The organism is Amycolatopsis sp. MtRt-6, from assembly GCF_017308975.1.
Classification (GTDB): domain Bacteria; phylum Actinomycetota; class Actinomycetes; order Mycobacteriales; family Pseudonocardiaceae; genus Amycolatopsis.
Map to the genome: position 1 here is coordinate 665,491 of NZ_JADWPD010000001.1, position 48,544 is coordinate 714,034.

The 48,544-nt window shown below is 71.3% G+C and carries 47 protein-coding genes and 3 pseudogenes; 33 read left to right on the top strand and 17 right to left on the bottom strand.

Annotated features, from left to right (window positions below; translation table 11 throughout):
* Positions 1–41: 41 nt before the first annotated feature.
* The 3 genes from I4Q55_RS03300 to I4Q55_RS03310 all read right to left on the bottom strand — a co-directional run bounded on the left by I4Q55_RS03300 (position 42) and on the right by I4Q55_RS03310 (position 3,757).
* Positions 42–1,577 carry an amino acid permease gene (locus I4Q55_RS03300; protein WP_206784468.1) on the bottom strand — a complete coding sequence of 512 codons (1,536 nt, stop codon included), beginning with the start codon at positions 1,575–1,577 and terminating at the stop codon, positions 42–44.
* Between the two features lie 70 nt (positions 1,578–1,647).
* Positions 1,648–2,583 (bottom strand): serine hydrolase domain-containing protein, encoded by a 936-nt coding sequence (locus tag I4Q55_RS03305; RefSeq protein WP_307793097.1) that lies wholly within the window; start codon positions 2,581–2,583, stop codon positions 1,648–1,650.
* Between the two features lie 37 nt (positions 2,584–2,620).
* Positions 2,621–3,757: a glycerophosphodiester phosphodiesterase gene (locus tag I4Q55_RS03310; RefSeq protein ID WP_206784469.1), complete on the bottom strand. Its 1,137-nt coding sequence runs from the start codon at positions 3,755–3,757 to the stop codon at positions 2,621–2,623.
* A 217-nt stretch (positions 3,758–3,974) separates the two neighbouring features.
* On the opposite strand from I4Q55_RS03310, the gene purD reads away from it, so the two are divergent.
* From purD to I4Q55_RS03360, 10 genes and pseudogenes are all read left to right on the top strand, one after another.
* Positions 3,975–5,249 (top strand): phosphoribosylamine--glycine ligase, encoded by a 1,275-nt coding sequence (gene purD / locus I4Q55_RS03315; protein ID WP_206784470.1) that lies wholly within the window; start codon positions 3,975–3,977, stop codon positions 5,247–5,249.
* Between the two features lie 124 nt (positions 5,250–5,373).
* Positions 5,374–5,754, top strand: coding sequence for a hypothetical protein (locus tag I4Q55_RS03320; protein WP_206784471.1), 381 nt, complete (start codon positions 5,374–5,376; stop codon positions 5,752–5,754).
* A gap of 16 nt (positions 5,755–5,770) precedes the next feature.
* Complete coding sequence (locus I4Q55_RS03325; protein WP_206784563.1) at positions 5,771–6,337, top strand: DUF3558 domain-containing protein; 567 nt, start codon at positions 5,771–5,773, stop codon at positions 6,335–6,337.
* 9 nt (positions 6,338–6,346) lie between these two features.
* Positions 6,347–7,921, top strand: a complete 1,575-nt coding sequence (locus I4Q55_RS03330) for a hypothetical protein (RefSeq protein ID WP_206784472.1) — start codon at positions 6,347–6,349, stop codon at positions 7,919–7,921.
* Between the two features lie 2 nt (positions 7,922–7,923).
* Positions 7,924–8,682: an ESX secretion-associated protein EspG gene (locus tag I4Q55_RS03335; RefSeq protein WP_206784473.1), complete on the top strand. Its 759-nt coding sequence runs from the start codon at positions 7,924–7,926 to the stop codon at positions 8,680–8,682.
* Positions 8,683–8,815: 133 nt separating this feature from the next.
* The gene (locus I4Q55_RS03340; protein WP_206784474.1) at positions 8,816–9,127 is read left to right on the top strand and encodes a hypothetical protein; all 312 of its coding nucleotides are present in this window, start codon (positions 8,816–8,818) and stop codon (positions 9,125–9,127) included.
* 70 nt (positions 9,128–9,197) lie between these two features.
* Positions 9,198–9,452 (top strand): annotated as a pseudogene (locus I4Q55_RS48950) (WXG100 family type VII secretion target); the annotation flags it as partial.
* Between the two features lie 1,707 nt (positions 9,453–11,159).
* Positions 11,160–11,375 (top strand): annotated as a pseudogene (locus tag I4Q55_RS03350) (transglycosylase SLT domain-containing protein); the annotation flags it as partial.
* 9 nt (positions 11,376–11,384) lie between these two features.
* Positions 11,385–12,566 carry a pyridoxal phosphate-dependent aminotransferase gene (locus I4Q55_RS03355; protein ID WP_206784475.1) on the top strand — a complete coding sequence of 394 codons (1,182 nt, stop codon included), beginning with the start codon at positions 11,385–11,387 and terminating at the stop codon, positions 12,564–12,566.
* 97 nt (positions 12,567–12,663) lie between these two features.
* Entirely contained in the window at positions 12,664–12,852 is a 189-nt protein-coding gene (locus tag I4Q55_RS03360) for a hypothetical protein (RefSeq protein ID WP_091304819.1), read from the top strand.
* Between the two features lie 3 nt (positions 12,853–12,855).
* Here I4Q55_RS03360 and I4Q55_RS03365 read toward each other — a convergent pair whose 3' ends face one another.
* The 3 genes from I4Q55_RS03365 to I4Q55_RS03375 form a co-directional block, all read right to left on the bottom strand.
* Positions 12,856–13,668 carry an SAM-dependent methyltransferase gene (locus I4Q55_RS03365; RefSeq protein ID WP_206784476.1) on the bottom strand — a complete coding sequence of 271 codons (813 nt, stop codon included), beginning with the start codon at positions 13,666–13,668 and terminating at the stop codon, positions 12,856–12,858.
* A gap of 86 nt (positions 13,669–13,754) precedes the next feature.
* Entirely contained in the window at positions 13,755–14,333 is a 579-nt protein-coding gene (locus tag I4Q55_RS03370; RefSeq protein ID WP_206784477.1) for an HAD family phosphatase, read from the bottom strand.
* A gap of 17 nt (positions 14,334–14,350) precedes the next feature.
* Positions 14,351–15,373, bottom strand: coding sequence for a low specificity L-threonine aldolase (locus I4Q55_RS03375; protein ID WP_206784478.1), 1,023 nt, complete (start codon positions 15,371–15,373; stop codon positions 14,351–14,353).
* 137 nt (positions 15,374–15,510) lie between these two features.
* On the opposite strand from I4Q55_RS03375, the gene I4Q55_RS03380 reads away from it, so the two are divergent.
* From I4Q55_RS03380 to I4Q55_RS03390, 3 genes are read left to right on the top strand one after another with little or no spacing between them, the layout of a single operon-like run.
* Positions 15,511–16,020 carry a SigE family RNA polymerase sigma factor gene (locus I4Q55_RS03380; RefSeq protein WP_206784479.1) on the top strand — a complete coding sequence of 170 codons (510 nt, stop codon included), beginning with the start codon at positions 15,511–15,513 and terminating at the stop codon, positions 16,018–16,020.
* Entirely contained in the window at positions 16,013–16,729 is a 717-nt protein-coding gene (locus tag I4Q55_RS03385) for a hypothetical protein (protein WP_206784480.1), read from the top strand. The genes I4Q55_RS03380 and I4Q55_RS03385 overlap by 8 nt, the downstream gene beginning before the upstream one ends.
* A gap of 34 nt (positions 16,730–16,763) precedes the next feature.
* On the top strand, positions 16,764–17,378 hold the full coding sequence (locus I4Q55_RS03390; protein ID WP_206784481.1) for a TetR/AcrR family transcriptional regulator: 615 nt from the start codon (positions 16,764–16,766) through the stop codon (positions 17,376–17,378).
* Here I4Q55_RS03390 and I4Q55_RS03395 read toward each other — a convergent pair.
* The 3 genes and pseudogenes from I4Q55_RS03395 to I4Q55_RS03405 form a co-directional block, all read right to left on the bottom strand.
* Complete coding sequence (locus tag I4Q55_RS03395) at positions 17,360–18,064, bottom strand: FadR/GntR family transcriptional regulator (protein WP_206784482.1); 705 nt, start codon at positions 18,062–18,064, stop codon at positions 17,360–17,362. The two genes, I4Q55_RS03390 and I4Q55_RS03395, sit on opposite strands and share 19 nt — an antisense overlap.
* A 49-nt stretch (positions 18,065–18,113) precedes the next feature.
* Positions 18,114–19,118 carry a beta-propeller fold lactonase family protein gene (locus tag I4Q55_RS03400; protein WP_206784483.1) on the bottom strand — a complete coding sequence of 335 codons (1,005 nt, stop codon included), beginning with the start codon at positions 19,116–19,118 and terminating at the stop codon, positions 18,114–18,116.
* Positions 19,111–19,705 (bottom strand): annotated as a pseudogene (locus tag I4Q55_RS03405) (bifunctional 4-hydroxy-2-oxoglutarate aldolase/2-dehydro-3-deoxy-phosphogluconate aldolase). Before I4Q55_RS03405 ends, I4Q55_RS03400 begins: the two are co-directional and overlap by 8 nt.
* An 87-nt stretch (positions 19,706–19,792) precedes the next feature.
* Here I4Q55_RS03405 and I4Q55_RS03410 point away from each other — a divergent pair.
* From I4Q55_RS03410 to I4Q55_RS03455, 10 genes are all read left to right on the top strand, one after another.
* A complete protein-coding gene (locus tag I4Q55_RS03410; protein WP_206784484.1) occupies positions 19,793–20,470 on the top strand; it encodes an SDR family NAD(P)-dependent oxidoreductase in 678 nt (225 codons plus the stop codon).
* Positions 20,471–20,486: 16 nt separating this feature from the next.
* Positions 20,487–21,632, top strand: a complete 1,146-nt coding sequence (gene dgoD, locus I4Q55_RS03415) for a galactonate dehydratase (protein ID WP_206784485.1) — start codon at positions 20,487–20,489, stop codon at positions 21,630–21,632.
* A gap of 46 nt (positions 21,633–21,678) precedes the next feature.
* The gene (gene purB, locus I4Q55_RS03420) at positions 21,679–23,106 is read left to right on the top strand and encodes an adenylosuccinate lyase (RefSeq protein WP_206784486.1); all 1,428 of its coding nucleotides are present in this window, start codon (positions 21,679–21,681) and stop codon (positions 23,104–23,106) included.
* 114 nt (positions 23,107–23,220) lie between these two features.
* On the top strand, positions 23,221–24,039 hold the full coding sequence (locus I4Q55_RS03425; RefSeq protein ID WP_206784487.1) for an ABC transporter substrate-binding protein: 819 nt from the start codon (positions 23,221–23,223) through the stop codon (positions 24,037–24,039).
* A gap of 1 nt (position 24,040) precedes the next feature.
* Positions 24,041–24,805: an ABC transporter substrate-binding protein gene (locus I4Q55_RS03430; RefSeq protein ID WP_206784488.1), complete on the top strand. Its 765-nt coding sequence runs from the start codon at positions 24,041–24,043 to the stop codon at positions 24,803–24,805.
* A gap of 7 nt (positions 24,806–24,812) precedes the next feature.
* Complete coding sequence (locus I4Q55_RS03435; protein ID WP_206784489.1) at positions 24,813–25,592, top strand: ABC transporter substrate-binding protein; 780 nt, start codon at positions 24,813–24,815, stop codon at positions 25,590–25,592.
* A gap of 6 nt (positions 25,593–25,598) precedes the next feature.
* Positions 25,599–26,363, top strand: a complete 765-nt coding sequence (locus I4Q55_RS03440; protein ID WP_206784490.1) for an amino acid ABC transporter permease — start codon at positions 25,599–25,601, stop codon at positions 26,361–26,363.
* On the top strand, positions 26,360–27,100 hold the full coding sequence (locus I4Q55_RS03445) for an amino acid ABC transporter ATP-binding protein (RefSeq protein WP_307793098.1): 741 nt from the start codon (positions 26,360–26,362) through the stop codon (positions 27,098–27,100). Before I4Q55_RS03440 ends, I4Q55_RS03445 begins: the two co-directional genes overlap by 4 nt.
* Positions 27,101–27,146: 46 nt before the next feature.
* Complete coding sequence (locus tag I4Q55_RS03450; protein WP_206784491.1) at positions 27,147–27,854, top strand: MBL fold metallo-hydrolase; 708 nt, start codon at positions 27,147–27,149, stop codon at positions 27,852–27,854.
* A gap of 54 nt (positions 27,855–27,908) precedes the next feature.
* On the top strand, positions 27,909–28,790 hold the full coding sequence (locus I4Q55_RS03455) for an MOSC domain-containing protein (RefSeq protein ID WP_206784492.1): 882 nt from the start codon (positions 27,909–27,911) through the stop codon (positions 28,788–28,790).
* On the opposite strand, the gene I4Q55_RS03460 is transcribed toward I4Q55_RS03455, so the two are convergent.
* A complete protein-coding gene (locus I4Q55_RS03460; protein WP_206784565.1) occupies positions 28,673–29,479 on the bottom strand; it encodes an S-adenosyl-l-methionine hydroxide adenosyltransferase family protein in 807 nt (268 codons plus the stop codon). The two genes, I4Q55_RS03455 and I4Q55_RS03460, sit on opposite strands and share 118 nt — an antisense overlap.
* 47 nt (positions 29,480–29,526) lie before the next feature.
* On the opposite strand from I4Q55_RS03460, the gene I4Q55_RS03465 reads away from it, so the two are divergent.
* From I4Q55_RS03465 to I4Q55_RS03475, 3 genes are all read left to right on the top strand, one after another.
* Positions 29,527–30,531 (top strand): phosphoribosylaminoimidazolesuccinocarboxamide synthase, encoded by a 1,005-nt coding sequence (locus I4Q55_RS03465; protein WP_206784493.1) that lies wholly within the window; start codon positions 29,527–29,529, stop codon positions 30,529–30,531.
* Entirely contained in the window at positions 30,452–30,916 is a 465-nt protein-coding gene (locus I4Q55_RS03470) for an NADPH-dependent FMN reductase (RefSeq protein ID WP_206784494.1), read from the top strand. The genes I4Q55_RS03465 and I4Q55_RS03470 overlap by 80 nt, the downstream gene beginning before the upstream one ends.
* 66 nt (positions 30,917–30,982) lie before the next feature.
* The gene (locus I4Q55_RS03475) at positions 30,983–31,687 is read left to right on the top strand and encodes a DUF2334 domain-containing protein (RefSeq protein WP_206784495.1); all 705 of its coding nucleotides are present in this window, start codon (positions 30,983–30,985) and stop codon (positions 31,685–31,687) included.
* Positions 31,688–31,706: 19 nt separating this feature from the next.
* Here I4Q55_RS03475 and I4Q55_RS03480 read toward each other — a convergent pair whose 3' ends face one another.
* The gene (locus tag I4Q55_RS03480; protein WP_206784496.1) at positions 31,707–32,363 is read right to left on the bottom strand and encodes a TetR/AcrR family transcriptional regulator; all 657 of its coding nucleotides are present in this window, start codon (positions 32,361–32,363) and stop codon (positions 31,707–31,709) included.
* Positions 32,364–32,482: 119 nt separating this feature from the next.
* On the opposite strand from I4Q55_RS03480, the gene I4Q55_RS03485 reads away from it, so the two are divergent.
* Positions 32,483–33,403, top strand: a complete 921-nt coding sequence (locus tag I4Q55_RS03485) for an SDR family NAD(P)-dependent oxidoreductase (protein ID WP_374194441.1) — start codon at positions 32,483–32,485, stop codon at positions 33,401–33,403.
* A 17-nt stretch (positions 33,404–33,420) separates the two neighbouring features.
* Here I4Q55_RS03485 and I4Q55_RS03490 read toward each other — a convergent pair whose 3' ends face one another.
* Together I4Q55_RS03490 and I4Q55_RS03495 are read right to left on the bottom strand one after the other, a co-directional pair.
* Complete coding sequence (locus I4Q55_RS03490) at positions 33,421–34,056, bottom strand: MBL fold metallo-hydrolase (protein ID WP_206784498.1); 636 nt, start codon at positions 34,054–34,056, stop codon at positions 33,421–33,423.
* Between the two features lie 44 nt (positions 34,057–34,100).
* A complete protein-coding gene (locus I4Q55_RS03495; protein ID WP_206784499.1) occupies positions 34,101–35,033 on the bottom strand; it encodes a DUF5937 family protein in 933 nt (310 codons plus the stop codon).
* A 61-nt stretch (positions 35,034–35,094) separates the two neighbouring features.
* Between I4Q55_RS03495 and I4Q55_RS03500 the strand changes: the two genes are divergently transcribed.
* The 3 genes from I4Q55_RS03500 (at position 35,095) to I4Q55_RS03510 (ending at position 39,195) form a co-directional block, all read left to right on the top strand.
* On the top strand, positions 35,095–36,240 hold the full coding sequence (locus I4Q55_RS03500; protein ID WP_206784500.1) for an MFS transporter: 1,146 nt from the start codon (positions 35,095–35,097) through the stop codon (positions 36,238–36,240).
* 35 nt (positions 36,241–36,275) lie between these two features.
* Positions 36,276–37,772: an aldehyde dehydrogenase family protein gene (locus I4Q55_RS03505; RefSeq protein ID WP_206784501.1), complete on the top strand. Its 1,497-nt coding sequence runs from the start codon at positions 36,276–36,278 to the stop codon at positions 37,770–37,772.
* A gap of 250 nt (positions 37,773–38,022) precedes the next feature.
* Entirely contained in the window at positions 38,023–39,195 is a 1,173-nt protein-coding gene (locus I4Q55_RS03510; RefSeq protein WP_206784502.1) for an MFS transporter, read from the top strand.
* Positions 39,196–39,223: 28 nt separating this feature from the next.
* Here the strand turns inward: I4Q55_RS03510 and I4Q55_RS03515 are convergent, their stop codons facing one another.
* Positions 39,224–40,792, bottom strand: a complete 1,569-nt coding sequence (locus tag I4Q55_RS03515) for a GMC family oxidoreductase (protein WP_206784503.1) — start codon at positions 40,790–40,792, stop codon at positions 39,224–39,226.
* A 155-nt stretch (positions 40,793–40,947) separates the two neighbouring features.
* Here I4Q55_RS03515 and purS point away from each other — a divergent pair, with 155 nt between their 5' ends.
* A complete protein-coding gene (gene purS, locus I4Q55_RS03520; RefSeq protein ID WP_013230759.1) occupies positions 40,948–41,187 on the top strand; it encodes a phosphoribosylformylglycinamidine synthase subunit PurS in 240 nt (79 codons plus the stop codon).
* A complete protein-coding gene (purQ, locus tag I4Q55_RS03525) occupies positions 41,184–41,861 on the top strand; it encodes a phosphoribosylformylglycinamidine synthase subunit PurQ (protein ID WP_206784504.1) in 678 nt (225 codons plus the stop codon). Before purS ends, purQ begins: the two co-directional genes overlap by 4 nt.
* 91 nt (positions 41,862–41,952) lie before the next feature.
* Here the strand turns inward: purQ and I4Q55_RS03530 are convergent, their stop codons facing one another.
* From I4Q55_RS03530 to I4Q55_RS03540, 3 genes are all read right to left on the bottom strand, one after another.
* Positions 41,953–42,381: a pyridoxamine 5'-phosphate oxidase family protein gene (locus tag I4Q55_RS03530; protein ID WP_206784505.1), complete on the bottom strand. Its 429-nt coding sequence runs from the start codon at positions 42,379–42,381 to the stop codon at positions 41,953–41,955.
* A 66-nt stretch (positions 42,382–42,447) separates the two neighbouring features.
* Positions 42,448–44,193, bottom strand: a complete 1,746-nt coding sequence (locus tag I4Q55_RS03535; protein WP_206784506.1) for an ABC transporter ATP-binding protein — start codon at positions 44,191–44,193, stop codon at positions 42,448–42,450.
* Positions 44,190–45,824, bottom strand: a complete 1,635-nt coding sequence (locus I4Q55_RS03540) for an ABC transporter ATP-binding protein (protein ID WP_206784507.1) — start codon at positions 45,822–45,824, stop codon at positions 44,190–44,192. The genes I4Q55_RS03535 and I4Q55_RS03540 overlap by 4 nt, the downstream gene beginning before the upstream one ends.
* A 402-nt stretch (positions 45,825–46,226) precedes the next feature.
* Here I4Q55_RS03540 and purL point away from each other — a divergent pair, with 402 nt between their 5' ends.
* Entirely contained in the window at positions 46,227–48,533 is a 2,307-nt protein-coding gene (gene purL / locus I4Q55_RS03545) for a phosphoribosylformylglycinamidine synthase subunit PurL (RefSeq protein ID WP_374194438.1), read from the top strand.
* The last annotated feature ends 11 nt before the right edge of the window (positions 48,534–48,544 follow it).

Consider the following 48,544-nt stretch of genomic DNA (forward strand, 5'->3'; position numbering starts at 1 on the left):
GTGAGGCGGGGTTCGAACCCCGCCTCACCACCCACGACAACTCAGCCCAGTTCCTTGAGTTCCTGTTCCACCGCGGCCAGTTCCGCCTCCGACCCCTGCACCTTCGGCCCCTTGAACCACTTCCGGGCCGAAACCGCCCACCACAGGGCGGCCCCGCCCAGCACCACGAGGAAGGCGATCGGCGTGTAGTTGAACGAATCGGCGGTCACCGGCGAAACCTGCGGCAGCATGAAGAGCACGAAGATCAGCGCGACCCACACCGTCGCGACGATGCCGACCGGCTTGCCCCACTTGCCGAGCGTCCACGGCCCCGGCTCGAACGAGTCGCCACGGCGGACGCGCAGGAACACCGGGATCACGTACGCCACATACAGTCCCACCACGGCGATCGACGTCACCGCCGCGTAGGCCGTCGCGCTCCACAGGTACGGCAGGGCCAGCACCAGCGCGCCGCCCGCGGCGAGCCACACCGCGTTGGTCGGCGTCTGCGTGCGCTTGTTGATCCGGTGCCAGAAGCCCGATCCCGGGATCGCGCCGTCGCGAGCGAACGCGTAGATCATCCGCGAGTTCGCCGTCACCGACGCCATGCCGCAGAACAGCTGGGCGCCGATGCAGATCAGCAACAGGAACTTGCCGGTGACGGCGCCGGTGGCGTCGATGAAGATCTGCGCGGGCGGCACGCCGGTGGCCGAGCCGACAGCGCCGTCGTAGTCCTGGATCGCGAACGTCAGGCCGATCAGCAGGATCCAGCCGGCGACGAGCGAGACGACGATCGACATGACGATGCCGCGCGGCCCGGCCGTTGCCGCGCTCTTCGTCTCCTCGGTCATGTGCGCGGACGCGTCATAACCGGTCAGCGTGTACTGCGCCACCAACAGACCCAGCGCGAAGACGTAGAACGCCGAGCCCCAGCCCGTCTGGTTGACGAAGCTGCCGAAGACGAACGACGCGTCCTGGTGCTTGGCCGGCACGAAGATCAGCACGCCGACGATCACCAGCACGCCGATGAGGTGCCACCACACGCTGACGTTGTTGAGGATCGCCACGATCCGCACGCCGAAGGTGTTCAGCAGGCCGTGCACCACGAGGATGATCGCCAGCAGCAGGATCGTGTGCCCCGGTGTCGCCTCGAAGCCGAACTGCAGGTCGAGGAACGCGTTGAGGAACAGCGCCGCTCCGAAGTCGATGCCCGCGGTGACCGCGATCTGGCCGATGAGGTTGAACCAGCCGGTGAACCACGACCACGCGGGTCCGGACTTGCCGGGCGCGAGCTTCGCGGCCCAGTAGTACAGCCCGCCGGCGGTCGGGTAGCTGGAGCAGACCTCGGCCATGCCGAGCCCGACCAGGATGACGAACAGCCCGACCAGTGGCCAGCCCCAGATCATCGCGGCCGGGCCGCCGGTCTTCATGCCGAAGCCGTAGAGCGTGAGGCAGCCGGAGAGGATCGAGATGATCGTGAACGAGACGGCGAAGTTCGAGAACGCCGACATCGTCCGTTTCAGCTCTTGCGCGTAGCCCAGCTGGTGCAGCCGGGCCGCGTCGTCGTCGGGGGTGGTCTGCTGGTCGGAAACATCCATCGGGCACCTCTTGAAAGGTATGCGGCCAGACCATTGAATTCGCCGAAGGTAGCCCCGGTCCCGGAGGGTGTCAAGCCTTCGTCAAGAACTCGTCCAGCCGCCGCAGCAGGGGCCCGCCACCTCGGTGGTCGTTCGAGATGAGGGTCGCGGTGAGCCCGGACGCCGGCTCGTGCGTGCTCCGGAACGTGACGCCGTGGTCGCCGCCCTCCAGCCGGACCACGCCGGGCCGGGGCAGCCAGAAGCCGAGGCCGTAGCCGTCGGCGTGCGGCCGCAGCATCCGCGTCACCCATTCGCTCGGCACGAGCCTGCCGTCGAGGAGCGCGGGCCAGAACTTCCGGAAGTCCGGTGCCGAGCTGTAGATCCCGCCGTCGCCGTGGCCCACGACCGGCAGGCTGAACACGTTGGTGCGGCCGTCTTCGAGGTAGCCGGTCGCCGTCCGGGCCGGCAGCGCGTCCGAGCGGAGGAACGCCGTGTCCGTCATCCCGGCCGGCTCGGTCACCCGGGTCCGCACGAGGTCGGCGAAAGGTATGCCCGCGATCCGTTCGGCGATCACCGCGAGGACGACGAACGCGCCGTTGTTGTAGCGGAACTCCCGGCCCGGTGGCGTGCGCTGCGGGAAGCCGTCGAGCGCGGCGAGGTAGTCGGCGGACGTGGCGAGCAGCGGATTCGGCGGCGGCTCGGCCTCTTCGTCGCAGTAGTCGCCGATCCCGGATGTGTGCGTCAGCAGGTGCTCGACGGTCACCGCGGCATCGATCAGCGGCAGGTCGGCGCCGAGGACCTCGCGCGCGGTGGTCTCCAGCTTCAGCAGGCCCTCGGCGACGAGGCCGACGACGACCAGCGCGGTGAACCCCTTGGTGCCGCTGGCGATCGCGAACCGCGTGCCGACGGTGTTTTCGATGCGGTGGGCGACGTGCGCGTACCCGGACGCTTCGGCGAGCAGCGTCTCGTCGCCGCGGCTGACCAGTACGACGCCGGAAAAGGGGGCTTCCATGGACACAGCGTCCACGGAAGCCCCCTTCGCGGCCAATCACTTAAGGGCAGAGTTACCGCCCGAGGAACGCGTGCAGCGCCTCCAGCGCGGTGTCCGGCTGGTCGGCGAAGAAGCCGTCGACGCCGGCCCGGAAGAACGCCGCTTCCTCGGTGAAGACGTCACCGTAGGCGTCCGGCTCGGCCGACGAGCGCAGGTTCGCGGGCAGGAACGGGTTCTCGTTCCGGAAGGTGTACGGCTGCACCTGCAGGCCGGCCTGGTGCGCGTCGGCGACGAGCGCGGTCGGCCGGGTCAGGTTCCCGGCCGCGTCCAGGGGAATGATCTGCGCCTTCTCCGGCCCGAGGTACTTCGCGTACTTCGCGATGTCACGCAGGCCCTGCGGCGTCACGAGGTCCTTGTACGTCCGCGGGTCGCCCTTCGCGACGAAGTCGGCCGGGGCGCCGGTCGCCGACGTCAGCTGCAGCAGCGGCGTCCGGACCTGCTTGTGCAGCGCGATCAGGTTCGACACCTCGAACGACTGGATGATCGCGGGCGCGTCCGGCCGGTCGAGGCCGTTGCGCTTGAGGATCGCCACCAGCTTCGGCTCGGTCGGGTTGCCGATGGTCTGGAAGAACGTCGAGTGCTTGACCTCGGGGTAGGTGCCGAGCGTCCGGCGCAGCTCCTTGCCGAGCCGCTTGGTCAGGTCGAGCACCTCCTGGTAGGAGGCGATCTGGTAGCGGCCGTTGTACAGCGTGTTGTGCGGCCGGTTCTGCGGGATCCGTTCGACGGCGCGCAGCGTCTTCAGCTCGGCGAGCGTGAAGTCCTGCGTGAACCACCCGGTGGTGGTGACGCCGTCGAGCACGACGGTCTTCTTCCGGTTCGCGAACTCAGGGTGCTTCGCGACGTCGGTGGTGCCGCCGATCTCGGGCTCGTGCCGGGCGACGAGCTGGCCGTCCTTGGTGGGCACGAGGTCGACGTCGACCCAGTCGACGCCCATCCGGTAGGCGAGCTCGTAGGAGGCGAGGGTGTGCTCCGGCCGGTACCCGGGCGCGCCGCGGTGTCCGATGATCACGGGGTCATGGTGGCCCCGCCCGTGCGCGGCCGCATCGGCGGACCCGCTCTCGGCGGCATTCGCCGACCCGATCGCGAACCCGGTGACGCTGAGCAACGCCAGCCCGGCCAGTGCCAGGACGCCGACACGTTTGCGCTTCATCTCGTGACCTCTTTTCACACAGGGTGTGCCCTGGATGTACTCGCGCCACCCTCGATGTCGCAAGCGTCCGAAGTACGTACCTGGCCGGTCGAACCGGTAAACGGCGCGTGGACTCCTGTTCGCGGGCGAGCCGCCCACCCTGTCGCGGAGCCACCGCGCCGGGCTCCCGGCGACGGCGCGATGTCCCCCGCGAACCCGGCCGGATACGCTGTGCGGCGTGCGCGTACTGGTAATCGGCTCCGGCGCCCGGGAGCATGCACTCGTCCTCGCGGCGTCCGGCGACCCCGCGGTCACGGCCCTGGCCTGCGCGCCCGGCAACGCCGGGACCGCCGCCGTCGCCGAGCAGCTCGGCGTCGACGCCGCCGACCCGGCCGCGGTCGCGGCGCTCGCGAAGAGCTGGCACGCCGACCTGGTCGTGGTCGGTCCCGAGGTGCCGCTCGTCGCCGGGGTCGCCGACGCCGTCCGCAAGGCCGGCATCGCCTGCTTCGGCCCCTCCGCCGCCGCCGCCCGGATCGAAGGCTCGAAGGCCTTCGCCAAGGACGTCATGGCTGCCGCGAACGTGCCGACCGCGCGGTGCGAGGTCGTCGACAACCCGGCCCGGCTCGATGCCGCGCTCGCGCGCTTCGGCCCGACCTGGGTGGTCAAGGACGACGGGCTGGCCGCCGGCAAGGGCGTCGTCGTCACGCGGGACATCGACGTCGCGCGCAAGCACGCCATCATGCTGCTCGACGGCGGGCACCCGGTCCTCCTGGAGTCCTTTTTGGACGGACCGGAGGCCTCGCTGTTCTGCTTCGTCGACGGCAACACCGTCGTCCCGCTGCTGCCCGCGCAGGACTTCAAGCGCGTCGGCGACGGCGACGCCGGCCCGAACACCGGCGGCATGGGTGCCTACGCGCCGCTGCCGTGGGCGCCGGAAAACCTGGTCGACGAGCTGGTCAGGACGGTCGTCCAGCCGGTCGCCGACGAGCTGGTGAACCGCGGTGCCCCCTTTTCCGGCCTCCTCTACGCCGGCCTCGCGCTGACCTCCGACGGTCCGCAGGTCATCGAGTTCAACTGCCGCTTCGGCGACCCGGAGACGCAGGTCGTGCTGGCCCTGCTGCGCACCCCGATCGCCGGGCTGATGCACGCCACCGCCACCGGCAAGCTCGCCGAGCACCCGCCGCTGGAGTGGGCGGGCGGCGCCGCCGTCACCGTCGTCGTCGCGGCCGACGGCTACCCGGGCAAGCCGCGCACCGGCGACATCATCACCGGAGCCGAGCTGGAAGGCGTCCTGCACGCCGGCACCCGCCGCCGCGACGACGGCGCCGTCGTCTCCGCCGGCGGCCGCGTGCTCTCGGTCGTCGGCACCGGCAAGACGCTCAAGTCGGCGCGCAAGCACGCCTACGAGATCGTCGAGAAGGTCCACCTCGCGGGCTCGCACCACCGCACGGACATCGCGTTGAAGGCGGCGAACGGCGAGGTCGGCGCCCCGGCGGCGAAACAGCGCGCCTGATTTCCACGGATCGGGGGAACCGGCCGGGCACACTCTTCGTCCAAACTCAGGCTGCCGCCACACCCGCGTTGGTAGCCTCGACGGGAGCCGGCCGGTCACTGTCCGTATGACGTCAGGGGAGAGCATGTCAGGACCCTCGTACGACCTCAGCTCGGCCGTCCCGGTGGCGCCGGCGGCCGCGGACGTCCTGGTCCACCCGGACAAGCTCCTCGACGTCGCCCGGATCGTCGAAGAGCAGGCCAACGCGCTCGAAGACCAGCTGCTGACCAAGCTCGGCCAGCTGCGGATCGACTCCCCGTCCGCGGACGTGATCAGCACCCAGTCGGTCCAGGCCTGGAACACCCTCATCGCCGACGGCGACCGCTCCTACGCGGGCCAGGTCCGCGAGTACGTCGCCGGCCTCAAGCGCCTGGTCGAGCAGCTGCGCGAAGCCGCGAAGGACTACAAGATCAGCGAAGAGGAGAAGGCGGCGGTGTTCGGTGACCGCGGCAAGCACGGTGCGTAACCGGATCGCCGGAGGCGTGCTCGCGACGGCGGCGCTCGCCGGCTGCTCCGCGGGCACCGAAGGCACGCCGTACCCGGTCGAGACGGCCGCCACGGCCGCGTCGCAGAGCGCCAAGGCGGCCCAGTTGCCGCAGCGCCCGGCCGACCTGTCGCTGCAGGGCGTCGAACTGTGCGAGATCTTCCCCCAGGTGCAGCTCGACGCGCTGAAGATCACCAGCGTGCCGCGGCAGGCGCCGGAGCAGGACGGCCCGACCTGCGTGTTCGACGCCGACGGCGCCGAGCCCGTGCACGCCTACCACGTCCGCGCGGTGCCGGCGGACCTCGAACAGTGGATCACCGGCACCCGCAAGAAGAACAGCATGACCACCGAACCGAAGACCATCGGTGGCTACCCGGCGCTGACGAACTACCGCGCGGCCGGCGACCCGGCCGACTGCGAGACGCTCGTCGGCGTCGCGAAGGGACAGACGCTCGCCGTCCAGACCTTCGCCATCACCCGCGGCAAGCTCACCCAGCCGCAGCTGTGCGACATGTCGGCCCACGCCGCCGACCTGGCGTTGCAGACCCTGAAAGCACGCAACTAGGGAGGGCGCGTGGAATTCTCCGAGCTCGCGGCCGGGATCCAGAACCACCGGTTCGACGGCTGGACCAACACCGCGATCGCCGACCAGATCACCCGGATGATCAACGGCGACGGCACCGGCAGCATCGGCACCGCCGTCGACGCGCTGAAGGCCGTCGCGACCGCGCTCGCCCACACCGACCAGACGCTGCGCGCGCAGCTGCTGGAGCTCGGCGTCGAGTGGCAGAGCCAGGCCGGCGGCGCGGCGAGCCAGGTGTTCACCGAGCAGGCCGGCTTCTCCCAGGACGCCACCACGAAGGTCGCGCACGCCGCGGAAATGGTGTTCGAGCAGGGCGAGGCCTTCAACCGCACCAAGTACAAGCTGCCGGACGCCGAGACGGTCCGGAAGGGCGCGGGCGGCTTCACCCTCACCGACGGCCTGCTGATGAGCCTGATCGGCTTCGAGACCGACCACGCTCGCCAGGTCGAGGCCGCGAACGACGCCAAGGCCCAGGCACAGCAGGCGCTGAACGAGTACGCGCAGCAGAGCGGCACGAACCTGCTCGCGACGCAGGCGCTGTCCGACCCGGAGTCGCTGAAGCTGGCCGCTCCCGGCATCACGCCGGGAGTGCTGGACGTCGCCGGCGCCGCGGTCGAGGTGACGCCGGACGGCGGCGTGAAGCCGGCTTCGGACAACGTCCGGTCGGTGCGCGTCGAACCGCCGGCGGTGCAGCCGGTCTCCCACACCGTCCACGCCGATCCGCCGACCCCGGCGTACGGCGTCGCGGCGCAGCAGCCGTCCGGGCCCGTGCGGCAGTCGCGGCAGACCGGCTCGGTGGGCGCCGCGCCCGCCGCCCAGCACACGACGCCGAGTTCGACGACACCGTCGAGCGCGAAGCCGCCGACGGTGTCGCCCGGCCCCGGCTGGGTCCCGGCCCCGGGCCGCGGCACGTCCGGCGATCCGTCCGGCCGCTTCACCCCCGGTCCGGCGGGTGGTGGCCACGGCGAGCCGTTCGTCCCGCCGGGCGCGCCCGGCGCGCTGCCGCCCGGCTCGGCCCCCGCGACGGCGCCGATCAAGTCGCTCGGCGGCGGTGGCGGCAGCGCCCCCGGCGGTGCGACCGGCATCGACAGCTCGGCCGGCCGCGGCCCGGACGGGTTGCTGGCCAAGGGCCGCACGGTCGGCGCGATGCCGCAGGCCCCGCTCCAGCCCGGCCAGTTCACCGGCGAACGCGGCTTCGTGGTGAAGCCCGGCGCGACCCCCGGCGACATCGGCGCGGGCGCGGCGGCGATCGGGGCCGGCGTGGCCGGCGGCGCGCTGAGCGGCGACAAGGAACGTCAGCGGCGCGAGAAGGGCCAGCCGAAGGGCCCGGTCCGGCCGTTGCCGGTGGGCGAGCTGCCCGAGGAGGAGGCCGTCGCGCTGCGGAAGTCGGAGCAGATCAGCCCGAAGCAGAAGCCCGGCGAGGCGAAGTTCCTGTCCGAGGCGGCACCGCGGGAGGAGGACGCCGAACACGTCCGCCGCTACGGCGTCGACGACCAGGACCTCTTCGCCGACCAGCGGATGGTTTCCCCCGACGTGCTCGGCGAACACGGCCGGGACGGTCGCTGACCGTGTCGCTCGTCTTGTCGGCCCTCGAGTTCGACGTGCTCTGGGAGTCCTTCGACCTGCCCCGCCGGCACGTCGCGCTGGACGTGCCGAGCGAAGGAACCACCCGCACCGAGCGGCTCGAGCTCGTCGAGTCGGCCTGGACGTCGCTGACCGAGCGGCGCCTGGCCCGTAACAAGCGGGTGTCCGGTGAACTGGCCGACCTGCTGCACCTGCTGGCGCGCCCGCAGTCCGCGATCGACGTGTGGGTGTGGGCCGAACGCGAGATCCGCGGCCGCGCGGTCAGCTTGCGCGGCCAGGCGGTGCTCGCGGTGGTGGACAATGGCGAGGTCTGGCTGATCCCGGCCACGGAGGACGGCCTCGCGGAGGCGGCGGTCTCGGTGGCGGGCGACCTGGGCCCCGGCATCGGCCAGACAGTCAGCCTCCCCTACGACGTGGTGAAATCCGCCGACGCGGCGGCGAAGGGCGACGCGAAGGGACTGGTCACGGCCCTGGAAGACCGCGGCGTGCCGTTGTTCCAGGCCCAGGAACTGTCGGGCATGCTGCTGGGCCAGGAGGCCCGCGGCCAGTTCGGCGCGGAACGCACGTCACGCGACGGAGTGGTCCACCGCGCGGACCGGGTGGTGGCGTTCTTCGACACGGACGCGGGCCGCTACCTGTTCCAGGTCGGCCCCGACCGCGACGGCCGCGAGTGGGCCACTGTGACCCCGGCGGACAACGCCCTGCTGGCGACGCGGATTCGTGAACTGGTGGCGGAGGCCTGATCCCCGCCGGGTGGAAGTTGGCCGGGAACCGTACGCGCGCCCCTCGGAAAGTCATAAAGTAAGCGCGGGAACCGTCCTGGTCATGACGACGTCCGAGCAGGCGGAGACAAGTTTCCGAAGGGGATGACGAACCGTGCCTGTCTACGACACCGAATCGATGGCCATTGCGGCCGGCCAGGTGGAGAAGCTCAAGGACGAGTTCGAGAAGTCCAAGCAGAAGGTCACCGGCCTGGACCACGAGAAGGAAAGCCCCTTCGGCGGGATGGATGAGACGGGCGACGCGCACGGCGCCGTCGGCAAGTTCAAGGACGGCGTGCACAACCAGTTCGACGCCGCCGGCAAGCACATGGAGGCGCTGGGGTTCGCCATGCGCAAGGCCGCGGGCCTGATCGCCGAGACCGACCAGGTCGGCGCGAGCGACCTCAAGCTGCACGTCGACAAGTGAAGTAGCAGGGGGCACCAGAGTGGGTTTGAACGGGGGCGGCGCCGGAACGCCGGACAACTGGGAAGCCTTCATGAAGAAGGTCGACCAGGTCGAAAAGGTCGATTTGGGAAAAATCACCGCGGCGGCCGCGCAGTTCCGCGAGGCCGGAAAGAACGCCGGTGACCACAACGCCTCTTTGAAGAGCTCCACCGACGCGCTGGACGCGAAGGTGTGGGCCGGGCCCGCGGCCGACGAGTTCTTCAGGTACGTCCGCCAGGTCCGCGACGCCGGCACCAAGGTGCAGACCCACCTCGAGGACGTCGCCAAGGACCTCGACGACCTCGCGAGGACCCTCGACCAGATCAAGAAGAACGTCGGGGACAAGCAGCTCGCCGCGGAAAAGGCCGTCAACGACCGCAACGCCAAGGCCGAAACCGACATCAACAACGCCCTGGCCGCGGCGAAGAAGGCGCACGACGAAGGCAAGCCGGGCCCCAGCCCCAGCGCCGACCAGATCCTGGCCACCGCGAAGACGGACATCCACAACATCACCGCCGGCTTCGAGAGCGACGTGACGGGCCTGCAAACCCAGGCCGACACGGCGATCAAGGCCTCCCAGAAGCTGATGTCCCAGCAGATCGAGGGCGGCTACGACCAGGTCCCGCTCCCGAACAGCTCCGCCTCGGCCCCCAAGAGCACGGGCGGCATCCACAGCAACGGCTCCTCCCACGGGGGCGGAGGCGGTGGTGGTGGCGGCGGAGGTGGCGGCGGTGGCCTCGGGCCGAGCGGTGGCCCGCCGTCCTCGCCGCCCCCGGGCAACGTCCAGCAGTGGATCCAGGAGGCGATGAAGGCTCTCCAGGCCGCGGGGATTCCGGTCACGGACGCGGACATCCCGAAGATCTGGGCGATCATCCAGCACGAGTCCGGCGGAAATCCCAACGCCATCAACAACTGGGACTGCGTACCGCTGGACACGCTGATCGTGACCAGGCGCGGGCTTTTGAAGCACGACGCGGTCGAGGTCGGCGACGAGACGATCGGCTTCAACCCGGCCACCGGGCGGAGCGAGTGGACACGGATCACCCGGGTCGTCCACCACGAAGACGCCGAACTGGTCCGGATGAGCAACACGCGCTGGCAGGCGACCACGACGCCGAACCACCGCTGGCTCAACCTGCCTCGGGTCAGCATCGGACGCACCGATCTGCCGGTGGTCTGCCCGGAGTGCGGCTGGGAGCCGCGGGCGGTGCGGCAGCCGGCGAACGGCGTCGCGGTGCACCGGCGCAAGAAGCACGGCTTCGTTTCGCCGAAGCAGGATCACCGCTACGCGAGGGAAGCCGGCTTCGTCACCACCGAGGACGTCCGGTCACGCGACCGGATCCTCCTGTCGGCACCGGCCGCGACCGAATCTTCCCTCGACATCAGCGTCTCCGAAGCCGCCATCCTCGGGTGGATCGCCGGCGACGGCCACATCGAGTCCCGCCGGCACCGGCCGACGATGTCGATCGCGCAGTCGAAGCCCGAAATGGTGGCGAAGCTCCGCAAGCTCCTCGACGGTGTGCCGCACGCGCTGTACGTCGACGATCGCGGCGGGTGCGGGCCACGGCACCAGTTCCGGCTGGACCACGACTACGCCCAGGACCTGCTGGTGCGCGCCGGGCATCCCCGGTCCGACGCGGTCGCTCAGGTGCTGGCGATGTCAACCACGCAGCGCGAGGCGTGGCTCGAAGCGATCACCGACGCCGAGGGAACCCGGTACGCGCGGCCCGGTTACTCGCAACCTCAGGTCGTCGTCTACCAGGCGCCCGGTGCGGTCCTCGACGCGATCGCGCTGGCTGGTTACCTGTCCGGCGCCCGGCCCCGGGTGCTGCCCGTGGAGCGGAAGAACCAGCCGGAGACATGGCGCCCCGAGTTCTCCGTGCACCTCAACAACCCGATCATCACCGGCGCTTTCCTGCGCAAGGAAGCCGCCGCGCGGGGTGACGTCTGGTGCGTGACCACGGAACTGGGCACGTGGACTGCTCAGGAAGGTGACCACATCTTCCTGACCGGCAATTCGAACGCCGCCGCGGGGCACCCGTCCAAGGGGCTCATGCAGTGCATCGACTCCACCTTCAACGCCCACAAGCTCCCCGGGCACGACAACATCTACAACCCGGTCGACAACATCATCGCGGGTGTCCGCTACTCCTTCGACCGGTACGGGAGCCTGGACAACGTGCCCGGCATCAAGGCCATGGCGCACGGTGGTGCCTACCGCGGCTACTAGCCTGACCCCATGGCCGACCTCGGAGCTTTCGCCGGGCCCGCGCTGCGGGCCGGCGTGCCGCCCTTCCACGTCATGGACGTCCTCTCCGCGGCCGGGTCCCGGCAGCGCAGTCACGGCGATCTCGTGTCGCTCGCCGCCGGGCAGCCGTCCGCGGCCGCGCCGAAGCCCGTGCTCGAAGCCGCGCGGAAAGCCCTGGAAGACAGCACCCTCGGCTACACCGAACAGCTCGGTATCCCGGAGCTGCGCGAAGCCGTCGCCGGGCACTACCGGAAGCGGTACGACGTCGACGTCCAGGCGCACGACGTCGTCCTGACCACCGGGTCGTCCGGGGGTTTCCTGCTCGCCTTCCTCAGCGCCTTCGACCCCGGCGCCAAGGTCGCCATGGCGCGGCCCGGCTACCCCGCCTACCGCAACCTGCTCTCCGTCCTCGGCTGCGAGGTCGTCGAGTTCGCCACCTCCGCGGAAACCAACTTCCAGCCGACGACAGATCTCCTCGACGAGCTCGGCCCGATCGACGGCCTGATCGTCGCCAGCCCGAGCAACCCGACCGGGACCGTGCTGCCGCCCGGCGAACTGGCCGCCATCACCGGGTGGTGCGCGTCGCACGGCGTTCAGCTGATCAGCGACGAGATCTACCACGGCATCTCCTACGGCGCCGAGCTCGACTGCGCGTGGCAGTACGGCCGGGAGCCGATCGTGCTCGGCAGCTTCTCGAAGTACTTCGCGATGACCGGGTGGCGGCTCGGCTGGATGCTCGCCCCGCAGCGGCTGCACCGCGCGATCGACGTCCTGACCGGCAACTTCACGATCTGCCCGCCCGCGGTTTCGCAGTACGCGGCCCTCGCCGCCTTCACACCGGAGGCCTACGCGGAAGCCGACGCCCACGTCGAGCGGTACCGCGCCAACCGCGACCGGCTCTTCGCCGGCCTGCGGCGCATCGGTCTCGACAAGCTCGCCCCGGCCGACGGCGCCTTCTACGCGTACGCCGACGTCAGCGCCTACACCGAAGACAGCCTGAGCTGGTGCCAGCGGCTGCTCGCCGACACCGGGCTCGCCATCACCCCCGGCGTCGACTTCGACCCGGTCGACGGCGGCAAGTACGTCCGGTTCTCCTTCGCCGGCAGCGCCGAGGACATCGACGAAGGCGTCCGCAGGCTCGGGGCGTGGCTGGCCAGGGGGAACCCTGAATAAACCCCGAACGTTGCCGTTCCGAGGGGAGTTTCACCGCGGCAGGTGGCAGTGTGGAGTCATCGGGCCGGCGGGGCCACGGGGAAGCATCGGAGGAGCCATGTTCTGGAAGATCGTCGGCGGCCTGATCGTCGCCTGGGTGGCGTTCATGGTGCTGGGCGCCGTGATCGGCTTCGTGTTCAAGGCCGTCCTGTGGATCGCGATCATCGGCGGCATCGCCTTCCTCGGCGCGGCCGGCTACAAGGCGATCAGCGGCAAGAAGGACTACAAGCGCATCAACCGTTACTGAGTCTCAGGGGATCCGCGCCACACCGCCCAGCGCCGTCCAGTTGACCGGCGTCAGCGGCGCCAGGCGCGGCCCGTCCGGCCACCACAGGTGCGGCGCGGTCAACCCGGGCTCGAGCAGGTCGAGGCCGTCGAAGAACGACGTGATCTCGGCCCGGGAGCGGTAGAGCGTGTCGAGCCCGGTGCGGCCGAACCTGTCCTGCAGGGACGTCGCGACGGCGGCCGCGTCGGAACCGTCGTCCGGGTTGTGCTGGTGCAGCAGGAGCAGGTACGAACCCGGTGCCAGCGCGCCGACGTAGGACTTGACCACCTGCTGCGCCTGCTGCAGGTCGGCGATGTGGTCGACGACGCCGCACAGCACCAGCCCGGCGGGCCGTTCGAAGTCGATGAACCGCTCGACCCCGGCGAGCGTCTCGCCGGGGTTCAACGGGTCGGTGCCGCAGATGTGCGTGAAGTCGTTGTCGACGAGGAGGGCCCGGCCGTGCGCCCCCACCACCGGGTCGTCGTCGACGTACACGACGTGCGCTTCCGGGTTGTACTTCTGCGCCACCTGGTGGGTGTTCTCCGCCGTCGGGAAGCCGGAACCGAGGTCGAGGAACTGGTCGACGTCGAGCCGCTCGGTCAGGTAGCGGACGGCGCGGACCAGCCACTGCCGCACTTCCCGTGCCATGGCCGGGGCTTCGGGGGCGATGGCCGTCAGCTGCCGCAGCACGGCGCGGTCGGGCTCGTAGTGGTTCTGCCCGCCCAGCAGCGCGTCGGAGACGCGCGCGTAGCTCGGCCGTTCGAAGTCGACGTGGGCCGACGGTCGTTCGCTCGCCATGCGCACCTACCGGGGGAGTGTGGGGACACTCAGCCTAGGACATGGAGATCACGGCGGGTAGGCGGCCGTGCGGTGCGGGTGAGCCCTCAGTCCAGCCAGGCGCGGGCCGCGTCGGCACCGTTCCAGACGTGGGCGCGGAGCCCGACCGCCCGTGCGCCGTCCACATTGGACTCGCGGTCGTCGAAGAACAGGCAGTCGGCCGGCTCGGCGCCGAGCTCGTCGAGCAGGAGGCGGAAGATCTTCGCGTCCGGCTTGACGCACCGGACGTCGCCGGAGAACAGCGTCACGCGGAAGTGCCGGGCCCAGTCCTGCGCGCGGACCCACGCGCCGAACGCCACCGGCGCGTTCGAGAGCAGCGCCAGGTTCGCGCCGGCCTCGGAGAGCGCTTCGAGCAGCGCCTTCGACGACGGCTCCAGGTGTCCCCAGCCTTCGACGTCGATGCGGGTCAGCTCGTTCGACAGTGCCTCGTCGACGGACGCGCCCACGGCGTTGCCGACCGCCTGCCAGTACTCGAGCGGAGTGCTGCCGGCGTCGTACGGGAGGCGGTACTCCCAGTACGCCGCCAGGAACTCCGGCAGCGGCGCGCGCATCGCCGCCGCGAGGTCGGGCAGGGCGGCGCTCGGCTTGCTGAGCACGTCGCCGTAGTCGAACACGATCCAGTTCACGGTTCCCCCAGGGTTTCTCAGACGCCGGATTTCATCCGGCGCAAGGCTTCTTCGACGTCGGCCGCGCTCAGGTCCCGGTGGGTGACGAACCGGACCTTGCCCGCCATCGGCACCGCGCGGATGCCGAGCGAGTCGAGCCAGGTCAGCGCGGTCGGGATGTCGGGCACCTCGGCGAGCACGATGTTGGTGTCGGGTTCGTTGGTCGGCCAGCCGTGCTCGCGCAGACCCTCGGCGAGCCGCTGCGCGTTCTCGTGCGACTCGGCGAGGTCGGGGATGCGGTCGAGGGCGATCAGGCAGGCCGCGGCCAGGACGCCGCCCTGCCGGACGCCGCCGCCGAGCATCTGCCGCATCCGGCGGGCCCGCTCGACGAACGCCGTGCTGCCCGCGACGACCGAGCCCACCGGCGCGCCGAGGCCCTTGCTGAAGCAGGCCGACACGGTGTCGACGCCGACGGTCAGCGCGGCCGGCGGCACTTCGAGCGCGACCGCGGCCTGCCAGAGCCGGGCGCCGTCGAGGTGGACGGTCAGGCCCGCTTCCTTGGCGACGGACAGCAGCTGGGCGTGCTCGTCGGGCGGCGTCACCGCGCCACCGGCCGCGTTGTGGGTGTTCTCGAGGCAGAGCAGCGATGTCCGTAATGTGAAGTATGGCCCGGGTTGTCCGATCGCGGCCGCGAGGGCGTCGGGCGATGGGCGGCCCGGGCCGCCGTCGTGCTCGAGGATGTCCGGCATCCCGCCGGCCAGCCACGCCGCCGAGCCCAGCTCGTTGACCAGCACGTGCGCGCCGCGGGTGGCGAGGAACCGGTCGCCGCGCTGCAGGTGCAGGCTCAGCGCGATCAGGTTGGCCATGGTCCCGCTCGGCACCCAGAGCGCCGCCGCCATGCCCAGGACGTGGGCCGCCCGCTCCTCCAGCGCCGCGACCGTGGGGTCGCGCTCGAGGACGTTGTCCCCGACCTCGGCGGAGGCCATTGCCGCCCGCATCGTGTCATCCGGCCGGGTGACAGTGTCGGAGCGGAAGTCCAGTACGGGCGGGGCGAAGGTCACGTTGCGATCACATCACACCCACGGCGTGGGGATCAATGAGGCCCGGAGTGGTGTGACCTGCTCGGTCCGTGCAACCGTGGACGCCCCTGATTCCGTCCTCGCGGGCGAACGACAAACAGAGCGGAGCACGACTGCGCGTGGACCAGCGCGACGAGCAGGAGTTCGCGGAGTACTTCGCCGCCAGGCGGGACGCCGTGCGCCGGACCGCGTACATGCTCTGCGGCGACTGGCACCGGGCGGACGACCTCGCGCAGACGGCGTTCGTGGCACTGCACCGGAGGTGGAAGAAGATCAGGGATCGCGCGGCGACCGACGCGTACGTCCGCAAGACGCTCGTCCGGGCGTCGATCGACGAATCGCGGCGTCCGTGGCGGCGCGAGTGGCAGACCGAGACGCTGCCGGAGCGCACCGACGACACGCCCGGCCTCGACGACCTCGTCGCGACCAGGGAAGACCTGCTCGCGGCGCTGAAGGAAGTGCCGCCCAAGCAGCGGGCGGTGCTGGTCATGCGGTTCTTCGAAGGACTCGACGTGACCGGCGCGGCGAAGGCTCTGGGCTGCAGCGAAGGCAACGTCAAGAGCCAGACCGCCCGCGGGCTGGCGAACCTGAGGCAGGTCCTCGAACGGGAGGTGGAGACCAATGGATGAGCAGGAGCTGCGCTCGTTGTTCTCCGCCGCGCCCCCGGACGCGCCGTCGCCGACGTTCACCCGGGACGACGTCGTCCGCGAATCCCGGCGCCAGACCGTGCGCCGCCGCAACCGGATCTCCGCGGGGGTGAGCGCCGCCGCGCTGGTCGTCGTCGGGTTCGGCGCGTACGGGATGCTCTCCGGGGGTACTCCCAAGTCGATGACCGCGTCGACGGACAGCGGCGTGCCCGCGCATTCCGGACCGGGGGCCATGCAACCCGGGGACGGGTCGATGCGTCCTGAAGTCGGTGGGGAGTCACCGAACTTCCCGGCCCAGCCACCTCAGCAGGGGGGTGCCGGGGACGGGAAGACCGGCCAGCTGGCCGAAGGCGCCTCCGGGTGCGAACAGGTGGACGGGGAGCTCGCCATTGCCCTCGCTGGCGAGCTCCCCGGCCACGTCTCCGCCGCGCAGGCCGTCCCGGGCGGCGCCTGTTCGACGGCGTCGCGGTCCGCCGGGTTCCCGGTGCCGGGCGGCGAAGTCGCCGCGGCGGTGTATCCGAGGGGCATCCCGGTGGTCTTCAAGTCCCAGCCCGCCGGCACGGTCACCGCGCAGCTGGGCACCGCGTCCGGTGGGGTGTTGGTGCTGGTCAGCGTGCCTGCTGCGGGAGCGACGGCGCCGTACGCGGGTCAGGTGGAGCAGTTCGCGCACGATCTCGCGCCCCGCTTCTGAGCCCGGGCCCGCCCGGTTGGCAGAATGACCGGCCATGACCGCTGCGACCACCCCGAAGGGGGAGAGACGGCGCGCCGCGCTCGTCGAGGCCGCCGCGAAACTGCTCGTCGAGGGCGGGTTCGACGCCGTGCGGCACCGGGCGGTCGCCGAGCGGGCCGGCCTGCCGCTCGCGTCGACGACGTACTACTTCGACTCGCTGGAAGACCTGGTCACCGCGGCCGTCGAGCACCACTCGAACGCCGAGCTGGCGACCGGCCGCCGCCGGCTGGAGGAGCTCGCGACCCGCAACCGCGGCGTGCAGGCCACCGTCGACCTGGTGCTGGACATGCTGCTCGGCCCGGAGAGCGGCGACCCGGCGGCCGACGCCGAAGCCGTCCTCCTGCGGTACGAGCGGCTGGTGGCGACCGGCCGCCGCCCGTACCTGCGGCCGCTGATGCGGACGCTGTCGGCGCAGCTCAACGAGCTGCTGACGGAGATCTTCGCCCGCTCGGGCACTCCGGTCACCGCCATCGAGCTGGAGCGGCTGGTCGCGCTGGTCGACGGCGCCGTCGTCAACGCCCTGATCGCGGTCGACCCGGAGCCCCGCGCGGCGGCGGCCCGGATGCTCCAGGCGGCGCTGGAGCCCGCCGCTCACGACCGGGCGCGCTGAGCTTTCTCCAGGTCTTCGCGGGCCTTCGTGACCAGGGTCAGCATCGCCTGTTCGGCCGCGGCCGGGTCGCCCGCGACGATCGCGTCGAACACCTTCCGGTGGCTTGGCACCGGGTCTTCCGCGGTCGAGGCGCCGTGCACCACCTTGTCGCGCTCGGCCAGCCCGATCGCGATGATCCGTTCCATCCGCATCAGGAAGTTGTTGTGCGTGGCGGCCATCAGCCGCCGGTGGAAGGCGAGGTCGGCCTGGACGCTCGCTTCCGGGTCGTCGCCTGCCGCGGCCATGTCCGCGAGCGCGTCCCGCAGCGCCTCGACGTCTTCCTCGGTCGCCCGCCCGGCGGCGATCCGGGCGGCGGCGGGCTCGACGACCGCCCGGACCTCGGTCAGCTCGTCGAGCAACCCGGGATCGTCGGCGGCCGCGGTCTGCCAGCGCATGACGTCGGCGTCGAGCATGTTCCACTTCTCGCGCGGCTGGACGAAGGTGCCGCGCTTCTGCCGGGCGTCGATCATGCCCTTGGCCGCCAGCACCTTCAGCGCTTCGCGCAGCGCGGTCAGGCTGATGTCGAGCTCTTCGCGCAGCGCGGGCAGGTCCAGGACGGTGCCCTCACCCCACTCGTCGGAGAGGATCCGGCTGGCCAGTGCCTCCACGGTCTGGCCGTGCAGCCCGCGTGGCCGGTGTTCGGTCAATGGAGGGCCCTCTCAGCAGGCAGGTGGTGACCGCATTATGGATGCAGGGTCAAGGCAGCGAAACCGGCAGCACGAACGTCGGCGACCCCGTCGGGTAGTACCGCAGCTCCGCCTCGCCGGACGCGGTCAGCGTGAACGCCGTGATGGCGTCCTCCGACTGCGCGGCCACGTAACAGGTCCCGTCCACCAACGCGAAGTGCCGCGGGTTCGCGCCGCAGGGCTGGTCGGCCACCGCGGCCGCGTCGTCCAGCGCGAACTCCGTCACGCAGTCCGGACCGCGGTTCGACACGTACAGGCGCGAGTCGGCCAGTTCCAGGTGGGCCACCAGGTTGGGCTTCACGGAGGACAGCGTCGACGGCGTCGACGCGACCAGCTCGAAGGCGCCCGGCGCCTTCTCCCGGACCGTGATCAGCGTGCCGGCCAGCTCGCCGACGACGTACGCCAGGTCCGTGCCCGGCCGGCGCACCAGCTGCCGCGGTCCCGTGCCCGGCGGCAGCGAGGACACCGCCAGCGGTTCGAGTTCGCCTGAGGACGTCAGCGTGTAGCTGCGGATTTCGTCCGTGCCCAGGTCGACCGCGCTCACGAGGGAACCGTCCGGCGACGGGACCGCCATGTGGACGTGCGCCGCTTCCTGGCGGTCGGCCACCGGGCCGCTGCCGCTGTGCTGGACCAGCGCGGTCCGGGCGGCCGGCTCGCCCGAGCCGGTCAGTGAGAACACCGCCACGCTGCCACCGGTGTAGTTGGCGCACAACAGGAACCGGCCGTCCGGCGTCACCGCCAGGTGGCACGGGTGCGCGCCGCCCGTTTCGGCCGTGCCGATGACCGACAACTCGCCCGACGGCGAGATGGCCAACGCCGTCACGCCGCCGTCTGCGGTCTCGTTGGCCGCGTACAGCACCGGCAGCGACGGGTGGCGCACCAGCCACGACGGCGATTCCAGCGGCAGCGAAGCCACTTCGCGCAGCGAGCCGGACGGCGACCGCGAGAGCGTCGTGATCCCGGTGCCGTTCCCCGCGTCGCCGGTGTAGCACCCGACGAAGACCAGCTCAGCCATGCGCGCTCCTCAACAGCGTCTCGACCCGGGCGGTGATCTCCGCGGCGGTGCCGCGGGTCAGCGCCGAGCCGATCCCGCAGGCGACCGCGCCCGCCGAGAGCCAGCCTGGCACGTCTTCGGGGCCGATGCCGCCGGTGGGCACCAGCGGGGCCTGCGGCAGCGCCGCCCGTACGTCCGACACCCACGACGGCCCGAGCGCCGACGCCGGGAACACCTTCACCGCGTCGGCGCCTTCCTCCAGCGCGCACGATTTCGGTCACCGAGCCGGCACCGGGGAGGGCCGCCGCGCCGTAGCGGTGCGCGGTCCGGATCACCGCGCTGTCCACCGACGGTGACACGAGGAACCGCGCCCCGGCGCGGATCGCCAGTACCGCGGACGTCTCGTCGAGCACCGTGCCGGCCCCGATCGTGGCGTCCGGGTAGGCGGCCGTGAGCTCGGCGATGGCGTCGAGCGCGCCCGGGTTCGTCAGCGGCAGCTCGACCGAGCGCAGCCCGGCCTCGAGGACTGCGCGGGCCGCCGCCACCGCAGACTCCGTGTCGCGCGTGCGCACGATTCCGACGACGCCCTGGCGCAGCGCGTCGGTCATGATTTCCCACCGGTGGTTGATGGCACAGTCTACGTTGTGAAATCTTAAATTAGGATTTATTCTGGTGCTCCGAGGACGGGAGAGGCGATGCCCACAGCGGTGGTGACCGGAGCGGCGTCCGGGATCGGGGCGGCGACCGCGCGGAAACTCGTGGAAGACGGCTACCGCGTGCTAGGCGTCGACATCGCCGAGCTCCCCGACGGCGTCACGCCGGTCCGGGGTTCGGTGAGCGACGAGGCGACCTGGGCGGCCATCGGCGAAGTGGACGCCCTGGTCAGCAACGCCTACACGCCCAGCACCGGGCCGCTGCACGAGATCGGCCGGGCCGAGTGGCAACGCCAGCTCGACGTCAACCTGACCGGTACCTACCTCGCCGTGAAGGCGTGCCTGCCGTCGCTGCGGGCCCGGCGCGGCGCGATCGTGCTGGTCTCGTCGGTGCACGCGCACTTCGGCCTGCCGGGCCACCCGGCGTATGCCGCGAGCAAGGGCGCGCTCGTCGCGCTCGCCCGGCAGCTGGCCGTCGAGTACGCACCCGGGGTGCGGGTCAACTCGGTGCTGCCGGGGCCGGTGCTCACCGAGGCCTGGAACCGCATCTCGCCCGAGGACCGCGAACGCAGCGCGCGGGCGACGCCGGCGGGCCGGCTCGGCGACCCGGCCGAAGTCGCGAACGTGATCGCGTTCCTGCTGTCGGCCGCCGCGTCGTTCGTCACCGGGGCCGAGCTGACCGTCGACGGCGGCTGGTCCGCCGCCAAGGATTCCGCGTAGAAAGTGGGGGACCCGGGTGAAGATCACCGCGATCGAAACGTTCCTGGTCGCGCCGCGCTGGCTGTTCCTCAAGGTCAGCACGGACGAGGGGATCAGCGGCTGGGGCGAGCCGGTGGTCGAGGGCCGCGCCGCGACCGTGCGCGCGGCCGTGCACGAGCTGTCCGAGCTGCTCGTCGGCCAGGACCCGCTGCGCATCGAGGACCACTGGCAGGTGCTGCGCCGCGGCGGGTTCTACCGCGGCGGTCCGGTGCTCTCCAGCGCCCTCGCCGGGTTCGACCACGCGCTGTGGGACATCGCCGGCAAGGCCCGCAACGCGCCGGTGCACGAGCTGCTCGGCGGCCCGGTCCGCGACCGCGTCCGGGTCTACAGCTGGGTCGGCGGCGACCGCCCGGCCGGCATCCGCGAAGCCGTGACGGCTCAGGTCGAGGCCGGGTTCACCGCGGTGAAGATGAACGTCGCCGGCCCACTGACGGCGATCGCCTCCCCGGCCGAGGCCGAAGCCGCGGTGGCACGCGCGTGGGAAGCGCGCGAGGTGCTCGGCCCGCACCGCGACCTCGCCATCGACTTCCACGGTCGCGTCTCGCCCGCGATGGCGCGCCGGCTGGTGCGCATGCTGGAGGACGTCCAGCCGATGTTCGTCGAGGAGCCAGTGCTCCCGGAGACCCAAGGCGACGCACTGCGCGCGGTCGTCGAGGCGTCGACGGTGCCGATCGCGGTCGGCGAACGGCTGTATTCGCGCTGGGAGTTCAAACCGGTGCTCGACGCCGGCGTCGCGGTCGTGCAGCCCGACCCGTCGCACGCCGGCGGCATCTCCGAGCTGCGGCGGATCGGTGCGCTGGCCGAGATGTACGGCGCTTCGCTGGCCCCGCACTGCCCCCTTGGCCCCATTTCGCTGGCGGCGTCGCTGCAGGTCGCCTTCGCGACGCCGAACTTCCTGATCCAGGAACAAAGTGTGGGCATGCACTACCACGAGGGCCGGGAACCCACGTACCTCGCCGATCCGTCGATCTTCGCCTTTCAGGACGGTTACGCGGCCCGGCCGCCCAAGCCCGGCCTCGGAATCGAAGTGGACGAAGAAGCCGTCCGCCGGGCTGACGAAACCGGGCACAGCTGGCGGTCGCCGGTGTGGCGCCACGACGACGGTGGCTTCGCCGAGTGGTGAAACCCCGGGCCGCTACCGCGCTGACCTGCGCAGGTATCGTGAGGGCGTGACGGACAAGCCCCGCATTCCGAACGTGCTCGCCGCCCGCTACGCCTCGGCGGAGCTGGTCTCGCTCTGGTCGCCGGAGCAGAAGGTCGTCCTGGAACGACAGCTCTGGCTGGCCGTCCTCAAGGCCCAGCGCGACCTCGGCGTCGAGGTGCCGGACGGCGTCGTCGAGGCCTACGAGCGGGTGCTCGAGCACGTCGACCTCGAGTCGATCGCCGCCCGCGAGCGCGTCACCCGCCACGACGTCAAGGCGCGCATCGAGGAGTTCAGCGAGCTCGCCGGGCAGGAGCACGTCCACAAGGGCATGACCTCGCGCGACCTCACCGAGAACGTCGAGCAGCTGCAGCTGCTCCGGTCCCTCGAGCTCGTGCGCACCCGCGTCGCCGCCGTGCTGGCGCGGCTGGCCGCTCTCGCCGTCGAGCACGCCGACACCGTCATGGCCGGGCGCTCCCACAACGTCGCCGCCCAGGCCACCACCCTCGGCAAGCGGTTCGCCGCGGCGGCCGACGAGCTGCTGGTCGCCTTCGAGCGGCTCGACAACCTCATCGAGCGCTACCCGCTGCGCGGCATCAAGGGCCCGGTCGGCACCGCGCAGGACATGCTCGACCTGCTCGGCGACGAGTCCACTTTGGACCAGCTCGAAGACCGCGTCATGCAGCACCTCGGCTTCGGCCGCCGGTTCGTCAGCGTGGGCCAGGTGTACCCGCGCTCGCTCGACTTCGACGTGCTGTCCACTGTGGTCCAGCTCGCCGCCGCGCCGTCCAGCCTGGCCAAGACCATCCGGCTGATGGCGGGCCACGAGCTGGTCACCGAAGGCTTCAAGCCCGGCCAGGTCGGCTCGTCCGCCATGCCGCACAAGATGAACACCCGCTCGTGCGAGCGCGTCAACGGCCTCGCCGTCGTGCTGCGCGGCTACCTGTCGATGATCGGCGAGCTGGCCGGCGACCAGTGGAACGAGGGCGACGTCTCCGACTCGGTCGTCCGCCGGGTCGCGCTGCCGGACGCGTTCTTCGCGCTCGACGGCCTGCTGGAGACGTTCCTCACGGTGCTCGCCGAGTTCGGCGCCTTCCCGGCGGTGATCGAGCGTGAGCTCGATCGCTATCTGCCGTTCCTCACCACCACGAAAGTGCTCATGGCGTCGGTCCGCGCCGGCGTCGGGCGTGAGACGGCCCACGAAGCGATCAAGGAGCACGCGGTCGCCGTCGCGCTCGAGATGCGCGAAGGCCGCGCGGAGAACGACCTGCTCGACCGCTTCGCGGCCGACGAGCGCCTCCCGCTCGACCGCGGTGAGCTGGACAAACTGCTCGCCGACCGGATCTCGTTCACCGGCACGGCCGGGCGTCAGGTCGCCCAGGTGGCCGAGCGCGTCGCGCAGATCCTCGAGCGGTTCCCCGAGGCCGCGGGCTACGCGCCGCAGCCGATCCTGTGAGCTGACACACGAGTCCACGGACTGGAACGAATCCACTCGAACGGGCGAAATCCCTAATCTCGATCGCTGACCACGGAGCGCTGCCGGGCGCTTGTCCTCACCATGGAAGAAGCGATGAGATCCACGCTGTCCAAGATCGCCGCCGTCCTGACCGCGGGCGCGCTGACGTTGACCCTCGCCGCCTGCGGTGGCTCCGACCCGGGGTCGACCACCCTGCGCGTCGGGACGCTGAGCGACGCCCCGCCGTCGATCTACCTGGAGAACGGCCGGTTCACCGGCTACGACAACGAGCTGCTGCGCGACATCGCCAAGCGTGAAGGCTTCGAGGTCGAGTTCGTCGGCACCGAGTTCGCCAGCCTGCTCGCCGGCGTCGCGGGCGGCAAGTTCGACATCGGCAGTTCGACGATCTCGAGCACCGAGGCGCGCAAGAAGACGGTTGCCTTCTCCAACGGCTACAACACCGGCTTCACCACGATCGTCACGGCGAAGGGCGCGAACCTCAAGGACGTCGCCGCGCTGGGCGGGAAGCGCCTCGGCGTGGTCCAGGGTTCGGTGCAGGACGAGTTCGCGGGCAAGGTCGCCGGTGCCCAGGTCGTCCGCTTCCCCGACTACAACGCGGGCTTCGCGCAGCTGAAGAACGGCACCCTCGACGGCTGGGTCGTGCCGCAGGACATCGGGCAGAAGTACCTGGACCAGAACCCGAACGTCCCGCTGGAGCTCGGGTACACCGTCGAGGACAAGGACACCCCGTCGGCGTTCGCCGTGGCCAAGAAGAACACGGACCTGCTGAACAAGCTCAACGACGGCCTGGCGAAGGCGATCGCGGACGGCACGGTCGCCCGCATCTACGGGCAGTTCTACAAGAACACGCCGCTGTCGAAGGAACTCCAGCAGGGCGGGCCCGGCCTGCCCGTGAAGAACCTGGGTGCGTGACATGAAGAAGCTGATCGTCACCGCACTGGCCGCCGCCCTCACGCTCACCGCCTGCGGTGGGTCGGACAGCGCTTCCGCGACCCTGCGCGTGGGTACGCTGAGCGACGCGCCGCCGAACATCTACCTCAAGGACGGCAACTACACCGGCTTCGACAACGAGCTGCTCAAGGCCATCGCGGTCAAGCAGAACCTGAAGCTGGAATTCGCCGCCACCGACTTCTCCGCGCTGCTCGGGCAGGTCGCGTCGGGCCGCTACGACATCGCCAGCTCGGCGATCGCGCAGACCGACGAGCGCAAGAAGACGGTCGACTTCTCCGCGGCCTACGACTTCGAAACGATGAGCATCCAGGCCAAGCAGGGCACGCCGATCACCGACGAGAAGGGCCTGGCAGGCAAGCGCGTCGCCGTCATCCAGGCGACCGTCGGCGATCACTGGCTGACCGGCACGGTGCCCGACGCCCAGGCCGTGCGCTTCCCCGACTACGCCGCCGCGCTGACCGCGTTGAAGAGCGGCGCGGTCGACGCGTACATCCTGGACCAGTCCATTGCCGAGAAGAACGTCACCGACAACCCGGACGCCAAGCTGGTCGTCGTGAAGAGCTTCGTCACGGACGTGCCGCACGGTTTCGCGGTGAAGAAGGGCAACACCGAGCTGCTGGGCAAGATCAACGACGGGCTCAAGCAGGTGATCTCCGACGGGACCTGGCTTAAGCTGCACCAGCAGTTCCTGCCGACCGCTCCGGTGCCGGCCGGGTTCCAGGGTTAGGAGAAGCATGAAGAAAACACTGGTCACGGCGCTCACCGCGACCCTGCTGGCCGCCCTCACCGCGTGCGGCGGCTCGGACAGCGGCGACGGGAAGACCCTGCGCGTCGGCACGCTCAGCGACTCGAAGCCGAACGCCTACCAGGAGAACGGCAACTACACCGGCTTCGACAACGAACTCCTGAAGGCCATCGCGGCCAAGGAAGGCTTGAAGCTCGAGTTCGCCGCGACGGAGTTTTCCGCGCTGCTCGGCCAGGTCGCGAACGGCACGTTCGACATCGGCAGCTCCGCGATCTCGCAGACCGACGCCCGCAAGAAGACCGTCGACTTCTCGGCGCCGTACAACTACCAGGCCCTCGGCATCGAAGCCAAGGAGACCGCCGGCATCACCGACGAGAACTCGTTGGCGGGCAAGCGGATCGGCGTCGTCCAGGGCACGGTCTCCGACAGCTGGCTCGGCTCGAACGCGCCGACCGCGCAAGCCGTCCGGTTCCCCAACGACGCCGCCGCCCTCAACGCCCTCAAGACCGGCGCGATCGACGGCGCGGTGTTCGACCAGGCCACCGCCGAGGACTACGCCAAGAACAACCCGGACGCGAAGCTCAAGGTGACCAAGGCGATCACCACGACCATCCCGCACGGATTCGCCTTCCGGAAGGGCAACACCGAACTGATCGGCAAGATCAACGACGGCCTCAAGAAGGTCATCGCGGACGGCACCTGGGTCAAGGTGCACGACCAGTTCGAGCCCACCGCGCCCGTGCCCGCCGAGTTCAAGCCGGGGCAGTAGTCCACAATGGACGACTTCGTCAACACGTTCCTCGACTGGGACTACATCTCCCAGGTCCTGCCGGACCTGCTGAAGACCGGTCTCCTGAACACGCTGATCCTGTCCGTGTCCTCGGCGCTGATCGGCACCGTGGTCGGCATGGTGCTCGCGGTGATGGGCCTGTCCACCAAGTGGTGGCTGCGCTGGCCCGCGCGGGTCTACACCGACATCTTCCGCGGCCTGCCCGCCATCCTGACGATCCTGCTGATCGGCCAGGGGCTCGGCACGCTCGCCCGGGACGTCGTCGGCACGAACCCGTACCCGATGGGCATCCTCGCGCTGTCCCTGATCGCCGCCGCCTACATCGGCGAGATCTTCCGGGCCGGCATCCAGAGCGTGGACAAGGGCCAGCTGGAAGCCAGCCGCGCGCTCGGGATGAGCTACACCAAGTCGATGCTGCTGGTGATCATCCCGCAAGGCGTCCGGCGGGTGCTGCCGGCGCTGGTGAACCAGTTCATCGCGCTGGTCAAGGACTCCAGCCTCGTCTACGTGCTGGGGCTGCTGTCCGGGCAGCGCGAACTGTTCCGGATCGGCCAGGACCTCGCGGCCAACACGGGCAACCTGTCGCCACTGGTCGCCGCGGGCGTGTTCTTCCTCGTGATCACCGTGCCGCTGACGCACCTGGTCAACTACATCGACAAGAAGCTCCGGACCGGCCGCAAGGTGCGCGCCGACGAGCCGGGCGACGGAGACGAGCTGGACCTGGTCGCCAGCGGGAAGGTCAGCTCGTGACGACGGCGGTGCGTTCGTCCAGCGTGGAGCTACGGGACATCCACGTCAGCTTCGGCACGCTCGAAGTCCTGCGCGGGGTCGACCTCCACGTGGAGAGCGGCAAGACGACGTGCGTCATCGGCCCGTCCGGCTCCGGCAAGTCGACGCTCCTGCGCTGCGTGAACCGGCTTCAGGAGCCCGACTCCGGCGACCTGCTGCTCGACGGCGAATCGGTGATCAGGTCCGACCCCGACGCCCTGCGCCAGCGCGTCGGCATGGTGTTCCAGCACTTCAACCTCTTCGGCCACCGAAGCGTGCTGGACAACATCGTGCTGCCCCTGCGCAGCGTGAAGAAGCTGAGCAAGGAGGAGGCGTCGGCGATCGCCCGCGCCCGCCTGGCGGAGGTCGGTCTCGCGGACAAGGCACCGTACCGGCCGAGCGCGTTGTCCGGTGGACAGCAGCAGCGCGTCGCGATCGCGCGGGCGCTGGCGATGGACCCCGAGGTGATGCTCTTCGACGAGGCCACCAGCGCCCTTGACCCCGAGCTGGTCAAGGGCGTGCTGAAGCTGATGGCGGGCCTGGCGTCGCGGGGGCTCACCCTGATCGTGGTGACGCACGAGATGGGCTTCGCCCGCAGCGTCGCCGACGAGGTGGCGTTCATGGACGCGGGCCGCATCGTCGAGCAGGGACCGCCGGCGCAGCTCTTCGACGAGCCCCAGAGCCCGCGCCTGCAGCGGTTCCTTTCGCAGGTGCTCTGAGCGTTCGGTGATTGCGCGGGACGCCGCCGGCTGACACGGTGACCCGATGCTGAACGAGGTGGCCGACGGCGTTTGGGTCCGGCAGAGCGAGTGGGTCTGGAGCAACACCACGGTGGTGCGCGGGGAAGCCGGGCTCGTCCTGGTCGACCCCGGCATCGAGGGTGCCGAGCTGGCCGGGCTCGCCGACGACCTGGACCGGCTCGGCATCCCGGTGGTCGCCGGGTTCTCCACCCATCCGCACTGGGACCACCTGCTCTGGCACCCCCGCTTCGGCGACGTCCCGCGGTACGCCACCGCCGCCGGTGCCCAGGCGGCCGGCGAAGCCCGCGAGCGGGCGCAGGCGATGGCGGCGGAGAGCGCGTCAGGCATCCCGCTCGACCTGATCGGCCGCCTCACCCCGCTGCCCGCGGACGGCGGAGGGGTGCCGGGCGAGATCATCGAACACGACGCGCACGCCGTCGGCCACGCCGCCGTCCTGCTCGCCGACCGCGGAGTCCTGCTCGCCGGCGACATGCTTTCCGACGTCCTGATTCCGCTCCTCGACCCCCGCCGCCCCGGTCAGGAAAGCGTCTACCCGGCGGCACTCGACCGGCTCGAGGAGGCTGCCCGGCACGTCGACGTCGTGATCCCCGGCCACGGCGCCGTGGCCACGGGACCCGAGGTGGCGGCCCGCTTCGCCGCTGACCGGGCCTACCTCGACGCGGTGCGGCGCGGCGAGGAGCCGGCCGACGAGCGCTGGGGCCGGCGCGCGTAGCGGCGCCCCGAAAAGAAGACGCTTCGGCGGCCGCGGCCCGAGTAGCCTGCGGAGATGGCGAGAATCGCTCGGCTGACCTACTACCCGGTCAAGTCCTGCGCGGGCACCGACGTGCCGTCCGCCCAGGTGACCGAAACCGGGCTCGCGCACGACCGCGTCTTCCAGGTCATCACGCCGGACGGCGACATCCTCACCCAGCGGCCGCACCCGGTCATGGCGACCGTCCGGCCGCAGGTGATCGGCGACAGGCTCGCGCTGTCCGCCCCCGGCCGTGAAGACGTCGTCTTCGCCATCCGGCGTGACGGCCCGCGGCGCCCGGTGTCGATGCTCACCTGGCACGGCGAAGGCGTCCGGCAGGATCCCCGGGCCGACGAGTGGTTCTCGGACCTGCTCGGGCGGCCTGCCGAACTGATCGGCGTCACGCCCGACCACGACCGTGTCAGCGGTGGTGAGTTCCCGGGCCGGGCCGCGTTCGGCGACGCACACGCCGTACTGCTCGCCTCGGAGTCCTCTTTGGACACTTTGAACGAGCGGATCGCGGCCGCCCAGGGCGAACCCGTTCCGATGGACCGCTTCCGCCCCAACATCGTCATCGCCGGCTGGGCCGAACCCCACCGGGAGGACGAAGCCCGGGAGCTGGAAGCGGGCACCGCGATGTTCGGTTACGCCGAGAAGTGCGTCCGCTGCACGGTCCCGATGATCGACCAGGAGACCGGCGCGAAGGCCGGCCCCGAGCCGATCCGCACCCTCGCGACCTACCGGCGTGGCCCGACCGGCGGTGTCGTCTTCGGCATGAAGGCCGCGGTGCTGCGGCCGGGTCAGGTCGCCGTCGGCGACGAGGTGATCGTGCACTCCTGGGCCGGCCCGAGCCCGAGCACGGCCGCCGCCGAGCCGCCGTTCACGGCGACGGCGAGGCGTCCGGCCGAATCGGTGTAGAGCACCGGCGAACCGGCGGGCACGTCGGCGAAGGTGCGCCCGAGCACCGTGGTCACCGCCACGCGCTCGCTGTGCACGGAAACCGCACCGGAGAGGCCGGAGAGCTCGAGGTCCGCCGGGGTCGCCGCCAGCTGGACGTTCCCGAAGTGGTCGACCGTCAGCACCTCCGACACGAGCTTGCCGGGGAAGGCGGCGACGAACGGCTCCGGCATCGCGACCAGGCCGTCCACCGGGTCGCCGAAGTCCGACGGCGCAACCCCCAGCGCCAGGTGCGCGGCCGCGGGCGCGAAGACGTCCCGCCCGTGGAACGTCGCCGACGTGGCCGGCAGCCGCAGCGACGGCTCCGCCAGCTCGTAGGCCGCCCGGACCCCGCCCAGCGCCTGAGCGGCGGGCAGCAGGAGGCCGTTGTCCGGCCCGACCAGCAGCCCGTCCTCCGCGACGACGACCACGCCGAGCCGGGCCGTGCCGACCCCCGGGTCGACCACGGCGACGTGCACCGATTCCGGCAGGTAGGGAACCGTCTGGGCCAGTGCCATCGCCCCGTGCCGGATGTCCTGGGCGGGCACTTCGTGGGTCACGTCGATCACCCGCACCGCGGGCGCCAGCCGCGCGATCACGCCGTGGCAAGCCGCCACGAAGCCGTCGCGCAGGCCGTAGTCGGTGGTCACCGAGATCCAGTCGTACGCCATGCGAGCATCATCCATGGTGGCGGAGGGTGCCCGTTAGGGTTCAGCGCGTGACACCCCTCCCCATCCCCGAGCGGCTCGCCACCGGCAAGGTCCGCGACCTGTTCGCCGTGGGCGACGACCACCTGCTGGTCGTCGCCTCCGATCGCATCTCCGCCTTCGAGCGCGTCTTCCCCACCTCGGTCCCCGGCAAGGGCCGCGTGCTCACCGCGATGAGCGTGTTCTGGTTCCGCGAGCTCGCCGACGTCCTCCCGAACCACCTCGTCGCCTGCGACGGGCCGCTGATCCCGGAGTCCGTCCGTGGCCGGGCGCTGCTGGTCGAACGGCTCGACATGCTGCCGGTGGAGGCGGTCGTCCGCGGCTACCTCACCGGCCGCGGGTACTCGGACTACCGCCGGTCCGGAGAGGTGTGCGGGCTGCCGCTGCCGGGCGGGCTGGCCGAGTCGGCGCGGCTGCCCGAGCCGATCTTCACGCCGTCCACCAAAGCGCGACCGGGCGAGAAGGACGAGAACATCGACTTCGACACGTGCGTCTCGGTGCTCGGCCGCGCGCTCGCCGAGGAGGTCCGGGAGGCGTCACTGGAGCTCTACCGCCGGGGCGCCGCGCGCGCCGCGGAGCAGGGCCTGCTGCTGGCCGACACGAAGTTCGAGTTCGGCATCGGGGCCGGCGGCGGGCTCGTGCTGGCGGACGAGCTGCTCACCCCGGACTCGGCCCGCTACTGGCTCGCCGACGGTCACCGGCCCGGCATCCCGCAGCCGTCGTTCGACAAGCAGCACGTGCGTGACTGGCTCGTCGGCCCGGCGTCCGGGTGGGACTGCGTGTCGCCGCTCCCGCCGCTGCCACCCGAAGTGGTGACGGCCACGCGCGACCGGTACATCGAGGCGTACCACCGCATCACCGGGCTTTCGCTGGCAGACTGGCCTCGTGATCCTGCTGATCTGCGGCAGCCTGCGAGCCGGCTCGGGCAATGCGGCGGTGTTGGGGACCGTCGCGACCCTCACCGTGAGCAAGACGTACACCGGCCTCGGCGACCTGCCGCACTTCAACCCCGATGACGACCGCGACCCGCTGCACCCCGAGGTCGCTTCCCTGCGTGCCGCGATCAAGGAAGCCGACGCGGTCCTGATCTGCACGCCGGAGTACGCGGGCGGGCTGCCGGGCTCGTTCAAGAACCTCCTCGACTGGACGGTCGGCGGTGGCGAGCTGTACGGCAAGCCGGTGGCGTGGATCAACGCCTCCTCGATCGCGGCGCCGACCGGCGGCCGGGACGCGCACGACTCCTTGCGCAAGGTCCTGACCTACGCGGGCGCGAAGATCGTGGAAGAGGCGTGCGCGCGGATCCCGGTCTCGCGCGCGGACGTCGCCGACGGCCAGGTGGCCGACCCCGACCTGCGCGGCCGGATCGCGGTGGCGGTCATGCACCTGCGGGCCGCCGGCTGAGCTTTACGGCAACGGTCGCCCGCCCGTTCTGCGCAGTTCACGGGAGTGTCAGCCGCGTGCGTCCCAATGGAGGCCGTGGACGCTCGCTTGCTGGTTTCGCTGTCGGGAATCACCCCGCGCACGCTGCACCGGTGCGCCGACCTCGCGGCCGAGCTCGACCGCCGCAAGGTGCCGCTCTCGGTGCTGTACGCCGCCCGCACCGGCGACGGCCCGGTGACGGAGTGGGTGCGTACCCGCGCCCGCCGCGGTGATTCCGTGCTGCTGCACGGCTACGACCACACCGTGACGCCCACGCACCGCACGGTGTACCTGGGCAAGCGGGCGGAGTTCGCGACCCTGCCGGCGCACGAGGCACGCCTGCGGTTGATCGCGGCGAAGGCCGCGCTGGACAACGCGGGGTTGTCGGCCGACGGCTTCGCGCCGCCGCGCTGGATCGCCTCCCAGGGCACACTGCAAGCACTGGCGGAGCACGGTTTCCGGCTATGCGCGGACCTCGGCGCGGTGCGGGACCTCGTCACCGGCGAGGTCCGCCGCGCGCGGGTCCAGGAGTTCACGAGCCAGTCGCACCGCACCGAGACGGTGCGCTGCTTCGCGCTGGTGCTGGCGGCCGCGCGGTCGGCTCGCCGGGGCGGGCTGGTCCGGCTGGGGGTGGATGCCACGGACCTGACCCGCCCCGGCCTCCGCCAGGCCCTGCTCGACGCGGTGGACGTCGCCCTGGAGAACCGCGCGTTCGGCGCGACGTACGGTTCGCTGCGCGCGATCGCGGCCTGAACGGCCGCGGGGCCACGCTTCACTCTGGAGTTGTCAAACACCGCCCCTGCCGGGGTTGGCGCTCGTTCGTGACCGAGTGCGCCGGGCTCGGGTCGAGGAGCACGTCGAGCCGGCCGAAGGCCACGTCGACCGCCGGAACGAGCGCGGCCGCGTCGGTGCCGGCGAGCCGGCTGCCCGCCTGGTAGCAGGCCACGGCGAGCTGCGCCGCCAGCACCGCGACCTCCCTGGGCGTGCCGCGCTCCAGCAGTAGCGCTTCGCCCAGCTCGGCGAACCGCTGCAGCTTCCGCGCGCTGCGGTCCTTGAGCTCCGGGTTCTGCTCCACCAGCCGCTGGTGCATCTCGTAGTGCGCGTCTTCGGCCGCTTCCGCGCACACCTCGAGCACCAAGGCGCGAACCTGCCCCAGAGCCGCCGGAAGACTCTGTGGTGCCTCGTCGGGCAACGCCCGCTGCCGCTCCGCCAGCTGGTTCAGCAACTGCTGCTCATCCGCAAACACCACCTCCTGCTTGTCGCCGAAATACCGGAAGAACGTCGTCCGCCCCACCTCTGCGCGCTCCGCGATGTCTGTGACCGTGACCTCGGTGAAGCCGCGCTCCGCGAACAACTCGAAGGCGGCCTCGACGATCTGCTCACGAGCCTGTTTCTGCTTGCGCTCCCGCAGTGAGGGGCGTTTTTCCATGTCTCCAAGGTAGCGGATCCGGTATCGAGTGCGCTACGGTACTGAGTACCAATTCGAATCGAGTACCCGATCGAGTGACGAGGGATGGGACCATGACCGAACCGGCGAAGACGCTGCTCATGACGGGCGCGAGCCGCGGGCTGGGCCGGGCGGCGGCCGAGCGGCTGCTGCGCGACCGGCCGGACCAGCTGTTGCTCGTCTTCGTGCGCGGGGAGGAGGCTGGTCACCGGCTCGCCCGGGACCTGGCCGCGCGCACGGGGAACGCGAACGTCCGGGCGGTTCCGTGCGACCTCGGCTCGCTGGCGGAAGTGCGCGCGGCCGCGGAAACCGTGCGGAAGCTGCTCGACGAGCGGGAGATTCCCCCGCTGGCGGGTGTCCTGGCCAACGCGGGGGTGCAAACGGCGTCGGCCACGAAGGCGACGGCGGACGGGTTCGAGGCGACGTTCGGCATCAACGTCCTGGCGAACTACCTGCTGCTCCGCCTGCTCGCGGACAGGCTGGAGCCGGGCGCGCGCGTCGTGATCACGGGCAGCGAGTCGCACTTCGGCGACTTCCGGCACAACATGGGTCTCGTGCCGGCGCCACGGTGGGCCGATCCGCGAAGCCTCGCCAAGCCGGGCACCGGCCCCGAGGCCGAGGCCGAGACCGTGACCGCGGGGCGGCGGGCCTATTCGACGAGCAAGCTCGGCGTGCAGTACCTGGTGCACGCGCTCGCGAGGCGGCTTCCGGGCATCGACGTCTACGCCTACACCCCCGGGCTGGTGCCCGGCACGGGCCTCGTCCGCGACGCCGGCGCGATCCAGCGCTTCGGCTTCCGGTGGCTGCTCCCGCTGCTGTGGGCGACGCCCATCGCGTCCAGCCCGAAGGCCGCGGGCGCCGGGCTGGTCGCGGCCATGACCGTGTCCCGGCCCGCCGAGTCGGGGGCGTACCTCGACCGCGGCCGGGTCGTGCCGTCGTCGGCGGAGTCGTACGACAAGGAGCGGGAGGAGGAGCTGTGGCAGCGCGCGGCCGAGTTGTGCGGCGTGCCGGTCGGTTCGTGACCGGCACGCCCGGTGGCCTAGAACTTCGCGGGTTCGCCCCGGTCGAGCACCTTGACCTCGGTGCCTTCGGGCGCGAGGTTCCCGAACAGGCCGTAGTGCATGGCCGGGCTGGCGAGCACGGCCTCGTGGATGGGAACGGCCACCCGCGGCGCGACCGCTCGCAGGTAGTCGACGGCTTCGCCGGCCTTCAGCCACGGCGCGCCGGTCGGCAGGCCCAGCACGTCGATCTTCTGGTCCGGCACGAAGAACGAGTCGCCGGGGTGGAAGAAGGCGCCGTCGTCGAAGACGTACCCGATGTTCGGGATCACGGGGATGTCGGCGTGGATGACGGCGTGTTCCCCGCCGACGGCCTTGATCGAGGTGTCCCCGACGGCGAAGGCGTCCCCGACGTTGGCGACGTCGAATTCGAGGCCCAGCTTCTCGACCTCGGGCGCGGACCCGGGATCGACGATCAGCTTGGCGCCCGGGTTGGCTTCGAGGACCCCGGGCAGCCGTTCGACGTCGAGGTGGTCGAAGTGCTGGTGCGTGATGAGCACGGCGGACAGCTCCCGCTCACCGTCGAAGCCGGTGGAGAACTTGCCCGGGTCGATCAGGATCCGCTCGGAGCCGGTCTCCAGCAGTACGCAGGCGTGTCCGAAATGGACGATACGCATCGATGGTTCTCCTTTGCGAGTGAACAACTCCAGCCTAGTCCCGCTCAGAGCTTCCCGGTGAGCAACGCGTCGCCCAGCTCCGTCCGCCGGTACAGCACCCGGTGTCCACGTCGCTCCGAGGCCAGCAACCCCGCTCCGCGCAACGCTGTCAGGTGCGCCGAAACCGTGGCCGGCGCCAGGTCGTGCCGGCGGGCCAGTTCGGTCGTGGCCGCCGGGCGGTCGAGGGTCGTCAGCAGCAACGCCCGAGTCCGGCCGAGGATTTCGGCCAGCGGTTCCGGCGGGGCCGCGGACGAAGTCCACAGCGCGGCCACGCCGCGAGCCGGGTACAGCAGCGAAACCTGCCACGGCGGCACCGTCACCACGCCCACGTTCGGCCAGGCGAACACCGCCGGAATCAGCAGCAGGCCCCGCGAGTCGATCGAAAGCCGTTCCCGGGCCCGGACGTCGACCAGCACCGACGTCCCCGACAATCGGACGCGCGGGTGGAGCTCTGCCAGCATGCCTGCGAGCCCGCCCGAGCCGAGCTGCCGCGTCCGGAACGCGATGTCCGCCGCCAGCAGCTCGCGCAGGCGGGGCCACTCGGGGGCGAGCAGGGCGTTCCACACCGTCTCGAGCTGGCCGGCGAGCAGGTCGCGCGCGGCCGCCGGGTCGGCGGGCAGGTGGGAGAGGTCCGCGTCGACCATGCCCAGTTCCAGCGCCACCTGCGCCGGCGGCGTCGCGCGGACCACCTCGAGCTGCGCTTCGGCGGTCGTCTCCGGACCATCGGGCGGCGGGCTCAGGAACTCGGTGATGTAGTGCCGGGCGCTCAGGACCGCGGCCAGCTCGGGAACGTCGGGCACGCCGGACAGCCACGGCAGGTGCGTCGGGTGCGCGCGGACGCCGAGCAACGTCTGGATCGCGCCGAGGACCTCCTCCAGCGGCGAGATCGCGAAGCGGACGCGTTGCGCACCGGCCGCCGTCAGGACCAGCTCGATCATGACTGATTCGCTCTCACCCGAATCAGTGTGCCGCAAGGCCGAGGCGCGCGAGCGTGTGCGCATGTCGTTGTTCACCCACCGCGCGTACTGGCGCTGGTCCGCGGGCGTCCAGTTCGCCCGGCTGCCGGCGACCATGGCGCCGCTCGCGTTCACCCTGCTGACCACCGCCACGACCGGGTCCTACCGGCTGGGCGGCGTGCTGATGTCGGTCTTCGTCGTCGCCGAGATGGCCGGCGCCGTGCCGGTCGGGCGGCTGCTGGACCGCGTCGGCCCGGCCCGCGGCCTCCCCGCGTTGCTGCTGGTCACGGCCGTCGGGTTCGTCGTACTGGCCGTGGCGGCCGCGAACCGCGCGCCGAACGCCGTGCTGCTCGCGCTCGTCCTCCTGCCCGGCGTCTTCGCGGGCGCGTTGTCCGGCGGCTTCCGGACGCTGCTGGCCGACACGGTCGACGACGCGCTGCTGCCTCGCGCGATCTCCGTCGACGCGATGATTCTCGAGGGCGTGCTGATCGGCGGCCCGGCGCTGGTCGCGCTGCTCGACCTGGCCGGCACGTTCGTCCCGGTCGCCGCCATGGCCGTCGCCTGTGTGGCGGCTGCCGTGCTCGTCCCGCGCCGCGCGGCTGAGCCCGATCGGGCGGAATCCGGCGACGACGTCCCGGCGGCACGGCTCATCACCTACCTGCCGTGGCTGGCCTGCGCGTTCACCGTCGGGCTCCTGCTGTCGACGATCGAGGTGGCGCCGCTGCCCCTGGTCCAGCGCCTGGGTGCGCCGGCGACCGCGGCGCCCGTGGTGATCGCCGTGCTGAGCGGGGCGAGCATCGCAGGCAGCGCGCTCTACGCGTGGCGGGGGAAGACCGGCGACCCGCGGCTGTTCCTCGGCGGGTTCGTGGCCGGGGGCCTCGTGCTCGCCGCCGACCTCGGCTGGCCCGGGTTGCTCGCGTCGGTGGCCGTCATCGGGGGGTGCACCGGGCCGCTGGTGGCGGCGACGTCGGTGAACCTGCAGCGTCTGCTGCCGAAAAACCGCAGGTCAGCGGGGTTCTCGCTGAGTTTCACCGTGCAGGCGTGCGGTTTCGGGCTCGGCTCGCTGGCGGTCGGCGTGCTGCCGTTGTGGCTCGCCCCGGTGTTCGGTGCCTTTGCCGCGGCGATCGCCGGTGGAATGCTGGTGGTGAAGCCCGCACGAGCTATTGGCACAGTGTCAGTAACGTCGTAACCTGGGCCTGACCCCTCGACCTACGGGAGACGCCGATGACTGCCGTCCAGCCGAAGCCGACGACGGTCGGCGAGACCTTCGACTCGCTCAGCCCGGCGACCGACGAGGTGGTCGGAACCTACCCGATCCACACCGCGGAGGACGTCAAGGCGGCTGTCGAACGGGCGCGCGTCGCGGCGGAGTGGTGGGCCGGCCTGGGCTTCGCCGGGCGCGCCGAGCGGCTCAAGAGCTGGAAGGGCGTGCTGACGCGGCGGCTGCCGCAGCTGTGCCAGGTGGTCCGCGACGAGACCGGCAAGCCGATCGCCGACGCGCAGCTGGAGAGCGTCCTGGCCATCGAGCACATCGCGTGGGCGGGCAAGCACGCGAAGAAGATCCTCGGCAAGCAGAAGCGCTCGGCGGGCCTGCTGATGTCGAACCAGGCGGCGACGGTGGAGTACCAGCCGCTGGGCGTCGTCGGCGTGATCGGCCCGTGGAACTACCCGGTGTTCACGCCGCTGGGCTCGATCGCGTACGCGCTCGCGGCGGGCAACGCGGTGGTGTTCAAGCCGAGCGAGTACACGCCGGGCGTCGGCAAGTGGCTGGTCGACGCGTTCGCCGAGATCGTGCCGGAGCACCCGGTGCTGCAGCTGATCACCGGCTTCGGTGAGACGGGCGCGGCGCTGGTCGCCGCGGGTGTCGACAAGATCGCGTTCACCGGCTCGACGGCAACGGGCAAGCGCATCATGGCGGCGGCGGCCGAGACGTTGACCCCGGTGGTCATCGAGGCGGGCGGCAAGGACCCGGTGCTGGTCGACGCGGACGCCGACCTCGACGCGGCGGCGGACGCCACGGTGTGGGGCGCGTTCTCCAACTCGGGCCAGACGTGCATCGGCGTCGAGCGCGTGTACGTCCACGAGAAGGTCCACGACGAGTTCGTGGCGAAGGTGGTCGAGAAGTCGAAGGACGTCCGCGCGGGCTCGGACGAGGCGGCCCAGTACGGCCCGGTGACGATGCCGTCCCAGCTGGGCGTGATCAAGCGCCACATCCAGGACGCCCTGTCCCGCGGCGGCAAGGCGGTGATCGGCGGCGAGGACGCGGTGGGCGACCGGTACGCGCAGCCGACGGTGCTGGTCGACGTCCCGGAGGACTCCGAGGCGGTGAAGGAGGAGACCTTCGGCCCGACGGTGACGATCGCGAAGGTCCGTGACATGGACGAAGCGGTGGAGCGCGCGAACAGCACGAAGTACGGCCTGGGGTCGACGGTGTTCTCGAAGTCGCGAGGCGTGGAGCTGGCGGAGAAGCTGCGCACGGGCATGACGGCGATCAACGCACCGCTGTCGTTCGCCGGGATCGCGTCGCTGCCGTTCGGTGGCGTGGGTGACTCGGGCTTCGGCCGGATCCACGGCCCGGAAGGGCTGCGCGAGTTCGCCCGCACCAAGGCGATCGCCCGTCAGCGCTTCACGGCGCCGCTGACGCTGACATCGTTCAGCCGCAAGGAATCGACGGACGCGCTGGTCGCCAAGCTGGTGACCATCCTCCACGGAAAGCGCTGATCGACCGACACCGAAGGCCGCCTCGGGTTTACCCCCGATGGCGGCCTTCGTCGATTCGCGGAAACGAATGCGCGAATTGCGTTTCAACGATATCTGGTCCGCGATTTTCCCGGATTTCCGCGCGAAGCGCTGAAGAACTACGTATGCCGCTGACCTGCGGAAACAAAAGTGTAAGACTCTCGGCGGGGTAACTCGAAAGGTGCCTTTTCCCGCCGAAGGAGCACACTGTGAACTCGTCCCGCATCCGCCGATGACGATTTCGGCTCCCGCTCGCCCCAGCCCTGCGGTGGCCGCGCCCATCGTCGTCATCGCGGTATTCGGAATCACGCTCGGTATCACCTACCCGCTGCTGGCGCTGCTGCTCGAACAGCGTGGCCTGCCGAGGGGCGTCGTCGGGGCGAACGGCGCGATGACCCCGCTGGGCATGGTCCTGACGGCACCGCTGATCCCCCGCCTGCTGCGGGTCGTCTCGCCGTGGCGGGCGATGGTGACCGCCTCGGTCGCCATCGCGGTCCTGCTCGCCGTCCTCGCGACCTCCGACGACCTCGCGCTGTGGTTCGTGGTGCGGTTCGCCGTCGGCTCCTGCTCGGTCACGATGTTCGTCCTCGGCGAGACGTGGATCTGCGAGGCCACTGCCGGGCCGCGACGGGGACAGCTGGTCGCCGCCTACACCTCGGTGATGGCGCTGGGATTCGCGGTCGGGCCCGCCGTCATGGCGGTGGCCGGCACCGATCCGCTGGTCCCGCTCGCGGTCGCCGTCGCCTGCCCGCTGCTCGCGGTGGTGCCGCTGTGGGCGGCGCGGGCCCGGGTACCGCGGATGGTGTCGAGCGGCGCGATTCCGGTCCGGAGCCTGCTGGCCAGGCTGTCGGTGCTGCTGGTGGCGGTGGTGTCGGTGTCGGTGTTCGACGGCGTCACGCTGCAGTTCCTGCCCGGTTACTTGCTCGGTGAAGGGCTTTCCCCGCGGTCGGCCGCGCTGTCGCTGACGGTCCTGCTCGTCGGGCAGGTCCTGTTCCAGTACCCGCTTGGCCGGCTGGCGGACCGGATCGGCCCTCGAAGGGTGCTGGTCCTTTCGCTGTCCGCCGGCGCGGCCGGGGCGCTGGCGCTGCCCTGGGCGGTGGGGGTGCCCTGGGTGTTCTGGCCGCTGGTCGCGGTGTGGGGCGGGCTGGCCTTCGCCGGGTACCCGCTGGCGCTCACCATGCTGGGTGCGGGGCTGGAAGGTGCCGGCCTGCTGCTGGGCAACACGGCGTTCGCCATCGTCTGGGGGCTCGGCGGGATCGCCGGCCCCCCGTACTCCGGCGTCGCGATCGATTGGCTCGGTCACGTGGGCATGCCGCTGTCGCTGGCGACGCTCTGGCTGCTGGCCTTGGCGGTCCTCGCCGTGGCCGGGCTCCGCACCCGCGGAACTGTCGGTACCCGCCGCTAAACTGGATACCGGGGGCCGCGGCCCGCCCTCATCGCCCCCGAATCAGGTCCGCCGCCTTCTCCGCCACCATGATCGTCGGCGCGTTGGTGTTCCCCCGCGGCACCACCGGCATCACGGACGCGTCGGCCACCCGCAGTCCCTCCACCCCCTGCACCCGCAGCTGCGGATCGACCACCGACCCGATCGAGCAGGTCCCGACCGGGTGATAGAGCGTCTGCGTCTTCTCCCGGATGTGCTCCGCCAGCTCGGAATCACTCAAGTCGTGCCGCAACGGCAGGAACGGCTTGTCCAGGAACCGCCGCAACGGCCCCACCTGCCCGATTTCGATCAACGCCCGCAAGCCCGCGATCATCGTCTCCATGTCGCGCGGCTCGGCGTAGTAGGCCGGGTCGATTTCCGGCTTCCACAACGGATTCGCGGACTTCAGCCGCAGCCGGCCGCGGCTGGCGACGTCCACCAGCGTCGCCGCGGACGTGAACCCGGGAACCGTCGGCTCGCGCAAACCGTTGTCGTAGAACAACGTCGGCGCCACGTGGATCTGCATGTCCGGCGCCGGCAGCCCGTCCGTGGTCGGGTAGAACGCGCCCGCCTCGCCGATGTTCGACGTCAACGGGCCGCGTCGCGTAAGCTGGTAGCGCGCCAACCCGAAAAGCGAGGCCGCGTCGACCAGGTCGGTCGTGTCGCGGGTCGACCAGATGATCCCGCACGCCGGGTGGTCGTGCAGGTTCTCGCCGACGCCCGGCAGCGCGGCGACGACGTCGATGCCGAGTTCGCGCAGGTGCTCGGCGGGGCCGACGCCCGACACCATCAGCAACTGCGGCGAGTTGACGGCACCACCCGAAAGAATGACCTCGGCCGACGCGTGCACTGTCTGCTCCACGCCGTTGTCCAAATAGGACACGCCAACCGCGCGGGTGCCCTCGAAGACGACGCGGGTGGCGGGCGAGCACGTTTTCACGGTCAGGTTCGGCCGCGAAAGCGCCGGGCGCAGGTAGGCGTCCGCGGTGGACCAGCGGCGGCCCTTCTTGCACGTCACCTGGTAGACGCCGGCGCCTTCCTGGCTCTCGCCGTTGAAGTCGTCGGTGCGCTTGAGTCCCCACGCGACGGCCGAATCGACCCAGGCGTGCGAAAGTTCGTGGGTGAACCGGCGGTCCTCGACGTGCAGCGGCCCGTCCGTTCCGTGCAGCGGCCCGCCGAGCCGCTGGTTGCCCTCGGCGCGCTTGAAGTACGGGAGGACATCGTCCCAGCCCCAGCCCTCGGCGCCGTGTGAATCGCGCCAGCCGTCGTAGTCGGCGCGGTTGCCGCGGATGTAGATCATCGCGTTGATCGACGAACAGCCGCCCAGCATCTTCCCGCGCGGCCAGTACGACGTCTTGCCCGTGTGCTTCTGCTCGACCGTCTCGTAGTTCCAGTCCCACTTGGTCTTGAACAGCGACGCGAACGCGGCCGGGATGTGGATCTCGTCCGCGGTGTCCGCCGCGCCCGCTTCGAGGAGCAGGACCTGGGCCGCCGGGTCTTCGGTCAACCGGTTCGCCAGCACGCAGCCCGCGCTGCCGGCGCCGACGATGACGTAGTCGTAGGAGTCTTGGACGGCCACGGTGCCTCCTGTTGGCGAGGTGTCAACGACTCATCATGGCGCAGCGCCGCGCCCCGGGCCAGTCTAGGTTTCCCGGTGGGCCCCGCCAGGGGGTCGAGAGGGTGAACTATGCTCGCGGGGTACCCACGACCTGCGTGAATAAGGAGCAGCCTGCCGTGGCCCGAGTCGTCGTCGACGTCATGCCGAAGCCCGAAATCCTCGACCCGCAGGGACAGGCCGCGCTCGGCGCCGCCGGCCGCCTGGGGTTCACCGGGATCACCGAGATCCGCCAGGGCAAGCACTTCGAGATCGAGGTCGACGACACGGTCGACGACGCGACGCTGGAGAAGATCGCCGAAGGCTTCCTCGCGAACCCGGTCATCGAGCAGTGGACGATCACGCGGGTGGACGCGTGAGCGCGCGCATCGGCGTCATCACCTTCCCCGGCACGCTGGACGACGGCGACGCGGCCCGCGCGGTCCGCTACGCCGGCGGCGAGGCCGTGCCGCTGTGGCACGCGGACGAGGACCTGCGTGACGTCGACGCGGTGGTCGTCCCCGGGGGCTTCTCCTATGGTGACTACCTGCGCGCGGGCGTGATCGCCCGGTTCGCGCCGGTCATGACGCCGGTGATCGAGGCGGCGCGCGCGGGCATGCCGGTGCTCGGCATCTGCAACGGGTTCCAGATCCTGTGCGAGGCCGGTCTGCTGCCGGGCGCGATGATCCGCAACCAGGGCCTGCACTTCATCTGCCGCGACCAGTGGCTGCGGGTGGAGAACACCGAAACGGCGTGGACCACGCGCTACGACACCGGCGCCGAGATCCTCATCCCGATGAAGAACATCGACGGCTGCTACATGGCCGAGCAGTCCACTTTGGACGAGCTCGAGGGCGAGGGCCGCGTGGTGTTCCGGTACGTCGGCGGCAACCCGAACGGGTCGCGCAACGACATCGCCGGGATCCGCAGCGAGAACGGCCGGGTCGTCGGGCTGATGCCGCACCCGGAGCACGCGATCGACGCGCTGACCGGGCCGTCGGACGACGGGCTCGGCATGTTCTTCAGCGCGGTGGACGCGCTCGTGAAGGCTTGAGGTCGGGCCGCGCCCCCCGGTAGTCATGCTACCGGCGCGCACCGACAGTTCCGGGGCTGTGGACTTCAGTTGTCCACAGCCCCGGTTCTTGTCAGCTCTTGCTCTGGTCGTTCGACAGCCACTTCTCCGGGCGCATCCGGACCAGCACCGACTTCTCGCCCAGCGCCGAGTCGACGTACGCCGTCGCCTGGTCGGAAGGCCAGTAGCGCTTCGCGATGCGTAGTGCCTGCTCGCGCGTCGGGGGCTCGTCGTTCGCCACCACCGGGCCCTCGGCCGTCACGTACTTGTACGGCGGGTTCTCGTCCTGGGCCACCAAACTGAACCGGCCTGCCGCGCGGATCGACCGGTCCTTGACCGTGTCGCGGTCCATCCAGATCAGCAGCTCGCCGCCGGGTTCGTAGTCGTACCAGACCGGCACGGCCAGCGGGGCCCGGCCGGACCGCTCCACCGCGAGCACTCCCACGTGCGCGCCACTCAGGAACTCTTCGCGTTCCGCCGCGGTCATCACGAACGACGACATGTCACTCCCCAGGTAGAAGGTCGCCTACCCGGGGAGCAACACGTCGCGCACTTCGGACATTCCGGACTACGAAGCCGCCGCCACGAGCCGGGCGTACGAGCCGCCCGCCGACAGCAGCTCTTCGTGCGGGCCCAGCTCCGTGATGCGGCCGCCCTCGACCACCGCGACCCGGTCGGCCGCCGCGGCCGTGTGCAGGCGGTGGGCGATCGCGATCACCGTCCGCCCTTCCAGCACGCTGTTCAGCGACCGCTCCAGGTCCCGGGCCGAGCCCGTGTCCAGCAGCGACGTCGCCTCGTCGAGCACCAGCGTGTGCGGGTCCGCCAGCACCACGCGGGCCAGCGCCAGCTGCTGCGCGATCGCCGCCGGCACCGGGTGCTCGCCCGAGCCCAGCTTCGTGTCCAGCCCGGCAGGGAGCGAGGCGACCCAGTCCGACGCGCCCGCCGACGCCAGCGCCGCCGTCAGCTCGTCGTCCGTCCAGTCACCACCCGCCCGGCGGGCCGGCAGGGCCAGGTTCTGCCGCAGTGTCCCGGAGAACACGTGGTGCTCCTGGGTCAGCAGCAGCACCTCGCCGCGCAGCACGTCGTCGGCCAGGGCCGAGACGTCCTGCCCGCCGATGCGCACCGAGCCCGCGGACGGCGCCGCGATGCCGGCCAGCAGCCGGCCGAGCGTCGACTTGCCCGCGCCCGACGGCCCGACGATCGCCAGCCGCTCGCCGCGCGGCACCCGCAGGTCGATGCCGTGCAGCACCTCGCGGTCGGCGGTGTAGCTGAACCGGACGTCGTGGACGTCGATGTCCCGCCCGCGCGGCACCTCGTCGACCTTCGGCGCGTCCTCGACCGCGACCGACCGGACGCCGAGGATCCGGCGGGCCGCGGCCGCCGCGACCTGCAGGTCCTCGAGCCAGAACAGCGCCTCGTTCAGCGGCGCCGCCATGCCCTGCACGTACAGCAGCATCGTGGTGATCACGCCGAGCCCGGCCCAGCCCTGTGCGTATGCGAGCAGGCCGAGCAGCAGCATCACCGCGAGCGGCAGCACGTAGCTGATCTCCAGCGACGGTAGCCACCGCAGCTGCAGCGCCCGCATCCGGCGTTCGCCGTAGATGCTCTGGTCCAGCGCGTCGTACGCGGCGTCGATCCGCCGCTCGGTCAGCCCGAGCGCCTCGGTCGTGCGCGCGCCCTCCGCGGTCTCGTGGACGCTGGTGGTCAGGTCGGCCCAGCGGTCGAGCATCCACTGCATGGCCGCCGGGATCCGCCGCTGGTACCAGACGTTCACGGGCACCAGCAGCGGCAGCGCGACCAGCAGGCCCAGCGACAGCAGCGGCGACGTCACGATCATCGCGACGATCGTGAACACCACGGTCACCGCCGCGACCAGGATCTGCGGCACGGCGAACCGTGCCGCGTGGTCGATCCGGCCGAGGTCGGTGGTGGCCCGGCTGAGCAGGTCGCCGGTGCCCGCCGCCTCGACCGTGCCGAGCGGCAGCTGCAACGCCGTGCCGACGAACTCCTCGCGGGTCTCGGCCAGCACCAGCTCGCCGAACACCGCGCCGCGCATCCGCGCGATCTTCCGCGCCACCGCCTGCAGCAGCAGGATGCCGACGAACACCGCCGCCAGCACGTCGACGTGCCCGGTCGTGGTGCCGGCCGCGACGTCGTCGACCAGCGCGCCGAGCAGCTGGGGCCCGGCCAGCCCGATCAGCGTGGCCACGGCCAGCGAGCCGAGCAGCAGGCCGAACTCGCGTTTGTGGGCCTTCGCCGTCTGCCAGGCCCAGCGGCGGACGTCCCGCCGGGCCGCCGTGGGCAGCCGCTTCATACTGTCACCGCCTTCGCCGTGAAGACCTCGTCCGCTACATGTGTCCACAAAGGACTCTGGCTGAACACCACCGTGGTCCGGCCGCGCCGCAGCTCGGCGACGCGTTCGGTGATGCGGGCCTCCGTGTGCGCGTCCACCGCCGACGTCGGCTCGTCGAGCACCAGCACGTCGGCGTCGGTCGCCAGCGCGCGGGCCAGGTTCAGCCGTTGCCGCTGGCCGCCCGACACCTCGCGGCCGCGCTCGCCGATCACCTCGTCGACGCCGTTGGGCAGCGCGTCGACGATGTCGTCGGCGTCGGCCGCATACAGCGCTTCGGTGATGCTGACGCCGCCCGGCCGCGCCGGCGCCAGCTGTTCGCGCAGCACGCCCGAGAACCAGATGTCCTGGTTGTGCGCGTAGACGATCCGCCGCCGCAGCTCCGCGAGCGCGACGTGGTCCGCCCGGACCCCGCCGACCAGCACTTCTTCGCCCTCGGCCGGATCGGCGAACCGCGCCAGCCGGTCGGCCACCGCTTCGCCGCCGGCCCCGAAGTCGACGACCGTCAGCCGGCCCGGCGCGACCCGGACCCCGGACTCGGTGTCCACCAGTTCCAGCGGGCCCTCGGGCAGCGGCACCGGCGTCTCCGGGTCCGCGAGCTTCGGGCGGATCGCCAGCAGCGTCACCACCTTCCGCGACGCGACCAGTCCGGAGGTGATCGAGCCGACGGCCTCCGTCGCGGCGTTGACCGGCCAGATGAGGAAGGCCGAAACGCCGTAGAAGGCCACCAGCTGCCCGATGCCGATCGAGCCGGCCACGGCCAGCCGCGCGCCGAGCCAGGTGATCACCACGGTGACCAGGCCGGGCAGCGCGACCTCCGCCGCGGCCAGCCACGCCTCGGCCTTGCCGACCTCGACGCCGGCCTGCCGCACCCGCTGGCTCGTCTCGCGGAAGCGGGCGAAGAACCGCCGCTCGCCGCCGATGCCGCGCAGGATCCGCAGGCCGGACACGATGTCGGCGCCGAGCGCGTTGACGTCCCCGCGCTTCTCGCGCTGCTTCGCCTTGCGTTTCTGCAGCGGTGCGAGCAGCGGTCCGATGCCGAGCACGGCGACCGGCACGCCGACCAGCGCGACCACGCCGAGCAGCGGCGACGTCGAGACCAGCCACACCGCGACCACGACGAACGCCAGCAGCGAGCCGACCGCGCGGCCGGTCATCTCGACGGTGTTGCCGATGTGGTTGACGTCCGTCGTGGAGACGGCGACGAGGTTCCCGGTGGTGGTCTGCTCGCGCAGCCCGGCGCCGACGCGCGTGGTGTGGGCGGACACGGTCCGCTGGGTGGTTCCGGCGCCGTGCAGCCACAGGCCGTAGTTGAGGAAGTGCAGCCAGGTCCCGAAGACCGTCTGGACGAGTCCTAGCACGGCCGCAGCCAGCGCCCAGCGCCAGACGGCCGCGCCGTCGTGCGCGCCGATGGCGCCGATGCCCTGGCCGACGACCAGCGGCAGCAGCGCACCGGGCAGCGCCCAGACGACACCGATCGCGGCCGCGCCGAGCACCGAGCCGAGCCGGGCTCGGAACACGGCGAGCAGGAAGCGGCTCGCGGTCGGCCGCGCGGGCAGCCGCAGCGGCGGAAAGGGGTACGTGGCGGAAAGCACGATTCTCGACGGTAAGCCGACCCCGGGAGGAAGGCGACCGATTTTCGGGCGCCTCGCCGGGCACCGCCGGGTGCCCCGCCCTCTTGGGGGACCCCCGGTTTCAACGTTACTCGCGCCCACCGACAATTCCGGCCCGCGCGCCCCGAGCGCACCCCGGGTTGTCCACAAGCTCGCCACCCAAGCGCCCCAAGGTCACCTTGGGTGCGTTGAGCGCACCGAAGGCCACCCTTGGGTGCGTTGAGCGCACCGAAGGCCACCTTGGGTGCGTTGAGCGCACCGAAGGCCACATTGGGGCGCTCCGGCCGGGCCTCGAATGTCGGCTCGGTCACAGCGGCCGCGGGGTGTCCGGCTTCGGTGGCCCAGTGTCCGGGGTGGCCGGGCCCGGCACGTATCCTGACGGCCGTGGCGAACCCTGACACGGACACCGTGACCAGCACCGTTGACACCACCGAGCGCGCCGGGGCGACCCCGGAGCACACCCAGCCATATCGCGAACTGGGCCTCGCGGATGACGAGTACGCCCGCATCCGGGAAATCCTCGGCCGCCGGCCCACCGACGCCGAGCTGGCCATGTACTCGGTCATGTGGAGCGAGCACTGCTCGTACAAGTCCTCCAAGAAGCACCTGCGCTACTTCGGGGAGACCGCCACCGACGAGATGAAGGCCAAGATGCTGGCCGGCATCGGGGAGAACGCCGGCGTCGTCGACATCGGCGAGGGCTGGGCCGTCACCTTCAAGGTGGAGAGCCACAACCACCCGTCCTATGTGGAGCCCTACCAGGGCGCCGCGACCGGGGTCGGCGGCATCGTCCGCGACATCATGGCCATGGGCGCGCGGCCCCTCGCGGTCGCCGACGCGCTGCGGTTCGGCCCGGCCGACGCCCCCGACACCAAGCGCGTGCTGCCCGGCGTGGTCGCCGGCGTCGGCGGCTACGGCAACTGCCTCGGCCTGCCGAACATCGGCGGCGAGCTCGTCTTCGACCCCTCCTACTCCGGCAACCCGCTGGTGAACGCCCTGTGCGTCGGCGCGATGCGCGTCGAAGACCTGCACCTCGCCTTCGCGTCCGGCACCGGCAACAAGATCATCCTGTTCGGCGCGCGCACCGGCCTCGACGGCATCGGTGGCGTTTCCGTCCTGGCGAGTGACACCTTTTCGGGTGACGAGTCGGCGTCGGGCCGCAAGAAGCTGCCGAGCGTCCAGGTCGGCGACCCGTTCACCGAGAAGGTGCTCATCGAGTGCTGCCTCGAGCTGTTCGCGCAGAAGCTCGTCGTCGGCATCCAGGACCTCGGCGGCGCCGGGCTGTCCTGCGCGACGTCGGAGCTGGCCGCGGCCGGCGACGGCGGCATGCACATCTACCTCGACCGCGTTCCGCTGCGCGCCAAGGGGATGACGCCCGCCGAGGTGCTCTCCAGTGAGTCGCAGGAACGCATGTGCGCGGTCGTCGCGCCGGAGAACGTCGAGGCGTTCATGGCCGTCTGCCGCAAGTGGGACGTCATCGCCACCGACATCGGCGAGGTCACCGACGGCGAGCACCTGGTCATCACCTGGCACGACGAGGTCGTCGTCGACGTCCCGGCGCACACGGTGGCCCACCAGGGCCCGGTGTACGACCGGCCGATCGAGCGTCCGTCCACTCAGGACGCACTGATCGCCGACACCTCCGCGAAGCTGCCGCGTCCGTCCACTCCGGACGAGCTGCGCGCGGACGTCCTCAAGCTGATCTCGTCGCCGAACCAGGCGTCGAAGGAATGGGTGACGTCGCAGTACGACCGGTACGTGCGCGGCAACTCCGTGCTGGCCCAGCCGTCGGACTCGGGCATGATCCGGATCGACGAGTCCACCGGCCGCGGTGTCTCGGTGGCGACAGACTGCAACAGCAAGTTCGTCTACCTCGACCCGTACCGCGGCGCGCAGCTGGCGCTGGCGGAGGCCTACCGCAACGTGGCCACGGGCGGCGCGACGCCGGTGGCGGTGTCGGACTGCCTGAACTTCGGCGCCCCGACCGACCCGGGCGTGATGTGGCAGTTCGAGCAGGCCGTGCACGGCCTCGCCGACGGCTGCGTCGAGCTGGGCATCCCGGTCACCGGCGGCAACGTCAGCTTCTTCAACCAGACGGGTGACACGGCGATCCTGCCGACGCCGGTGATCGGTGTCCTCGGCGTGATCGACGACGTCACCCGGCGCATCCCGACCGGCATCGGCGCGGAAGCCGGCGAAACCCTGCTGCTGCTGGGGGAAACGCACGACGAGCTGGACGGTTCGGCGTGGGCCCGCGAGCTGCACGGCCACCTCGGCGGCGTTCCGCCAAGGGTCGATCTGGCCCGCGAGAAGCTGCTGGGCGAGGTCCTGGTCGCGGGTTCCCGCGACGGCATGATCTCGGCGGCCCACGACCTGTCGGACGGCGGCCTGATCCAGACGCTGGTCGAGACCGTCCTCATCGGACAGTGCGGCGCCCGGGTGTTCCTGGACGACGGTCAGGACCCGTTCGTCCAGCTGTTCTCCGAGTCCGCCGGCCGCGTGCTGGTGGCGGTCCCGCGCACGGAAGAACTCCGCTTCACCGAGATGTGCACCGCGCGCGGCCTCCCGTGGCGCAAGACCGGCGTGGTCGACCCGGAGTCGGGCACGCTGGAGCTGCAGGGCATCACGGAGTTCACGCTCGACGAGCTGCGCGAGGCCTGGGAGCGCACGCTCCCGGCCCTGTTCGACTGAGCCGGGTGGGG

Coding starts and splice junctions, on each gene's coding strand:
- I4Q55_RS03300 (WP_206784468.1), bottom strand. CDS start 1,577: ATGGATGTTTCCGACCAGCAGACCACCCCCGACGACGACGCGGCCCGG.
- I4Q55_RS03310 (WP_206784469.1), bottom strand. CDS start 3,757: ATGAAGCGCAAACGTGTCGGCGTCCTGGCACTGGCCGGGCTGGCGTTG.
- I4Q55_RS03320 (WP_206784471.1), top strand. CDS start 5,374: ATGTCAGGACCCTCGTACGACCTCAGCTCGGCCGTCCCGGTGGCGCCG.
- I4Q55_RS03355 (WP_206784475.1), top strand. CDS start 11,385: ATGGCCGACCTCGGAGCTTTCGCCGGGCCCGCGCTGCGGGCCGGCGTG.
- I4Q55_RS03360 (WP_091304819.1), top strand. CDS start 12,664: ATGTTCTGGAAGATCGTCGGCGGCCTGATCGTCGCCTGGGTGGCGTTC.
- I4Q55_RS03365 (WP_206784476.1), bottom strand. CDS start 13,668: ATGGCGAGCGAACGACCGTCGGCCCACGTCGACTTCGAACGGCCGAGC.
- I4Q55_RS03385 (WP_206784480.1), top strand. CDS start 16,013: ATGGATGAGCAGGAGCTGCGCTCGTTGTTCTCCGCCGCGCCCCCGGAC.
- I4Q55_RS03390 (WP_206784481.1), top strand. CDS start 16,764: ATGACCGCTGCGACCACCCCGAAGGGGGAGAGACGGCGCGCCGCGCTC.
- I4Q55_RS03400 (WP_206784483.1), bottom strand. CDS start 19,118: ATGGCTGAGCTGGTCTTCGTCGGGTGCTACACCGGCGACGCGGGGAAC.
- I4Q55_RS03410 (WP_206784484.1), top strand. CDS start 19,793: ATGCCCACAGCGGTGGTGACCGGAGCGGCGTCCGGGATCGGGGCGGCG.
- I4Q55_RS03425 (WP_206784487.1), top strand. CDS start 23,221: ATGAGATCCACGCTGTCCAAGATCGCCGCCGTCCTGACCGCGGGCGCG.
- I4Q55_RS03430 (WP_206784488.1), top strand. CDS start 24,041: ATGAAGAAGCTGATCGTCACCGCACTGGCCGCCGCCCTCACGCTCACC.
- I4Q55_RS03435 (WP_206784489.1), top strand. CDS start 24,813: ATGAAGAAAACACTGGTCACGGCGCTCACCGCGACCCTGCTGGCCGCC.
- I4Q55_RS03440 (WP_206784490.1), top strand. CDS start 25,599: ATGGACGACTTCGTCAACACGTTCCTCGACTGGGACTACATCTCCCAG.
- I4Q55_RS03450 (WP_206784491.1), top strand. CDS start 27,147: ATGCTGAACGAGGTGGCCGACGGCGTTTGGGTCCGGCAGAGCGAGTGG.
- I4Q55_RS03455 (WP_206784492.1), top strand. CDS start 27,909: ATGGCGAGAATCGCTCGGCTGACCTACTACCCGGTCAAGTCCTGCGCG.
- I4Q55_RS03460 (WP_206784565.1), bottom strand. CDS start 29,479: ATGGCGTACGACTGGATCTCGGTGACCACCGACTACGGCCTGCGCGAC.
- I4Q55_RS03475 (WP_206784495.1), top strand. CDS start 30,983: ATGGAGGCCGTGGACGCTCGCTTGCTGGTTTCGCTGTCGGGAATCACC.
- I4Q55_RS03480 (WP_206784496.1), bottom strand. CDS start 32,363: ATGGAAAAACGCCCCTCACTGCGGGAGCGCAAGCAGAAACAGGCTCGT.
- I4Q55_RS03485 (WP_374194441.1), top strand. CDS start 32,483: ATGACGGGCGCGAGCCGCGGGCTGGGCCGGGCGGCGGCCGAGCGGCTG.
- I4Q55_RS03490 (WP_206784498.1), bottom strand. CDS start 34,056: ATGCGTATCGTCCATTTCGGACACGCCTGCGTACTGCTGGAGACCGGC.
- I4Q55_RS03495 (WP_206784499.1), bottom strand. CDS start 35,033: ATGATCGAGCTGGTCCTGACGGCGGCCGGTGCGCAACGCGTCCGCTTC.
- I4Q55_RS03500 (WP_206784500.1), top strand. CDS start 35,095: ATGTCGTTGTTCACCCACCGCGCGTACTGGCGCTGGTCCGCGGGCGTC.
- I4Q55_RS03505 (WP_206784501.1), top strand. CDS start 36,276: ATGACTGCCGTCCAGCCGAAGCCGACGACGGTCGGCGAGACCTTCGAC.
- I4Q55_RS03510 (WP_206784502.1), top strand. CDS start 38,023: ATGACGATTTCGGCTCCCGCTCGCCCCAGCCCTGCGGTGGCCGCGCCC.
- I4Q55_RS03530 (WP_206784505.1), bottom strand. CDS start 42,381: ATGTCGTCGTTCGTGATGACCGCGGCGGAACGCGAAGAGTTCCTGAGT.
- I4Q55_RS03535 (WP_206784506.1), bottom strand. CDS start 44,193: ATGAAGCGGCTGCCCACGGCGGCCCGGCGGGACGTCCGCCGCTGGGCC.